Raw genomic sequence first — 57,671 nt, 5'->3', positions numbered from 1 at the left:
GCGGCCGGAGACCGCGAGCAGGTCGGGGCCGTGGCCGGTGCGTTCCAGCCGGCGGGTGAGCTCGAAGGCGAGCAGGGCGCCCATGCTGTGGCCGAACAGGCCGTACGGCCGGTCGCCGACCGCCGCACGGATCGCGGGTGCGGCCTGGTCGGCGAGTTCGGCGATGTCCTCCACGGCCCTTTCGCGGTAGCGGTCCTGACGGCCCGGGTACTGGAGCGCGAGCACCTCCAGTCCGGGGCCGGCCGCGGTCGCCCAGGGCCGGAAGATCGAGGCGGAGCCGCCGGCGTGCGGCAGGCAGACCAGCCGGACGGGCGCGTCGGGGCGGCGGTGGAAGTGCCGGACCCACAGCGAGGTCTCCTCCCGCCCGGCCCCGGCCACGGTCGACGTCCCGGCCGCGGTTCCGCTCGCGATTCCGTCCGATGTCCCGGTCGTGGCGGTGCCGTTCGGCCACGAGTGGTGCGCGGTTCCCGTGGTGCTCATGCCGCCTCCCGGCGTCCGGTGCGGGCGTCGCCGGCCGTGCGGCGGGCGACGGTTCGTTCGATGAGGTCGGCCCGGTCGTCGAGGTCCGCAGGCTGCTCCGCCCGGTCGGCCCGCGGGGGGCCGGCCAGGTCGAGGCGGTGGTCGCCGGCCAGGATCGCGCGCTGCACCTCACGCAGCGCCCGGCCGGGTTCGATGCCCAGCTCGGCGGTGAGGATGCGGTGCGCCGAGCGGTACACCCGCAGCGCGTCCGCCTGCCGCTCCGAGCGGTACAGCGCGATCATCAGCTGACGGTGGAAAGCCTCGTGCAGCGGGTGCTCGGCGACCAGCGAGTAGAGCCGGCCGATCAGTTCACGGTGCCGCCCGGAGGCCAGCCCGGCGTCGATGTGCATGCCGACGCACTCCAGCCGGGCCTCCTCGGCCCAGGTGGTGAAGCCCTCCAGGATCGGGCCGGCCCGCAGGTCGCCGAGCGCGGGTCCGCGCCACAGTTCCAGCGCCGCCTCGAAGGCGACGGCGGCCTCCTCCGGCCGCCCGGCCCGGGCGGCCTTCCGCCCGCTCTGCATCAACTGCTGGAACTCCTCGGAGTCCAGCCGGTCGCTCGGGCCCAGCCGCAGGACGTACCCGGGGGAGCGGGTGGCGATGACACTCTCCGGCCGGTCGGCGTCGGCCAGCAGCTTGCGCAGTTGCGAGATGTAGACGTGGATGGCGGCCAGATGGCGGCGGGGTGGGGCATCACCCCAGATCTCGTGGCCGAGCTGCGGTATCGGGACCACTTCCTCCGCCCTGACCAGCAGGGTCGCCAGGACGACCTCCATGTTCCGGGCGTTGACGGTCGAGGTGCTGCTCCCGGTGTCGACGCGCAGGCTTCCGAGAATTTCGTATCTCAATGCGGACTCCCTGAGTGTGTGTCGGCCACCTCAGGTTGTCGCGCCGGACGGCATGGCGCATCAGCGTATTCACGTATACGTAGCGACCCGGGCCCCGTGCGTACCGGGGGTACGTACGGGGCACGTGACCAGGATCACCCCCGGTCGAGGGTTCGCAACTGTTCGGCGAGTGCGAGGCGTTGCGGGAGCCGGTCCCCGGTCATCCGCAGGACGGTCAGCAAGGTCCACAGCCGGGTCTGCGGGAAGTACCCGGGGGAGCCGTGGACGTCGTCGTGCACCCGCAGCCGCAGGCTGCGCACCGAGCGCCGCAGACGCTCGGTGTCCGACGGCGGGATGATCTCGTCGCGGGCGCTGGCGACCAGCGCGACGGGGATGTCCACCGCGCTCAGCCGCCGGTGGTCCAGGGCCAGCGGGCCCAGTTCCTCGAAAACCCGGTCGGGGTGGGTGCGGGCGAGGTGCGCCAGGGTGTCCACGGTGACCCGGGGGACGGTGGCGCGCCAGGCCCGGTCGGTGAAGAAGTCGTGCACCGGCAGGCCCGCGCCGACGATGCCGCGGATCCGGCGGTCGCCCAGCGCGGCGTGCAGGGCCAGGTTGCCGCTGAAGCTCAGCGCCAGCGCGTACGTCCGCGAGGTGTCGGCCCGTCCGGCGACCGCGTCCAGGACGGCGGGCAGCAGCGCGGGCGCCGACAGGTCGTACGGGAGCGGGTTCTCACCCACCCCCGGCATCTCGGTGACCACCCCGGCCAGGCCGAACTCGGCCAGTTGGAGCAGCACCGGCGCCCACTGCTCCTTGAGGCTGATGATCCCGCCGGACATCAGCAGCAGCGGCTTGGGGTCCTCCGCCGACAACCCGCCCGCCCAGGCGGCCACCGGGCCCGCGGGCGTCGGCACCTCCAGCCGCTCGATGCCGGGGAAGCCCGACGCCCAGCGGGAGAACACGGCGCGGGCCCGCTCCTCGGCCTCCCGGCGCGCGGAGCCGGACGGGTACGGGAAGCGCGCCATGGTGTAGAAGCGACCGGCCTCCAGCAGCCTGCCCTCCTTCTCCAGCCGCTCCCCGGCCTCCGTCCAGCCCCGCACCCAGGAGCCGGGGCCGCCGTCGCCGTCGTCGACCACGCCGTCCAGCACCGCCCCGTACTGCTCGGGGGTGATGCCCTGCGAGGTGGCCTGTGCCACCACGAACTGCTTGAGCTCGGCGAGGTCGTTCGCCGGCGCCTTGCTGGTCACCCTGTGCACTCCGCTCGTCATTCCCGTCCCTGCCTGCGCCGTCCGCCCGTGCCGCCGGCCCCCTGCCCCGCCCCGCTCACCGGGCGGACCGGGCGTCGGCCTGCGGCCGGTCCGGTGCGCCCGCCGGGGCCGGCCACTCCTGAAGCGCCTCGCGGATCTCGGCCAGCACGTCGGCGGCCTCCGCGCCGTCGATCACCCGGTGGTCGAAGGCCAGGCTGAGCCGCAGCACCGGAGCGGCGACGATCGCGCCGTCGCGAACCACCGGCCGCTCGACGATCCGGCCGACGCCGAGGGTGATCGTGGTGCCGCCCACCGAGTGGAAGCCGTCCACCGGCCGGTGGCCCAGCGAGGTCACCGCGAAGGTGCCGGTGATCAGCGGACGCAGGGTCAGGTCACGGGCCGCGCGGGCGAACCGCCACCGGCCGCGCAGCCAGGGCAGCGAGTGCAGGGCCCGGATCCCGGCGAACTCCGGCAGTTCGGCCGGATCGCCGTCCCGGACCCGGTCCAGCCGGCGCTGCACCTCGGCGAGCCCCGCCGTGTGGGGTTCGGGCACCACGGTGGAGAGCACCACCCGGGTGCCGTCCAGGGTGCGGTCCAGGGTGATCTTCCCGGCCACCGTGGAGAACCTGGCCAGCCTGGGGCGCAGCCCGCCCCGGTAGGCCGCGTTGGCCTCCGGGTGACGGGCCAGCACACCGCCGGCGGCCACCAGCACGTAGCCGGCCACCGATCGCCGCAGCCCGTCGGCCCGCGCCCGTTCCCGGTCGGCCAGCAGCCTGGTCGCGTCGATCTCGGTGTCCAGAAACACCGGGGAGAAGTCCCGGATCGCCTCCAGGAAGAACAAGGTGTGCCGCCGCTCCCGCGGTGGCGGCGCGAGCTGGGGTGCGCGCCCGGTCGGACTGCCCATGGGATGATCCCTCCGTCGTACCGGCAGAGGTGCCGAGCCTGACGCAACGGGCTAATCGGTGACTGAATCCCGGTGGCCGGTCCGAGACCGGCGACTGTGAAATCCTTGTGTCATCCGTCCGGGTGGCCGCTGGGCGTGGCTACGATCGAAAGCAGCCTCGGGCGGACCCGCCAGCTCCGCCGGGCACCGGGGGAGGGATGACCCAGCCGTGATCGCAGTCCGAGACATCTGCATCCGAACCGAAACCGTCCGGCAGACCGAGAACCGTCAACTCCTCGCCGTCCTCGACGACGTGGCCGACGGACGGGCGTCCGCCGTCGAACTCGCCGGCGACCCGGGCAGCGGCAAGACCAGGCTGCTCGCCGGGCTCGCCGAGACCGCCGCGGGACGCGGCTTCACCGTCCTGAGAGGCCTCGCCGACCCGGCCGAACAGGACCTGCCGGGAAGCCTCTTCATCCAGGTGCTGCGCGGCTGGCTCGGCCTCGCCGACCGTGCCGGGCTGCGCGAGGAACTGCTCGCGGTGATCCGCCGCATCGCCACCTCCGTGGACGACGGCACCGGGTGCCCCACGCCGGAGCGGTTACGCGCACTCCTCGAACAGCACACCTGTCGCGGACTGTTGATCGTGCTGGACGACGTGCACGCCGCCGACCCGGCGTCACTCGCGCTGCTCGACCGGCTGGTGCGCTGGCCGGTGAGCGCGCCGCTCGCCCTGGTCGTCTCCTACCGGCCCCGGCAGGCCCCGGAACGGCTGCGCGCCACCCTCGCCCGCGGCAGCCAGCTCGGCACCGTCCGGCGGACCGAACTCGCCCCGCTCGGCCTCACCCAGGCCGCCGACCTGCTCGACCTGAACGCCACCGATCCGCGGCTGCGCCTCCTGCACCGGGACGCCCACGGCAACCCGCTCTACCTGCAGGCGCTCGCCCGGATCTGCCCCGGCCGGCAGGTGGGCCGCCCCGACGGCCTGCTCGCCGACCTGCGCGGACTCCCGGCCGACGCGGGCCTTCCCGATGTGCTCGCCCGCCACCTGGTGACCGAGCTCAGCGTCCTCGACCCGCAGCAGCAGACCGTCCTCGCCGCGGCCTCCGTGCTCGGCGACGACATCGACGCCGGCGCGGTCGCCGCTGTCGCCGGACTCCCCGAGCCGGAGGTCTGCCGCCTGCTCGACGGGCTGCGCCGGGTCGACCTGCTGCGCCCGCTGTTCGGCACCACGCGCAGCGTTTTCCGGCATCCGCTGGTGCGCTGGCTGGTGTACGACGGCACCGACGCCTGCTGGCGGGAGGCCGCGCACCGCAGGGCCATCGCCGTGCTCGCCGCGCGCGGCGCCCCGGTCGAACGGCGCGCCCTGCACACCGAACGGGCCACCCCCGGCCGGGACCCGCAGGACGCGGCGGTCCTCACCGCCGCGGCGCGGGCCGCCCTGCGCGGCGGCGACCTCGCGCTGGCCGGCCACTGGCTCTCCACGGCCCTGGCGGCCGTCGACCGGGCCGGCCAGGCGACCGATCCCGGCCACCGGGTCGCCCGCGAACTGCTGGACACGGCGGCCGAGGTGGCCGCCCGGACCGGCTCACGCGCCCTGCTCGCCGAGACGGCGGCCCGGCTCGGCCACGTGGAGCGCCGGGGCCGCCCGGCCCGGGCGGACCGTGAGGTGCGGGCGGACGCCCCGGCGACCGGCGAGGCCGCCGCGCGGCCCCGCCCGGCCGGCGGCACCGGCCGCCGGGCCGTCCGGGCGCTGCCCGCGGCCCGCTCGGAACCCGCCGGCGACGCGGCGCTCTCCGCGCTCACCGGCCGCGAACGCGAGATCGCGGAGCTGGTCGGCACCGGCCTGCGGACCCGCGAGATCGCCGACCGGCTCGGCCTCAGTGCCCGCACCGTCGAGGTCCACCTCGCCCGCACCTACCGGAAGCTGGGCATCGGCTCCCGGGCCGCCCTGGTCCGGATGGTCGTGCAGTCGGCGGCCTGACGGGCGGCCCGGGACGCCGGTCACCACCGCCGGCTCCCCGGGCCGCCCCGGCCCGGCCGGACCTGTGCCCAGGCCCTGCTGAAGTCCCGCTGAAGCGGCTCTGAACGGTGATTGTCCGCGCTCCCGCTCCCCGGCTAGCGTCCCGTGCTGCGCTGCCCCCGCCCGCCGGGGACGGGCGGCAAGGAGCATCCCGTCGCTGCGCGGCCGGGGGAGAGCACGGTGGGTTTCGTGGACGTCGGTACTGCGCTGCACCTGGCGGTCGCTCTGGACGGGGCACCCGGTGGCGAGCCGCCACCCGCCGTGCCCGCGCCGGCGGCGGTCTGGGCGGGCCGGGCGGCCGAGGCCGAGCGGGGACTGCTCGACCTGCTGACCCTGGACGACGCCCACGCGCCCCCGCCCGGTGGCGGTGCCCGCCCGGAAGCCGTCCAACTCGGCGCCGCGCTCGGGGCGCTGACCCGGTGGATCGGGATCGTGCCGACCGTCACCCCGACGCACAGCGAACCGTTCCACCTCTCGACCGCCGTCGCGACTTTGGACTTCGTCACCACCGGCCGGGCCGGCTGCCTGGTCAGGGCCGGCCTGGACCGGGCCGAGGACGGGACGGTGGGCCGCACCGGAGGCACCGCCGAGGAGCGGCTCGACGAGACCGCGGAGGCCGTCGAGGTGATCCGCGCGCTCTGGGACTCCTGGGAGGACGGCGCCGAGATCCGCGACACCGCCCGGGGCCTGTTCCTGGACCGCGCCCGGATCAGGCCCGTCGCCCACCGGGGCCCGCGCTTCGCCGTCCGCGGCCCGTCCGTCACCCCGCGTCCGCCGCAGGGGCAGCCGCCCGTGCTGGTCGCCGTCCGGGACGAGGGCTCCCGCCGGCTCGCCGTCCGCAGCGCGGATCTGGCGCTGCTGACGGCCGCCGACCCGGACGACGCCCGCGAACAGGCCGCCCTGCTGCGCGCCGCCGAGGCCGCCGCCGCCCGGCCCGGCCCGCCCCTGCTGGTCTTCGCCGACCTGCCGGTCGCCCTCGACGGGGACCCGCGCCGGGCCGCCGCCCGCCGCCCGGACGGCCCCGGCGCGTTCGCCGGCACGCCCGAGGCGCTGGCCGCCGCACTGCTCCGCTGGCGGGCCGCCGGGCTGGACGGCGTCCGGTTGCTGCCCGCCTCCGTCGACCAGGACCTGCCCGCCGTCACCCGGGGTGTGGTGCCCGCCCTCCAGGCACGCGGCGCCTTCCGCCGCCGCCGCGACGCCGACACCCTCCGCGCCCGCCTCGGCCTGCCCCGCCCCGCCGCCCGCCCCGGCCGCTGATCCTGCCCACCGACCGCGTCCGCCGCCCGGCCCACAGGAGCCCCCGATGCCCGTACCACCGCCCGGCGCCCGCCGTCAGGTCCTGCTCGCCGCCACCTTCCCGCACAGCGTCTGGGTCATCTGGGACGACCCCCGCTCCGGCAGCCAGATCGACTTCGCCTCGTTCCGGCACGCCGTGCGGACCGCCGAGCGCGGCCGCTTCGACTTCTTCCTGATCGCCGAGACGCTGCGGCTGCGCGAGCACGCCGGACGGCTGGACGACCTGGAGGTGGCCGGCCGGCCGCACAGTCCGACCGTGATGTCCGCCCTGGCCGCCGTCACCCGGCACATCGGCCTGGTGCCGACCATGAGCAGCACCTACAACGAGCCGTACGAACTCGCCCGCCAGATCGCCACCCTCGACCACCTCTCGGCCGGCCGCGCGGGCTGGAACATCGTCACCACCGCCGACCCCGAGGCCGGCGCGAACTTCCGCCGCGGCGCCCACCTCGCCCATGCCGACCGCTACGCCCGGGCCGAGGAGTTCGTCCGCGCGGCCACCGCGCTCTGGGCCGGGGGCACCAGCACCCCGCAGCGGCACCGGGGCACCCACATCGACCTGGAGGGGACGTTCACCCTGCCGCCCGGGCCGCAGGGCCGCCCCGTCCTCGTACAGGCCGGCGACTCGGCCGACGGACAGGCCTTCGCGGTGCGGCACGCCGACATCGTCTTCTCGCTGCACGACCGGCCCGCCGACGGGCGCCGGTTCCGCACCGCGATCCGCGCCCGGGCCCGGGCCCTGGGCCGCGACCCGGACTCGCTCAAGGTGATGCCCGGCGCGGGGTTCGTCCTCGGCGACACCGCCCGGGACGCCGCCGAGCGCTCCCGCGAGGTGGCCCTGCGCCAGGTGACCCCGGCGGTCGCCCTCACCCGGATCGGGCAGCAATGGGGCGCCGACCTGTCCGGCCGCGACCCCGACGACCCGCCGCCACCGCCCGCCGGGCCGCCCGGCTCACCTGCGGCGGCGATGTACGCCCGGGCCGCCGCCGAAGGGCTGTCGATCCGCGAACTCGCCATCCGCAGCCTGCTCCGGCACACCTTCGTCGGCACCCCCACCGAGGTCGCCGCCCGGATCGACGAGAACGTCCAGACCGGCGCCGCCGACGGCTATGTCCTGGCCGGCCACCTCAACCCGGTCGGCTTCGACGAGTTCACCGACCGGGTGGTGCCGCACCTCCAGGAACGCGGGGTGCTGCGCACGGCCTACCCCGAGGGGGCCACCCTGCGGGAGAACCTCGGCCTGAGTGCCCGGCAGCCCGGCGCCGTCCGGTGACCGCGCCGCCCCGCGAGCACCGGCCCCGCCCGGCGGGCCGCGGTCCCGCGGCGCCCCGCCCCGGACCGGCGCTCGCGGCGCTGGCCGCCTGCCAGCTGATGGTGGTGCTGGACGCCAGCGCCGTCAACGTCGCGCTGCCCCGGCTCCGGGAGGACCTCGGGTTCACCGACGCGGGGCTGTCCTGGGTGGTGAACGCCTACGTGCTCACCTACGGCGGCCTGCTCCTGCTCGGCGGCCGCTCAGGGGACGTCCTGGGCCGGCGGCGGATGTTCCTCGCCGGGATGTGGACCTTCACCGCGGCCTCCCTGCTCGCCGGCGCCGCCCCCGACGGCACCGTCCTGATCGCCGCCCGCGCCGTCCAGGGCGTCGGCGGGGCCATCGCCTCCCCGACCGCGCTCGCCCTGATCGGCACCCTGTTCGACGGCCCGGCCCGGGCCCGGGCGGTCGGCGTGTACGGCGCGGTGTCCGGCGTGGGCGGGGCGATCGGCCTGGTGCTGGGCGGGGTGCTCACCGACGCGCTGTCCTGGCGGGCGGTGATGTTCCTGACCGTGCTGCCGGGCGCCACCGCGGCCCTGCTGGCCCGGCGGCACATCCCCGAGTCGCCGCGCACAGCGGGCCGCTTCGACGTGCCGGGCGCGGTGCTGGCCACCCTCGGCTGCTTCGCGCTCACCTACGCCGTCGTGCACGGCTCCGAGCGCGGCTGGACGTCCGCCGGCACCCTGGCGCCGGCCGCCGCCGCGCCGCTGCTGCTGGCGGCCTTCGTGGTGGCCGAGCGCCGGGCCCCGCAGCCGCTGGTGCCGCGCGCCCTGGTGGCGGACCGCCGCCGGGCCGCGGCCAACGCCCTGCTGGCCCTGCTCTCCGCGACCAGTTTCGGCTCCGGCTACCTGCTGACCCAGTATCTGCAGCGCGGCCTCGGCCTCGGCCCGGCGGCGACCGGGCTGGCCTTCCTGCCGTGGAGCGTGCTGGTCTTCGCCGGCGCCCGGCTGGCCGCCCCGCTGGAGGCCCGCGCCGGGCCGCGCTCCGCGTTGCTGGCGGGCAGCGCGGCCACGGTCGCGGGCGCCGCCCTGCTGGCCGGCCGCACCCCCGGCGGTTACGCCGAGGGCCTGCTGCCCGCGCTCTGCCTCTTCGGCCTGGGCATCGGCCTGGCCTTCGCCGCCGTCACCCGGGCCGGTCTGGTCGCGCCGCCGGAGCTCACCGGAGCGGCGGCCGGGCTGCTGAACGTCTCCCAGCGGCTCGGCGGAACGGTCGGGCTGGCCGTGCTGGTGGCCGTCGGCGGGTTCGGCTCCGCCTTCGTCGTCGTCCTGCTCTACACCCTGGCCACGGTCGCGTTGGTCCCGTTCGCCGCCCGGCCGCCGGTGGAGGCGTCCGGCACGGGGCCGCCTGCCGAGGCGTCCGGCACGGCGCCGCCCGCCGCCGGGGACGGGGCCGTGGGGTGAGGAGCGGCCGGCCCGCCCCCGGTACTCGGCGTGCCCCGGTACACAGCGTGTCCCGGTACACGGCGTGCTCCGGTGTTCGGCGCGCCCCCGGCTCCCGGCCGGCCGCGCAACCTGCGGCGCAGCGTCCCGGAGGTCCGGACCCGACCACCCGGGTCCGGGCACGGTTTGGATGCGGTTTAGCCCTAGTCACCACGCTGGAGCCGGCAGGCCCATCGATGTGAGACGGAGCGACCTCGTGAACGATTTTCCCACCCGCCGGCTGGGAGGGCTCGAAGTAGGCGCCCAAGGGCTCGGCGCGCTCGGCCTGAGCGAGTTCTACGGCCCGACCGACCCCGATCAGGCAGTGGCCACCATCCGCCGCGCCCTGGACCTCGGCGTCACGCTGATCGACACGGCCGACGTCTACGGCCACGGGTTGAGCGAGGAGTTGGTCGGCCGCGCCGTCGCCGGCCGCCGTGACGAGGCCGTGGTGGCCACGAAGTTCGGCGTGCTGCGGACCGGCGACGGCATCGGACAGGCCGTCCGGGGCGACGCCGCCTACGTGAAGCAGGCCGCCGAGGCGTCGCTCAAGCGCCTCGGGCTGGACCACATCGACCTCTACTTCCAGGCCAGGGTGGACCCTTCCGTGCCCATCGAGGAGACGGTGGGTGCGCTGGCCGAGTTGGTGCAGGCCGGCAAGGTCCGGTACATCGGGCTCTCCGAGGCCGCTCCGGAGACGATCCGCCGCGCGCACGCCGTCCACCCGCTGGCCGCCGTGCAGACCGAGTGGTCGCTGTTCTCCCGCCAGCTGGAGGACGAAGTGGCGCCGACCGCCCGCGAGTTGGGTATCGGCATCGTCCCCAACGCGCCGCTCGGGCGGGGCCTGCTCACCGGGCGCTACCGCTCCACCGAGGCCTTCGGGCCCACCGACTTCCGTACCGTGGCGCAGCCGCGCTTCACCCCCGAGAACTTCCCCGGCAACCTCGGCCTGGTCGACCGGCTGGAGCCGCTGGCGATCGAGCTGGGGGTGTCGGTCGGCCAGCTCGCCCTGGCATGGGTGCAGCACCAGGGGGAGGACGTCGTCCCCATCCCGGGCACCCGCCGGATCGACCACCTGGAGGAGAACCTGGCGGCCGCCACCCTCTCGCTGGGCCCTGAGGAGCTGGCCGCCGTCGAGGCGGCCGTCCCCGCCGGCGAGGTCGCGGGCGCCCGACTGACCGACTTCAGCCTGCAGTTCGTCGACCTCTGACGCCGGCCCCGGGAGGCCGGCGCCGGCTCCGGCGGGTGGCGGCGACCCCGGGAAGGCGCGGCGGAACGGAGCAGACGGCGCACCGGCAGGGCCTCGGGCCCCGCCGGTGCTGCTGCATGCCCGGAGCGGGGAGGCCCCGGGGCGGAGGTACGGGCGGCGAGGACGGCGGCTTCCCGGGGCCCGGCGGCGTTTAGGGGCTGGGCAGGGGTGCTTTAGACGGGCGGCAGAGGCTGGCCGACGACCGTCCACCGGTCGTCCATCGTCCCGTCCACCTCGCACGCAAAGGATTCGCCATGTCCGAGCGCACTGCTCCATCGGCCGCGTTCTCCCGCCTGCCGTCCCTCACCGGGCTGCGGTTCGTCGCGGCTCTGCTGGTCTTCTTCACCCATCTGTCCGTGGAGGGCTACCTGGCTCCCGGCCCGGCCTCCACGGTGTTCCGCTACGCCTTCGGCCTGGGCTGGGTCGGGGTGGAGTTCTTCTTCATCCTCAGCGGGTTCGTGCTGACCTGGTCGGCCCGGCAGGACGACAGCAGATCCCGGTTCTGGCGGCGCAGGCTGGTGAAGATCTTCCCGACCCACCTGCTGACCTGGCTGGCCGCGCTGCTGCTGGCGCTCTGGGCCGGCGAGACGCTGACGGGCGGCCGCCTGTTGCCGAGTCTCTTCCTGGTGCACGCCTGGGTGCCCGAGCTGGACGTCATGCGGGCCGTCAACCTGCCCAGCTGGTCGCTCAGTTGCGAGCTGGCCTTCTACCTGGCGTTCCCCTGGCTGCGGGCGCTGACCGACCGGATCCGCGCGGACCGGCTCTGGGCCTGGGTGCTGGGTGTGACGGCCGTGATCGTGCTGCTGCCGTTCGCGGACGACGCGTTCGTCCCGGGGAGCCCGCGGCTGCCCGGGCTGGAGATGTCCCTGCTGCAGAACTGGTTCCTGGTGGCCCTGCCCGCCGTGCGGGCGCTGGACTTCGTGCTCGGCGTCCTGCTGGCGAGGATCGTGCTGGCGGGCCGCTGGATCCCGCTCGGGCTGCCCGCGGCGGCGGTCCTGGTGGCGGCCGGCACGGCCCTCCAGCTCGCCCTGGTGCCGACTGTGTACGGGTTCACCGCGACCGTCGCCCTGCCGCTCGCGCTGCTGGTCGCCGCGGCCGCGCAGGCCGATGTCCTCGGCAAGGCGTCACCGTTCCGCAGCCGTACCGCCGTCCGGCTGGGCGAGATCTCCTTCGCCTTCTACATGACGCACCATCTGGTACTGCACTACGTCCGGGTGGCTCTGGGCGAAACCCGGGTGTGGAGCGTCCCGGCGGTGGTCGGGCTGGGTGCGGTGCTGCTGGTGGCGACGATCGGGATGTCCTGGCTGTCGTACCGGTTCGTGGAGCTTCCGGCCGTACGCCGGTGGAGCGACCCGGCGGTGCGTCCGGGAGGGCCGGAGCCGGTGTGCGTCGGCGGCTTGGCCGGGACCTCGACGCCGAGCTGACCACCTGACCGGCCGCCTGACCGGCCGCCTGACCGGCCGCCGGGCGGACCGCTCGGCGCGGGTGCCGTCACCCATGGGCCCGGCCAGGGCCGGACGGTCGTACCCCTCGGGGTGCGGCCGCTTCGGTCCGGGCCGGGTGACGACCGCTCAGGACGGATCGGCTCGAACGGGCGGGCCGTCGGGTCGGTCTTCGGCCGATCTGCTCATTTCCATCCTCGGGGCAGGAGGAAGGGAAACTCGGGCACGCTCAGGGCCGCCGACCCGAGTGTCGGATCGGCGGCCCTCGCAAGGCGCCTGCCGGGCAGTCAGGCGCCCATGATCTGCGATGTCCCCCGAGGGGCCCGGCCCGGAGGGGTTTTCAGGGGCATCAGGTCGACTGTGGTGCCGCGGTGTCCAGTGCCAGGGCACGGGCCGGGCAGAGCTGCTGGGCCAGCCGCACGTCCCCTTCCAGACGGGCGTCGGGCTCCTGCTCCAGCACGTGGACCAGGCCGTCGTCGTCGTGCTCGAAGACGTCCGGCGCGGTCAGGACGCACAGGCCCGCGCCGATGCAGCGGTCGCGGTCGGCGGTGATCAGCATGTCCGCCCCCTCACCAGGCCACCGGCAGGCGTTCCACGCTCTGCATCGTGCCGGTCCGGCGCATCCGCAGCTCCTCGGCCGGCACCGCCAGCCGCAGCCCCGGCAGCCGTCGAACGAGCGTCTCGAAGGCGACCTCCAGCTGGAGCCGGGCGAGGTTCTGGCCGAGGCACTGGTGGATCCCGTAGCCGAAGGTCACATGCTGGCGGCTGCCCCGGGAGATGTCGAAGGCGTACGGGTCCTCGTGCACCCGCTCGTCCCGGTTGACCATGGTCGAGGAGATCACCAGGCCGTCGCCGGCCTTGAGCACATGGCCGTCGATCTCGATGTCGGCCGTGATCCAGCGCACCCCGGCGAAGTCGGTCACCGCGGTGATCCGCAGCAGTTCCTCGATCGCCGTGACCGCCGGCACCTCGCCCGAGCGCAGCGCCGCCAACTGCTCGGGGTGGTCCAGCAGGGCCAGCACGCCGAGCGGGATCATCGAGGAGGTGGTCTCCAGGCCGGCGATCAGCAGCACCATGGTCAGCTGCACGACCTCGTCGTGCGAGAGCTCGCCGGTGTCGACGTGCTCCACCAGCCGGCCCACCAGGCTCTCGCCGCGCTCCTCCTCCTGCGCGGTCACCAGCCGGTCGAGGTAGCGCACCAGTTCGGCCGCGGCGGCCTCGGTGCCGGCCTGGTCCTTGCCCTGCATGATGCCGGCGGTGGCGGACTGGAAGAACGCGTGGTCCTCGTACGGGATCCCCAGCAGCGCCGACATCACCAGGGACGGGATCGGGGCCGCGAAGTGCTCCACCAGGTCGGCGGGCGCACCGATCTCCTCGATGCCGTCGATCAGACCGTTCACGATCCGCTCGATGTCCGGACGCAGGGCCCGGGCGTGCTTCAGGCTGAACTCCGGGTTGAGCAGCCGGCGGTGGTGGTTGTGCAGCGGCGGGTCCTCGCCCACCAGGACCAGCTTGCGGGCCGCCGGGGCACCCAGGTGCGGGGCCATCGTGGGGTACTCGTCGTAACTGCGGTCGGACGACAGGCGTTCGTCCGCCAACAGGCGGCGGCCCTCCTCGTAGCCGGTGATCAGCCACACCTGGCGGCCGTCCCACAGGGTGACCTTGTTGATCGGGCCGCGTTCGCTGATCTCGCGGTACACGTCCGGGGGCTGGTAAGGGCAAGTACGGCGCACCGGGAACGACGGTGCTTCGACGGAACTGACGGACAACGCGGCCTCCGAGCGGACGTTCCCGGAATGACCACCGGGAAGAAGTCGGGTATCTCCGGCGCATGCTAGTTCTGTTGCGGGGAAAGGGTCCACGTCCCTTCCGGTCGGCATTAACCGGCGCATTGTCACCGCTTTAGCGGGTGGTTCAGAACCGGCGCCGGGGCGATTTAGAGGGGATGCCGGACCGGTTTAGAGGCGCTGCCTAGGGTGATCATCGCGCTGCTTTCCGGCGCCTCAGGAATATCCGCGAACGGAGTTGTGGCATGGCATCGATCACCCTTCCCGGCCCGCTGGGCACCGCCGCCGACACCCTGCGGGGCTGGCTGCTCGCCCGGCTGACGGTGCCGCCGTTCGGCCCGAAGGGCCCCAACCCCGCCGTCGGCGAGCCCGAGAACCTGCTCTACCTCACCGACCTGGTCGAGACGCTGGTCAGCTACGACTCCAACAACGAGGACTTCGAGGGCGCCTCGCCCACCCTGGACGACCTCGCCCACGTCCGCTACGAGCTGCGCGACCAGAAGGGCGTCCTGCTCGGGGCCACGAAGGGCATCGGCCAGATGCTGCGCAAGGGCCCGGAGGGCAACTTCCTGGCCTACTTCTCGGAGGAGATCCGGCTGCTGGACGGCACCGTCATCCGCACCGGCGGCGTCGTCGACGACGCCCGGCTCACCGCCGGCGAGCAGCAGACCATCAAGGCCGTCGCGGTGGCGGGGCCGCTGCGGGGCGCCATCGGCTTCCGGCAGTTCCGCCCGGTGGAGACCCACAAGTCGTACGCCTCCGCGATCGTCCTCTACCGCCGCTGAGCCGGCGCCGGCCGCGAGCCGGCCCGCCGGGCCACCCGCACGACCGAGCCACGACACCGGGAGCAGACCGTATGGACCCCGCAGAGATCCGCATCCTGGCGGCCGGCACCGCACTGCCCGGCCCGCCCATCGACAACGCCACCCTGGGGCGCCGGTTCGGGATGGACGCGCTCTGGGAGCAGTGGGTGGACGTCTTCATCGGCACCCGCTCCCGCCACCTCGCCCTCGATCTGGAGACCGGCGAGCAGCGTGACACCCTCGCCGACCTGGGGGAGCGGGCCGGCCGCCGGGCCCTGGCCGCGGCCGGCACCGACCCCGCCGAGATCGACCTCGTCATCCTCGGCACCGCCACCCCCGACTCCCTCATGCCCGCCACGGTGAACCAGATCGCCGACCGGCTCGGCATCGACGGGGTGGCCACCTACCAGCTGCAGTCCGGCTGCTCCGGCGCGGTGCAGGCGCTCGACCTGGCCCGGCAGCTGCTCTCCACCGGCCGGCACCGCACGGCCCTGGTGCTGGGCGGGGACGTCATCGCCAAGCACTACGACCTCTCGGTCGACCTGCGCACCGTCCCGCCGGCCGAACTGGTCAACTACGTGCTCTTCGGCGACGCGGCGGGGGCCGCGGTGCTCAGCGGCGACCCGGCTGCCGGCCGGACCGCCGTGCGGACCTCCTTCGTCCAACTCGTCGGGCTGGGGCGGCCGCCGGGGCAGGTCCTGGAGTGGTTCGGGCCGGTCGACCGGCACAGTGACCGGCCGTCGGCCAAGGAGGACTACAAGGCGATCGAGGAGTCCGTGCCGGTGCTGTCCGAGGAGATCCTGCACCGGTTGCTCGACGACCTCGGCTGGAAGGGCACCGAGCTGACCCACCTGCTGCCGCCGCAGCTCTCCACCCAGATGACGAAACGGATCGTCGAACGGCTGGCGCTGAGCGGCGCCGAGGAGATCAGCTGCGTCGGCGACACCGCCAACACCGGCAACGCCCTGGTCTTCTTCCAGCTGGACCAGCTGCTGCCCCGGCTCGCCCCCGGCGACCGGGTGGCCGCCATCGCGGTCGAGTCCAGCAAGTGGATCAAGTCCGGGTTCGCCCTGGAACACGTCTGACCGTCCGACCGGTCCGACCCGCACCACCCGGGCGACCCTGGCCCCGCCGGCGGCGGCCCGACGTCCCATGCCCGGCCCCCACAACCGGGCCCTGCCACCGGCCCCCGGGCCCGTCGCCGCCGCATCGCCGTCGCCTGCGCACCGCCGTCACCCCCACAGCCCCGCACCTCCGTCACCGCGAACTCCCGAAGGGCAGAGCACGCATGTCGAACGACGAGAAGCTCCGCGACTACCTGAAGCGCGTCACGGCCAACCTGCAGGACACCCGCCTGCGCCTTGAGGAGGCCGAGGCCAGGTACACGGAGCCGATCGCGATCATCGGTATGGCGTGCCGTTATCCGGGGGGTGTCGCCTCGCCGGACGATCTGTGGCGGCTGGTGGCGGAGGGGCGTGAGGCGCTGTCGGAGTTCCCGTCGGACCGGGGCTGGGACCTGGACGGGCTCTACGACCCGGACCCGGACCACACCGGCACCGCGTACACCCGGCACGGCGGATTCCTCACCGGCGCCGCCGACTTCGACGCCGACTTCTTCGGCATCAGCCCCCGCGAGAGCAGCACCATCGACCCGCAGCAGCGCCTCCTGCTGGAGACGGCCTGGGAGGCGATGGAGAGCGCCGGCCTGGACCCGGCGGCGCTGCGCGCCACCCCGGTCGGCGTCTTCACCGGAATCATGTACAACGACTACGGCTCCCGCCTCAACCCGCTGCCCGCGGCGGTCGAGGGGCAGATCGGCATCGGCAGCGCGCCGAGCATCGCCTCCGGCCGGATCGCCTACACCTACGGGTTCGAGGGCCCGGCGGTGACGGTCGACACCGCCTGCTCGTCCTCGCTGGTCGCCCTGCACCTGGCCGCGCAGGCGCTGCGCTCCGGCGAGTGCACGCTCGCCCTGGCGGGCGGTGCCACCGTGATGTCCACCCCCAACACCTTCGTGGAGTTCAGCCGTCAGCGCGGTCTCTCCCCGGACGGTCGCTGCAAGGCGTTCTCCGCCGACGCGGACGGCACCGGCTGGGGCGAGGGCGCGGCGCTGCTGCTGGTGGAGCGGCTGTCGGACGCGCAGGCCAACGGGCACCCCGTCCTCGCGGTGGTGCGCGGTTCGGCCGTCAACCAGGACGGCACCAGCAGCCAGCTCTCGGCCCCGCACGGTCCTTCGCAGGAGCGGGTGATCCGGGCGGCGCTGGCGTCGGCCGGGCTGAGCGCGGCGGACGTGGACGCGGTGGAGGCGCACGGGACGGGCACCCGGCTGGGTGACCCGATCGAGGCGCGGGCGCTGCTGTCGACGTACGGACAGGGGCGGCCGGCCGGGCGGCCGTTGTGGCTGGGCTCGGTCAAGTCGAACATCGGGCACGCGCAGGCGGCGGCCGGTGTGGCCGGGGTGATCAAGGTGGTGCAGGCGCTGCGGCACGAGGTGCTGCCGGCCACCCTGCACGTCGGTGAGCCGACCGGCGAGGTGGACTGGGAGGCGGGCGCGGTGGAGCTGCTGCGTGAGCCGGTGGAGTGGTCGGCCACCGCCGGCAGGCCGCGCCGGGCCGGGGTCTCCGCCTTCGGCATCAGCGGCACCAACGCCCACGTGATCCTCGAACAGGCCCCCGCGACCGTGCGGCCGGCCGCCGCCGAGCCGGCCGCCGCCGAGCCGAACGACGCCGAGCCGACCGAGACGTCGACCGAGACGTCGACCGAGAAGCCGGCGCCGGTGCTGGGTGAGCTTGTCGCCCCGGTGGTGGTGTCGGGTCGGTCGGAGGTGGCGTTGGGTGTGGCGGCTGGGCGGTTGGCGGGTTGGTTGGAGGGTGCGGGTTCGGGTGTGGGGTTGTCGGAGGTTGCTGGGTGGTCGGTGGTGCGTGGGGTGCGGCATGGGTTGGGTGCCGCGGTGGTGTCGGGTGATCGTGGTGAGGTGATTGCGGGGTTGCGGGCGTTGGCGTCGGGGGTGGCGCATCCGGCGGTGGTGTCGGGTGGGTCGTCGGGGTCGCCTGGTCGGGTGGTGTTGGTGTTCCCGGGTCAGGGTTCGCAGTGGGTGGGGATGGGTGTGGCGTTGGCGGGGGTGTCGCCGGTGTTCGCGGGGCGTCTTGCGGAGGCGGGGCGGGCGTTGGCGCCGTTCACGGATTGGTCGTTGGAGGAGGCGTTGGTTGATCCGGTGTTGTTGGAGCGGGTTGATGTGGTGCAGCCGGTGTTGTGGGCGGTGATGGTGTCGTTGGCGGAGTTGTGGCGTTCGTCGGGGTTGCGGGTGGATGGGGTGGTGGGGCATTCGCAGGGGGAGATTGCTGCTGCTGCGGTGTCGGGGGCGTTGAGTCTGGAGGATGCGGCGGCGGTGGTGGCGTTGCGGTCGCGGGCGATCCGGGCGTTGGCGGGTGGGGGTGGGATGGCGTCGGTGCCGTTGTCGGTGGGTGAGGTTGAGGGTCTGTTGTCGGGGTGGGGTGGGGAGTTGGAGGTGGCGGCGGTGAACGGGCCGTCGTCGACAGTGGTGTCGGGTTCGGTTGGTGCGATCTCGGGTTTGGTGGAGTGGGGTGAGGGTGCGGGGGTGCGGGTGCGTCGGGTGCCGGTGGACTACGCGTCGCATTCGGTGCGGGTGGAGTCGTTGCGTGGTGAGTTGTCGGAGGTGTTGAAGGGGGTTCGTCCGCGGGCGTCTTCGGTGCCGTTCTATTCGACGGTGTCGGGTGGGGTGGTGGACGGTGGGTCGTTGGACGCGGAGTACTGGTTCCGGAATCTGCGGTCCCGGGTGTTGTTCGAGGACACGGTGCGGGTGTTGGCGGGGGACGGGTTCACGACGTTTGTGGAGGTGAGTGCGCATCCGGTGTTGACGGTGGGGGTGCAGGAGACGCTGGCCGGGCGTGAGGACGTGTTGGTGACGGGGACGTTGCGGCGTGGGCGGGAGGATCATCGTCCGTTGCTGTCGGCGTTGGCGGCGGTGGAGTTGCGGGGTCACCGGTTGTCGTGGCCGGTGGAGGTGCCGGCGCTCCCGCCGGGCCTGCCCACGTATCCCTTCCAGCACCGCCACTACTGGCTCGACGCCCCCACCCACTCCGGTCGCGGTGACGCCTCCGCACACCCCTTCCTGGACACCGTCGTCGAACGGGCCGACGACGAGGGCCTCGTCCTCACCGGCCGGATCTCCACCCGCAGCCACCCATGGCTGGCCGAGCACGCGGTCGGCGGCACCACGCTCTTCCCGGGCACGGCCTTCGCCGAACTCGCCGCCTCCGCCGCCGGAACGGCCGGCCTCGGCACCGTCGGCGAACTCGTCCTGTCGGCGCCGCTGACCCTGGCCGACGGCGTGCTCGACCTCCAGGTCACCCTGCCGGCCGCGGACAGCGACGGCCGCCGCACCTTCGACGTCTACTCCCGCCCTGAGCAGGGCGGACCGCAGGACTGGACCCACCACGCGACCGGCACCCTCGCCGGCGAACCCCTCGACAGCGCACCGGACTTTCCCGAGCAGTGGCCGCCGCCGGGGGCCGTCGCGCTCGACCTCGCGGTCGCCGCCGACCGCTTCGAAGCCGTCCAGGTCACCTACGGCCCCACCTACCAGGGCCTGCGGGCCGCCTGGCAGCACGGGGAAACCGTCTACGCCGAGGTCGAGCTGCCGGAGGGCGCCCACCCGGACGCCGCCCGCTACGGCATCCACCCCGCCCTGCTCGACGCCGCCCTCCAGGCCGACGTGCTGACCGGCCGGCCGGGCGAGGACGGCGGCGCCCCCGCGCTGCGGCTGCCGTTCGCCTGGACCGGCCTCACCCTGCACGCCGTCGGCGCCACCCTGCTGCGGGTACGCCTCGACCGGCCGGCCCCGGACACGCTCCGCGTCGTGGCCGTCGACCCCGAGGGCGAGCCCGTGCTCACCGTCGAGGCCCTCGCCCTGCGCCCGGTGGACCCCGAGCGGCTGACCTCCCCGGTGGCCGCCCCGCGCGGACCGGCCGTGCCCACCCGCGCCCCGGCCCGCCGCGCCGCCGGCCGCACGGCCGGCGGCTCCACCGCCGACCGCCTGCAGCGGCTGCCCGCCGCCGAGTTGGAGCGGGAGCTGAGCTCCCTCGTCCGCGCCGAGGTCGCCGCGGTGCTCGGCTACGCCACCCCCGAGGAACTCGACCTGGACCGGGCCTTCCGCGACCTCGGCTTCGAATCGCTGACCGCCGTCCAGCTGCGTGACCGGATCGCCGCCGCCACCGGCCTGCGGCTGCCGCCCACGCTGGTGTTCAACCACCCCAGCCCCCGGGCGCTCGCCGCGCACCTGCACGGCCTGCTGCACCAGGGCGACACCCCGGCCGCGGCCGACCGGGCCCCGGTCCGGACGCGGGCCGCCGCCGACGAACCGCTGGCCATCATCGGTATGGCGTGCCGTTACCCGGGGGGTGTGGCCTCGCCGGACGATCTGTGGCGGCTGGTGGCCGAGGGGCGGGAGGCGCTGTCGGAGTTCCCGACGGACCGGGGCTGGGACCTCGACGGGCTCTACGACCCGGACCCGGACCGGCCCGGCACCTCGTACACCCGGCACGGCGGATTCCTGGCCGGCGCCGCCGACTTCGACCCGGGGTTCTTCGGCATCAACCCGCGCGAGGCCCTCGCGATGGACCCGCAGCAGCGGCTGCTGCTGGAGGCTTCCTGGGAGGCGATGGAGAGCGCCGGCCTGGACCCGGCGGCGCTCCGCGCCACCCCGGTCGGCGTCTTCACCGGGCTGATCTACACCGAGTACGGGGGCCGGGTGCGCGGTTCCGCCCCTGAGGCCGAGGGCTACCTCGGCACCGGCAGCGCGGGCAGCGTCGCCTCCGGCCGGATCGCCTACACCTACGGGTTCGAGGGCCCGGCGGTGACGGTCGACACCGCCTGCTCGTCCTCGCTGGTCGCCCTGCACCTCGCGGGCCAAGCGCTGCGCTCCGGCGAGTGCACGCTCGCCCTGGTCGGCGGCGCGACGGTGATGTCGACCCCGGACACGCTGATCGAGTTCAGCCGTCAGCGCGGTCTCTCCCCGGACGGCCGCTGCCGGGCGTTCTCCGCCGACGCGGACGGCACCGGATTCGCCGAAGGCGTGGGCCTGCTGCTGGTGGAGCGGCTGTCGGACGCGCAGGCCAACGGGCACCCCGTGCTCGCGGTGGTGCGCGGTTCGGCCGTCAACCAGGACGGCGCCAGCAACGGACTGACCGCTCCGCACGGTCCTTCGCAGGAGCGGGTGATCCGGGCGGCGCTGGCGTCGGCCGGGTTGAGCGCGGCGGACGTGGACGCGGTGGAGGCGCACGGGACGGGCACCCGGCTGGGCGACCCGATCGAGGCGCAGGCCCTGCTCGCCGCCTACGGACAGGACCGCCCCGAGGACCGCCCGCTGCGACTGGGCTCGATCAAGTCGAACATCGGGCACGCGCAGGCGGCGGCCGGTGTGGCCGGGGTGATCAAGGTGGTGCAGGCGCTGCGGCACGAGGTGCTGCCCGCCACCCTGCACGTCGGCGAGCCCACCGCCCAGGTCGACTGGGAGGCGGGCGCCGTCGAGCTGCTCCGCGAGCCCGTCCCCTGGGCCAGGGGCGACCGGCCGCGCCGGGCCGGGGTCTCCGCCTTCGGCATGAGCGGCACCAACGCGCACGTCCTGATCGAGGAGGCGCCGGCCGTCCCGGTGCCCGCCGTCCCCGTGGCCCCCGCCCCCGCCGAGGAGCCCGCGAATCCGCTGCCCGTTCCGGTGGTGGTGTCGGGTCGGTCGGAGGTGGCGTTGGGTGTGGCGGCTGGTCGGTTGGCGGGTTGGTTGGAGGGTGCGGGTTCGGGTGTGGGGTTGTCGGAGGTTGCTGGGTGGTCGGTGGTGCGTGGGGTGCGGCATGGGTTCGGTGGGGCGGTGGTGTCGGGTGATCGTGGTGAGGTGATTGCGGGGTTGCGGGCGTTGGCGTCGGGGGTGGCGCATCCGGCGGTGGTGTCGGGGCGTGCTTTGGGGTCGCCTGGTCGGGTGGTGTTGGTGTTCCCGGGTCAGGGTTCGCAGTGGGTGGGGATGGGTGTGGCGTTGGCGGGTGTGTCGCCGGTGTTCGCGGGGCGTCTTGCGGAGGCGGGGCGGGCGTTGGCGCCGTTCACGGATTGGTCGTTGGAGGAGGCGTTGGTTGATCCGGTGTTGTTGGAGCGGGTTGATGTGGTGCAGCCGGTGTTGTGGGCGGTGATGGTGTCGTTGGCGGAGTTGTGGCGTTCGTCGGGGTTGCGGGTGGATGGGGTGGTGGGGCATTCGCAGGGGGAGATTGCTGCTGCTGCGGTGTCGGGGGCGTTGAGTCTGGAGGATGCGGCGGCGGTGGTGGCGTTGCGGTCGCGGGCGATCCGGGCGTTGGCGGGTGGGGGTGGGATGGCGTCGGTGCCGTTGTCGGTGGGTGAGGTCGAGGGTCTGTTGTCGGGGTGGGGTGGGGAGTTGGAGGTGGCGGCGGTGAACGGGCCGTCGTCGACAGTGGTGTCGGGTTCGGTTGGTGCGATCTCGGGTTTGGTGGAGTGGGGTGAGGGTGCGGGGGTGCGGGTGCGTCGGGTGCCGGTGGACTACGCGTCGCATTCGGTGCGGGTGGAGTCGTTGCGTGGTGAGTTGTCGGAGGTGTTGAGGGGGGTTCGTCCGCGGGCGTCTTCGGTGCCGTTCTATTCGACGGTGTCGGGTGGGGTGGTGGACGGTGGGTCGTTGGACGCGGAGTACTGGTTCCGGAATCTGCGGTCCCGGGTGTTGTTCGAGGACACGGTGCGGGTGTTGGCGGGGGACGGGTTCACGACGTTCGTGGAGGTGAGTGCGCATCCGGTGTTGACGGTGGGGGTGCAGGAGACGCTGGCCGGGCGTGAGGACGTGTTGGTGACGGGGACGTTGCGGCGTGGGCGGGAGGATCATCGTCCGTTGCTGTCGGCGTTGGCGGCGGTGGAGTTGCAGGGTCACCGGTTGTCGTGGCCGGTGGAGGTGCCGGCGCTCCCGCCGGGCCTGCCCACGTATCCCTTCCAGCACCGCCACTACTGGCTCGACGCCGCCCCCGACATCAGCGACCCCGGGCACCTCGGCCTGCACACCGCCGGCCACCCGCTGCTGGACGCCACCACCGACCTGCCGGACGGCACCACCCTCTGGACCAGCCGGATCTCGGGGAGCACCCACCCGTGGCTGCTCGACCACGCCGTCACCGGCACCCCGCTGCTGCCCGCCACCGCCTTCGTGGAGCTGGCCCTGCACGCCGGCCACCGGGGCGCCGTCCCGCAGCTGGCCGAACTCACCCTGGAGGCGGCCCTGCTGCTCGGCGACGGCGCCGTGCACGTCCAGACCACCGTGCAGCCCGCCGACGACTCCGGCGCCCGGGCGCTGGCCGTCCACTCCCGGCCCGCCACCGCGGGCCCGGATGAGCCGTGGACCCGGCACGCCACGGCCCTCCTCGTGCCGCAGTCCGGCCTGCCCGCCGGGCCGGAGCCGGCCGGTGCCTGGCCGCCGCCCGGCGCCGTCGCCGTCGACACCACGGCGCTGTACGACACGCTGGCCGGGCACGGCTACGACTACGGTCCGGCCTTCCAGGGGGTCCGCGCCGTCTGGCGGCTCGACGGCGTCGTCCACGCGGAGATCGCCCTGCCCGAGGACCACGCGGCGGAGGCCGCCCGCTACGGCATCCACCCCGCCCTGCTCGACGCCGCCCTGCACCCACTGGCCGCGGGCCTGCTCGCCGACGGCACACCGGACGGCGACGCCCCGGCCACCGCCCTGCCCTTCGCCTGGACGGGCGTCACCCTGGCCGCGACCGGCGCCGGCACGATCCGGGTCCGCCTGGAGCGGACGGGCCCCGACTCGGTCGCCCTGACCGCCACCGACCCGGCGGGCGGCCCGGTCGCGGCCGTCGAGCGGATCGCCCTACGACCGCTGGCCCCCGGCGCGCTGGCCGCGGTCCGCCCGCCCCGCCGCCACCAGGACGGGCTGCACCACCTGGCCTGGAAGCCCTCCGGGGCCCTCCCCGCGGACCGCGCCGACTGGGTCCGGCTGCCCGAGCAAGTCCTGGGGGCCGGCGCGGCCCTGCCCGACGCGGCCACGCTCTTCACCGAGGGTGACGCGAAGGCACCCGCCGGCGCCGTCCTGCCGCTCACCGTCCCGCCCGGCACCGACGTCGTCGCGGCCACCGCCGAACTGCTCGGCCTGGTCCGCAGCTGGCCCGCCCAGGAGCACCTGGCCGGCACCCGGCTGACCGTGCTGACCCGGCACGCCGTCACCACCGGCCCCGCCGACGGCCGGGTCGAGCCCGTCGCCGCGGCCCTCTGGGGCCTGCTGCGGAGCGCCGCGACCGAGCACCCCGGCCGCTTCGCCCTGCTCGACACCGACGACCGGCCCGGCTCGTCCGACGTCCTGGGCGCCGCCCTCGCGCTGGACGAGCCGCAGCTCGCCCTACGCGGGGGTGAGGTCCTCAACCCGGCGGTGGTCCCGCTGCCCGCCGGACCGGACCTCACCGCGCCCGCCGAGGGCGGTGCGTGGCGGCTCACCCCGACCGGCGACACCCTCGACGCCCTCGCCCTGCTGCCCGCACCGGACGCCGAGCGCCCGCTCCTCCCCGGGGAGGTGCGCATCGCCGTCCGCGCCGCCGGGCTGAACTTCCGCGACGTGCTCATCACCCTCGGCGTCTACCCGGACCAGGCACAGCTCGGCACCGAGGCGGCCGGGGTGGTCACCGCCGTCGGGGAGGGCGTCAGCACGCTCGCCCCCGGCGACCGGGTCACCGGACTGGTGAACGGCGGGATCGGGCCGGTCGCGGTCACCGACCACCGGCTCCTCGCGAGGATCCCCGCCGGCTGGACCTTCGCCCAGGCCGCCGCCGTGCCCGCGGCCTACCTCACCGCCTACTACGCGCTGGTCGACCTGGCCGCCCTGCGCCCCGGCGAACGGCTGCTGGTGCACTCGGCGGCCGGCGGGGTCGGCATCGCCGCCGTCCAGCTCGCCACCCACCTCGGGGCCGAGGTGTTCGGCACCGCCGGGCCCGGCAAGTGGGAGGTGCTCGCGGCGCTCGGCATCGACCCGGCCCGCACCGCCTCCTCGCGGACGCTGGACTTCGAGCGGCAGTTCCTGGCGACCACGGCGGGGGAGGGCCTGGACGTGGTGCTGAACTCCTTCACCGACGACTTCGTCGACGCCTCCCTGCGACTGCTCCCGCGCGGCGGCCGTTTCGTCGAGATGGGCAAGGCCGACCTGCGGGACCCGGCCACCGTGGCCGGGCTGCACCCCGGCGTGACGTACCGCTCCTTCGACCTGCTGGAGGCCGGGCCGCAGCGCATCGGCGAACTGCTCACCGAACTGCTGGCGCTGTTCGGGAGCGGGGCGCTGAGCCTGCCCCCGGTCACCGTCTGGCCGGTCGGCCGGGCCGGTGAGGCGATCCGCCATCTCGGCCAGGCCCGGCACACCGGCAAGGTGGTCGTCACCGTCCCCGCGCCGCTCGACCCGGCGGGCACCGTCCTGGTCACCGGAGGCACCGGCACCCTCGGCGCGCTGACCGCCCGCCACCTCGTCCGGGAGCACGGCGCCCGGCACCTGCTGCTGGTCGGCCGGCAGGGACCGCAGGCACCCGGCGCGGCCGAGCTGGCGGCCGAGCTGACCGGCCTGGGCGCGCAGGTCACCGTCGCCGCCTGCGACGTCTCCGACCGCGACACTGTCGCGGAACTGCTCGCCGGTGTCCCCGCCGAGCACCCGCTGACCCTGGTGGTGCACGCCGCCGGCGCCCTGGCCGACGGTGTGCTGGAGACCCTCGACGCGGAGCGGCTGGAGGCCGTCCTCGGCCCGAAGGCCCGCGCCGCCGGACACCTGGACGAGCTGACCCGGCAGGCGGACCTCGCCGACCTGGTGTTGTTCTCCTCCGTCTCCGGTGTGCTCGGCGGCGGCGGGCAGGCCAACTACGCGGCCGCCAACGCCTACCTGGACGCCCTCGCCCAGCGCCGCGCCGCCGACGGCCTCCCCGCGACCTCGCTCGCCTGGGGCCTGTGGCAGCGGGCGAGCGGTCTGACCGGTCACCTGGACGGCACCGACCGGGCGCGGCTGGCCCGCGGCGGCCTGGTGCCGCTGGGCGACCACGAGGGCCTGGCGCTGCTGGACGCGGCCCGGCGGACGGGGCGGCCGGCCGTCGTCACGGCCCGGTTCGACCTGCGGGCCGACGCCGGTCCGGACGACGTCCCGGCGCTGCTGCGGTCCCTGGTCCGTACCCCGGCCCGGCGCAGCGCCGCCGCCGGGCCCGCCGCCGGGGCACCCGGCTCGCTGGCGACGCGGCTGGCCGCACTGGACGCGGCCGGCCGGGCCGAGGCCCTGCTGCAGCTGGTGCGCTCGCAGGCCGCGGCCGTCCTCGGACACGGCACCGTCGACGAGGTCGCCGACGACCGGGCGTTCAAGGAGATCGGCTTCGACTCGCTGACCGCCGTCGAGCTGCGCAACCGGCTCGGCGCGGCGACCGGACTGCGGCTGCCTCCCACCACCGTGTTCGACCATCCCACCCCGCAGGCCCTGGCCGGTCATCTGCACCGGACCCTCGCCCCCGAGGACGACGGCCCCGACCCGCTGCTGCGCGAACTCGACCGGCTGGAGGCCCTGCTGCCGGCGCTGGCCGCCGCCGAGGGCACCCGCGGCGCGGTCGGCCGGCGGCTGCGGGAACTGCTCTGGCGCTTCGACGACGGCCCGGCCGAGGCCGCCGCGCAGTCGGCGACCGACCTGGCGACGGCCACCGACGAGGAACTGTTCGCCGCCCTGGACGACGAGTTCGAACGACCCGGAACGGAGTTCTGAGATGGCCGGGACGACCGCAGCGACCACGACCGCACCGACCACGACCGCACCGACCACGACCGCACCGACCACGCCCGCACCGACCACGCCCGGCGCCGCCGTCGCCGAGGACAAGCTGCGCGACTACCTCCGGCGCGCCACGGCCGACCTGCGCCAGGCCCGGCGCCGCATCCAGAGCCTGGAGGACCGCGCGCACGAGCCGATCGCCGTCGTCGGGATGGCCTGCCGGCTGCCCGGCGGGGTACGCACCCCCGAGGAGCTGTGGCGGCTGCTCGCCGACGGCCGTGACGCGGTCGGCGGGTTCCCCGACGACCGGGGCTGGGACCTCGGCACGCTGTTCGACCCGGACCCGGCCCACCCCGGCACCTCCTACGCCCGGGAGGGCGGATTCATCGAGGGCGCGGGGGAGTTCGACGCCTCCTTCTTCGGCCTCGGGCCGCGCGAGGCGCTGGCCATGGACCCGCAGCAGCGACTGCTGCTGGAAACCGCCTGGCGGACCTTCGAGTCCGCCGCCGTCGACCCGGCCGCGCTGCGCGGCAGCCGGACCGGGGCCTACGTCGGCATGATCGCGCAGGACTACGCGCCCCGTCCGCACGAGGTCGACGGCGAGCTGGACGGCCACTTCATGACCGGAAACGCCGGCAGCATCGCCTCCGGCCGGCTCGCCTACCACTTCGGCCTGCTCGGGCCCGCCCTCACCGTCGACACCGCCTGCTCCTCCTCGCTGGTGGCCATGCACCTCGCCGCCCGCTCCCTGCGGTCCGGCGAGAGCGATCTCGCGCTGGCCGGCGGCGCCTGCGTGCTGGCCCACCCCCGGGTCTTCCTGGAGTTCAGCCGCCAGCGCGGCCTGGCCCCGGACGGGCGCTGCAAGCCGTTCGCCGCCGCCGCCGACGGCACCGGACTCGCCGAGGGCGTCGGCCTGCTGCTGCTGGAGCGGCTCTCCGACGCCCGGGCCAACGGCCGCCGGGTGCTGGCCGTGCTCCGCGGCTCCGCCGTCAACCAGGACGGGCCCAGCAACGGGCTCACCGCCCCGAGCGGTCCCGCCCAGGAGGAGGTGATCCGGCAGGCCCTGGCCGACGCCCGGCTCACCCCGGAACAGGTCGACGCCGTCGAGGCGCACGGCACCGGCACCACCCTCGGCGACCCCATCGAGGCCGGCGCCGTCCTCGCCGTCTACGGGCAGGGCGAGCGCGAACGGCCGCTGCGGCTGGGATCGTTGAAGTCCAACATCGGCCACACCCAGGCCGCCGCCGGGGTGGCCGGCGTGATCAAGATGATCCTCGCCCTGCGGCACGACACCCTGCCCGCCACCTTGCACGTCGATGCGCCCACCCCACACGTCGACTGGTCCGCCGGAGCCGTCGAACTGCTCACCGAGGCCGCGCCCTGGCCCCGCACCGGCCGGCCGCGCCGGGCCGCCGTCTCCTCCTTCGGGATCAGCGGCACCAACGCCCACGTCGTGCTGGAGGAGGCACCCGGACCCGAGGCCGACGACGACGCCCTGCCCGCGGAGGAGGCCGCCGACCCGCGTGCCGACGCCGAACTGCCCTGGCTGCTCAGCGCCCGTACCCCCGACGCCCTGCGCACCCACGCGCTGGCCCTCGCCGCGCACGCGGCGGCCGGCGCCCACCGGGCGCCGGGCGACACCGCCCACTGGCTCGCCCACGGCCGGGCGCGCTTCCCGCACCGCGCGGCTGTGCTGACCGACCACCCGGAGGAGATCGCCCCCGCCCTGCACGCCCTCGCGGCCGGCCGCGCCCACCCCGCACTGGTGCGCGGCACCGTGGGACTCCCCGGCCGGACGGCCTGGACCTTCTCCGGCCAGGGCTCCCAGCGGGCCGGCATGGGGCGCGAACTGTACGCGGAGTACCGGGAGTTCGCCAAAGCCCTGGACGAGGCCTGCGACGCGCTCGACCCGCATCTCGAACGCCCGCTGCGGGACGTCCTGTTCGCCGAACCGGGCACCCCGGACGCCGTCCTGCTGGACCGCACCCGCTACACCCAGCCCGCGCTCTTCGCCCACCAGAGTGCGCTGGCCCGGCTGCTCGGCACCCGACTGGCGCCGCCGGCCGCCGTCCTCGGCCACTCGATCGGCGAGATCTCCGCCGCCCACCTGGCCGGCGTGTTCGACCTGGAGCCGGCGGCCGCCCTGGTCGCGGCCCGGGCCCGGCTGATGGACGAACTCCCCTCGGGCGCCGGGGCGATGCTCTCCGTCCTGGCAGCCGAGCAGCAGGTCGTGGAGCTGCTCGAACCCTACGGGGACGCGCTCGGCCTCGCCGCGGTCAACGGCCCGGCGTCCACCGTGGTGTCCGGTGACACCGAGGCGGTGGCCGCCCTGGAACGGACCTGCGCCGGGCTGGGGCTGCGCACCCGCAGGCTGACGGTCTCGCACGCCTTCCACTCCGCGCACCTCGACCCGGTCCTGGAGCGGTTCCGCGCGGAGGCGGCCCGGATCACCTACCGGCCGCCGCAGGTGCCGGTGATCAGCAACCTCACCGGCGAGCCCGCCGACCCGGAGCGGATCGCCGGCCCCGACCACTGGACCGAGCACATCCGCGCCACCGTCCGCTTCGAGCACGGCGTGCGCAGCCTGCGCGACCAGCTCGGCATCACCGCGTACGTGGAGCTCGGCCCGACCGCCACGCTCAGCGCGCTCACCGCCGTCATCCATCCGGAGGCGGTGCACCTGGCGGCGCAGCGGCGCGAGCTGCCGCAGCCGCGGGCGTTCGCGGCGGTGCTCGCCGGGGCCGAGATGCACGGCCTGCTGGTGAACCGCCCGGTCCCGGCGCCCGGCCCCGGGCCCCGCAGCGCGCCCGACACCGTCCCCGGGCATCCGTTCGCCGCGGACCGCCACTGGCTGGCCACGCCCTTCCCGACCGGGGCCGGTCCCTCGGTCCGGGTGGAGGGCGGACATCCCGCCAAGGCACCCGGCGGACTGCCCGCCGACGACCCCGGCGCGCTGAAGCGCCAGTGGGAGGAGGCGGCCGAGGAGCAGCGCACCGAGCTGCTGCTGGCGCTGGTCCGGGAGCAGGCCGCGGCCGCCCTCGGCCACGAGGACCCGGCGGAGATCGGCGACCAGGACCGCTTCCAGGACGTCGGCTTCTCCTCCTTCAGCGTCCTGGACCTGCGCAACCGGCTGGCCACGGCGACCGGCCTGGAGCTGCGCCCGGTGGTGGCCTTCGACCATCCGACCCCGGCCGAACTCGCCGCGCACCTGCACGGGCTGCTCGCCGCCTCCGCCGCGCCCGTCACCTGATCGTCCGTCGGATCCGCAGTTCCGCACGTCACCCGTACCCGTACCCGTCGTCGAGGAGAGAGTCCCGGTCATGCGCCTTGGAATCACCTATCTGAGCATCTCGCCCTCGGTGGACCGCGCGTCCGCACGGCAGAAGTACCTGGAGTTCGGCCGCCAGGTCGAATGGGCCAACGACAAGGGCTTCGCCGGGATCTGGGTCACCGAGCACCACTTCTCCGGCTACAGCCTCAGCTCCTCGCCGCTGCTGCTGCTCGGACACGCCGCCTCGCTCGCCCCCGACCTGCGGATCGGCACCGGCATCCTGGTACTGCCGCTCTGGGACCCGGTCCGGCTCGTCGCCGACGTCAACACGCTCGACCAGCTCTCGGGCGGCCGGCTGGACCTCGGCATCGGGCGCGGCTACCAGCCGCACGAGTTCCTCGGCTTCGGCCGCGACCTGGACGGCAGCCGGGCCGCCTACGAGGAGTCCGTCGATCTGGTGCTCCGGCTGCTCACCGAGACCGAGGTCACCCACAAGGGGGAGTTCCACCGGATCGACGCCCCGGTCTCGGTGCTGCCGCCGTCCTTCCAAGCCCCGCACCCACCGGTCTGGGCGGCCGCCGTGAGCCCGGAGTCGACCCGCCACGCCGTCCGCCGCGGCTTCCACCTGCTGGGCCTGGCCCTTTCGACGCCGGAGGAAGTCGCCGAACAGTGGCGGACGGTGGCCGCACTCGCGGCCGAGGAGGGTGTGGCGGCGCAGGGCCGCCAGTACGCCGTCAACCGCTTCGTGCACGTCGGCACGGACCCGGCCGGGCGGCGGGCGGCCGCCCGCGAGGTCGCCCGGCAGATCCAGACCTCCCGGGCGCTCGCCCAGGGCGCGTACCCGACCGGTGGCGTCCCGCCGATCCCCGCCGCCATCGATCCGGCCGACGAGGAGCTCGCCTACCAGCGGCTGCTCGCCGGCTCGCCCGAGCAGATCGTCGAGCAGCTCCGGGAGCTCGCCGCCGCCGGCGTCACCCAGGTCAACGCCGCCTTCGAGTACGGGACCCTGCCCGCCGAGACCGCGTTCGCGTCGATGCGGCTGTTCGCCTCCGACGTGATCCCGGCCCTGGCGGAGCAGCCCGTCGCCCACTGAACCCCTCCGTTCTTTCGTACCGGCCTTCCTCGGTGACAAGGCCGCCGCCACACCGATCGGCCTCGGCTGCACGATCTGCGAGCGTCCCGCCTGCGCCCAGCGCTCCGCCCCGGCGATCGGCCGGACGCTGGCCGTCGACGAACACAGCAGCACCTTCGTCCCGGACGCCGTCCGTGTCGACCCGGAAGGCTAGGACGTACCCGGCCGGAGGCACGGGAGTCGGCCGGGATTCTCCGGTTCGTGGTCCGGCCGGCCCGCCCCGGGCGCACGGGAAGGACTCCACGCGTCCGGTGCTGCGACGGCGGAAGTGACCTGCACCTTGGAATCATTAACGGGCCCGGTGCCGTCGAGGCCTTCGGCGGCCAGGACCAGAACCGGGCCCCCGGCGGACCCGGTCTCCTCGGGCGGTGCCGGCCTGCCCACCGACCCGGACCGGCGGCGGGGGAGGGGGAGGGCAGGCCGGCACCGCCGCCGCCCACCACCCCCTGACCGCGCGCCGAGCCGCCGGACGTCCGCGTCCGACCGCGTCCGACGCGACGCGACACCCGTCAGGTCACTCCGCCGTCAGGCGCGGCGTGCGCGGCGGCACCGTGCGCCGACTGCCCGTCGCCTCGAAGGCCGCGCCGAGGGCCAGCAGCGCGTTGTCGTCGTAGGCACGGCCGGCGAAGGTCAGCCCGACGGGCATGCCGGTGTCCGCCATGGCGCCCATCGGCACGGTCACCGTGGGGATGCCGAGGTGACGGGGCACCAGGTTGCCGTTCGCGACCCAGACACCGTTGCGCCAGCCGAGCTCGGCGGACGCCTCGGAGACGTCCATGTCCGCGGGCCCCACGTCGGCGACCGCGGGGAACACCACCGCGTCCAGGCGCAGGTCGTCCATCCACAGCTCCAGGTCGACCCGGCGGGTCTCCTCAAGCCCGCGCAGCCCCTCTTCGAGGTGCGGCATGTCGGTGAAGGACGCGTACGGGCGCTCGCGCACCAGGCGCGGGTAGTCGCCGATGGTGTCGTCGAAGCCGGTGTAGCGGTCGGGGAGTTCGCCCTGCTGCCTGGGCCAGATGCGGTCGGGGTCGACCTCGGCCAAGGTGGCGAGCGCCGGGTCGCCGTTGGCCCGCAGGAAGTCGTCCCACGCCCAGGCGGACAGGTCCTCGATCTCGACGGTGAGAAAGTCGCGGCCGACCAGGCCGCGGGTGTGCAGCGAGGGCGCCCCGGGGCGGTCGGACTCGTAGTTGGACACGACGGGGAAGTCGACCTCGACCACCTCGGCGCCGGCGGCCTCCAGGTCGCGGCGCGCGGCTTCCCACAGGGCGATCACCGAGGGGCGCGTGTCGATCCGCTGCCCGGTCTGGCCGCCGATGCCGCCGTCGGGGTTGGTGCCGGCGCCGGGGTCGGCGTTGATGTACATCCTGGGTACGCCGACGCGCTTGCCGGCGAGTGCGGCGTGCGCCGTCCGGGCGTCGGTGGGTGCGAGGGCCGGGTACGAGGCGGGGCGCACCTGCGACGCCGAGGGCAGCGGCACCCACGGCTGTGCGCGCCACAGGTCGCCGCGCGGCTCCGGGTCGTCGGCGACGATGACGTCGAGCAGTTCGAACAGGTCGGCCATGGTGCGGGTGTGCGGGACCACGACGTCCATGGTCGGTACCAGCGGCCAGTTGCCGCGCACCGAGATCACGCCGCGGCTGGGCGTGTAGGCGCACAGCGCGTTGTTCGAGGCGGGCGCCCGGCCCGACGACCAGGTCTCCTCGCCGAGGCCGAACGCGCCGAACGACGCCGCCGTCGCGGTGCCGGAGCCGTTGGAGGAGCCGGAGCCGTAGGCGCTGGTGAGCCAGTCGGTGCTGTACGGGCTCTCCGCGCGGCCGTACACGCCGCGCTGCATGCCGCCGTTCGCCATCGGCGGCATGTTGGTGAGCCCTATGAGGACGGCCCCGCCCGCGCGCAGCCGCTCGACGGCGAAGGCGTCGCGCTGGGCGACGAGGTGCTCGAACGCGGGCGAGCCGGCCGCGGCGGTCAGTCCCTTCGCGAGGTAGCTGTCCTTCGCGGTGTACGGGATGCCGTCCAGCGGGCCGAGCGTCTCGCCGCGCGCGCGGCGTGCGTCGGAGGCCTCCGCCTCGGCGCGGGCGTCCGGGTTCATCACCACCATCGCGTTGAGGGCGGTGCCGGTGCCGGGCCGGTCGTACGCGTCGATCCGCGCGAGGTAGGCGTCGAGCAGGCCGACCGCGGTGGTCTCGCCTTTCTCCAGCGCCGCGCGCAGGTCGGCGATACCGGTCTCCACAACGTCGAATCGGCGCGTCATACGGGTGTCTCCTGAGGGTCGGGTCGGACCGGCCGAGCCGCTGGGCGTCGAACCGATCGCGCGCGGTCGCCGTGCTCCCACTGCACTGACTAGATTTTCAGTCTAGACTACAGATCTAGCTCCCAGAATCGAGATGAGTCCATGCCGACGCCAGAGTCCGAGCCCGCACGGCCGCGGCGCCTCCCCGCACCGCAAGGCGTGACCGGGCCCGCGACGGCCACCGGGCCGGGTACGGCCGCCCAGCCCCTTCGGGCCCCGGCCGACAGGAAGCGTCAGCCCAGCGGCGACGAGGCGCGGGGGCGGGCGATGCGGGCCGCCATCAGTGCCATCGCGGAGAAGGGCACCGCAGCCGTGCGTATGTCGGACATCGCGGCGCGGGCCGGTATGAGCACCGGGCACATCCTCTACCACTTCGGCAAGAAGGACCGCCTCCTGCTCGAAGTCCTCGCCTGGAGCGAGGCGGACCTCGGCGTCCGGTTCCAGCAGGCCGCGGACGAGGCCGCGTCCCCCGCCGAGAAGCTGGCGCTGTTCGTCCGCTTCTACCTGCCCCGCCACCAGGGCGACGAGCGCTACGCCCTGTGGACGCAGGTGCTGGCCCAGCGCCACGACGACGCCGGCCGGCACCTCCTCACCGCGCTGTCCGACGCCTGGGAGGAGCGCCTGGAAGTCATCCTCCGGGAGGGACAGGCCCTGGGGCAGTTCGCCGATGTGGACCCTCCCGAGTTCGTCATCCGGGCCGTGGCCATGCTCAACGGGCTCTCCGGCGACGTGATGTTCGGACGCTCGCGCTGGCAGCACGCCTCCGCGCACTCGTTCGCCCTGTCCGCCCTCGAACGCGAACTGCGGCCGCCCGGCCGGGCCTGACGACACGTCCCGGGCAGAGGTCCCGATCGGAACTGACGTGTCAACATGTCTCTTCTCCGTACGGGGTTTCCCGTGTTTCGGCTCCGGGGCGGTTTCGGGGTTCGCGTCAGGAGCCAGGCCTGGCGGGCCCAGGCTCGGTGTCTCTGACCTCCGCCAGGAGGAACGAGCCGTCGCGGCCCGGGACGCCGCCTCCGGGCCTCGCTCCGGGCGGCCGCCCCGACGGCCGAAGCCGGCCCGCCGTTCACCGTCGCGCCGCGCTGCTCCCGCCCCCGACCCGGCCCCCGGTCCCGGTGGCCGCGGGAGTCGTCGCCGGGGCAGGAAATGAGGCCGCAGCCCCGTCCTCAGCACGGCGGTGCGCCGGGAACCGTATGATCGGTCAATGTCTGACACGACGGAAACCACGCCCGGCTGGCTTGCTCCCGAGGAACTCGAGAGCACACGGGCCAGGATGCCGATCCTGTACGTCGAGGCGGTGCCGGTCCGCGTCGACGAAGCCGGCGAGGTCACCCGGGTCGGGCTCCTGCTGCGGATGGCTCCGGACGGGACGGTCAGCCGGACGCTGGTCTCCGGCCGGGTGCTGCACCACGAGCGGATCCGCGACGCACTGCTGCGGCACCTGGAGAAGGACCTCGGTCCGGTGGCGCTGCCGCGGGTCCCGGCCTCGCTCCAGCCGTTCACGGTTGCCGAGTACTTCCCGACCCCGGGCGTCACCGAATTCCACGACCCCCGGCAGCACGCGGTGTCCCTCGCCTACATCATTCCGGTGGCCGGCGACTGCCGGCCGCGGCAGGACGCCCTCGACCTGGTCTGGTTCAGCCCGGAGGAGGCCGCATCGTCCGTGGTCCAGCTGGAGATGCCCGGCGGACAGGGTGTCCTGCTCAAGCGGGCCCTCGCGCATGTGGGCTGCCTGACCTGATCCGGTCGGGCCCCGGGCACAGGCCGTCGGCGGGACCACCTGCCTGCTCCGCAGTGCCGCGCCGGCGTCCGGCCGCCTCCCGGCCGACCGTCACCGTCGGCTTCGGCCCCACCCTGTAGAGAAGGACGGTCTCTGCCGCTTCGCACTCAGGGCCAAGTCACATCCTGCCTGGACAGGTGGGCCGTTCGGGTGACGTTCGAGCCGGGAGCACGAGTCCTGGGCTCAGCTCCCGGCTCGCGGTGGTTGAGTCGCCTGCATGAGCAAGAGTGACCCCGCCGCCCTGTTCGGCAACCGCTTCCTGACCGTGCCCGCGCCTTCGGAGACCTTTCCCGAGAAGGGCATGACCGCGACGGACGCCATGCGGCTGGTGGGCGAGGACCTCGTCATGGAGGGCGACCCGCAGCGCAACCTCGCCACGTTCGTCACCACGTGGATGGAACCGGAGGCGCAGCGGATCATCGCCGAGAACCTCCACCGGAACTTCATCGATCACGCCGAGTACCCGATCTCCGCGGAGATCGAGCAGCGCTGTGTGCGGATGCTCGCCGATCTCTTCCACGCGCCGGGCAGTACCACCGGATGCCGGACCCAGGGCTCCTCCGAGGCGATCATGCTCGGCGCGCTCTCGCTGAAGTGGAAGTGGCGGGAGCGTCGCAAGGCGGCGAACCTGTCGGTCGAGCGGCCCAACCTGGTGTTCGGCGGTGACGTCCATGTCGTCTGGGAGAAGTTCTGCCGGTACTTCGACGTCGAGCCGCGCATCGTGCCGCTCGCCGAGAACAAGTACACGATCGGCCCGGAGGACGTGGAGCCCCACCTCGACGAGAACACGATCGGCGTGGTCGCCGTCGTCGGCACCACGTTCACCGGCCACATGGACGACGTCGTCGGGATCGACAAGCTCCTGCGGGGAATCCGCAAGGAGCGGGACCTCGACATCCCGATCCACGTCGACGGTGCCAGTGGCGGCTTCGTGTGGCCCTTCCTCTATCCGGACTCGAAGTGGGACTTCCGGCTGGAGCAGGTCCGGTCGATCAACGTCTCGGGACACAAGTACGGTCTGGTGTACCCCGGCATCGGCTGGCTGGTCTTCCGTGAGGAGTCGGACCTGGCCAAGGACCTCGTGTTCTACGAGAACTATCTGGGCAAGACCGATGCGACGTTCACGCTGAACTTCTCGACCGGCGCGTCGATGGTGCTCGCGCAGTACTACAACTTCGTCCGGCTGGGTCGCGAGGGCTACACCTACGTCATGGAGACGATGCAGACGAACGCCCGCGCGCTGGCGGACAATCTGCGTGACAGCGGCCGCTTCGAAGTGATCGGGAGCGGTCTTGAGCAGCTGCCGCTGGTCGCCTTCCGCCTTGCCGGCAGGCATGCCTACGACGAGTCCGACATCGCCTGGCAGCTCTCGGCCGAGCGTGGCTGGATGGTGCCGGCGTACACGCTCCCGCCCAACGCGGAGCGGGTGAAGATCCTGCGGGCCCTGGTCAAGGAGACCCTGAGCCGAGGCCAGATCGACCGCCTGACACAGGACATCGCCGATGCGTGTGCCACCTTGGACCGCAAGGGGGCGGCCCACGACGTCGAGCGGGCCCAGGTCAAGCGCGGCACCGGCTACTGACGGGCCGAGTTGCCGTCCTCCCACCCGGCATGTCGGACGGTGGGCACATCGTAGCCATCTGGATTGGACGCTGATGGACCGCTATCCTCCGATCGCCGATCACGGCCTGGTGGGCGACCTGCAGACCGCCGCCCTGGTGTCCTCGCAGGGCGTGGTGAACTGGTTCTGCTCGCCGAGGTTCGATTCCCCGAGCGTCTTCGCCTCGCTGCTCGATCACGATCGGGGCGGGCACTTCCGGCTGGCGCCGGAGCACTCGGACATGTCGTGCAAGCAGCTCTACTACCCGGACACCGGTGTGCTGGTGACGCGGTTCATGTCGCCGGACGGGGTCGGCGAGGTCGTCGACTGGATGCCGGCGAACACGAGCCGCACCCCGACCGACCGCCACAGCCTGATGCGGGTGATCCGGGCGGTGCGCGGCACCGTGCGCTTCGTCCTGGAGTGCCGGCCCCGCTTCGACTACGGCCGGGCCGGGCACGAGCTGGAGCTGGGTGGGCAGGACGCGGTCTTCCGCGCGCCCGGGATCACCGGACACCTCCAGGCCAGCTTTCCGCTGGAGCGGGACGGGCAGGACGTCCGCGGCGCCGTCACCCTGGACATCGGGGAGTCCGCCGCCGCCGTGTTCACCACCTGCGCACCCGACGGCGGGCCGCCGCCCCCGCTCACCGTGGAGGACATCACGGCGAAGCTGTGGGGCGAGGTGGACTTCTGGCAGAACTGGCTGCACACCTCCCGCTACCGGGGCCGCTGGGCCGAGATGGTCAACCGTTCGGCCATCACGCTGAAGCTCCTCACCTACCACCCCTCCGGTGCCCCGGTCGCCGCCGCCACCATGGGTCTGCCCGAGCAGGTCGGGGGTGAGCGGAACTGGGACTACCGCTACTCGTGGATCCGGGACGGGTCGCTCTCGGTCCGGGCGCTGCTCGACCTCGGGTTCGTCGAGGAGGCGACCTCGTTCACGAAGTGGCTGGGCGACCGGATGCGCGACCGGGCCGACCTGCCCGGCGAGCGGCTGCAGATCATGTACCGGGTGGACGGCGACCCGCACCTCACCGAGGAGACCCTGGACCACTGGGAGGGCTACCGGGGCTCGCGTCCGGTGCGGGCGGGCAACGCCGCCGCCGACCAGCTCCAGCTCGACATCTACGGCGAGGCCCTCTACGCCATGGCCGAGGGCCTGGACGTCGGCACGGAGCTGGGCTACCACGGCTGGAAGGGCCTCGCCCGGACCCTGGACTGGCTCTGCGACAACTGGGACCGGCCGGACGAGGGCATCTGGGAGACCCGCGGCGGGCGCAACGACTTCACCTACAGCCGGGTGATGTGCTGGGTGGCCTTCGACCGGGGCATGCGCCTGGCGACCGAACTCAGCCGGCCGGCCGACATCCCGCGCTGGCGCATCGCCCGCGACAGCATCCTCGAACAGGTGATGGACAAGGGCTGGAGCCAGGCCGAGCAGGCCCTGGTGCAGCACTACGGCGGCGACGTCCTGGACGCCTCGCTGCTGCTGGTCCCGCGGGTGGGGTTCCTCGCCGCGAAAAGCCCCGGGTGGCTCTCCACCCTGGACGCGATGGAGCGCAAGCTCGTCTCGGACAGTCTCGTCTACCGCTACGACCCGGCCGCCTCCCCGGACGGGCTGCGCGGCTCGGAAGGAACCTTCAGCCTCTGCACCTACCTCTACGTCGACGCCCTGGCGCGGGCGGGGCGCGTCCGCCCGGCGCGGTACACCTTCGAGAAGATGCACACCTACGCCAACCACGTCGGCCTGTTCGCCGAGGAGATCGGCCCGAGCGGCGAGCAGCTCGGCAACTTCCCGCAGGCGTTCACGCACCTGTCGCTCATCATGGCGGCGTCGACCCTGGACGAGGCCATCGACAAGCTGCGCGCGCGGTCCTGAGCCGCGCCGTCGAACGGTTGCCGCTGCCGCTTCCCGGGCACGGGCGGCCTGCGGTGACCATCTCGGCGTCCTGCATGCCGCGAGCGGGCGCCCGCGGAGCGACGGCGCCGGGTGTGTGACACCAACGGCTCACGATGCCTTGCACCTCGGTACGCGAGCGGCCTCTGATGGATCCATGCAGTCATCTCCTCCGAATTCCCAGACAAATGTGCCACCGCTGGAGCGTTCGCACTGGGTGGCCTTCGCCGGAATCCTCCTGATGCTGAGCGGACTGTTCGACATCATCAACGGGTTCGTCGCGATCCTCGACCACGGCTACTACGAGACGACGGCCAACCACGGCAATCGTCTGCTGATCTTCAACTACACCGCGTGGGGCTGGATCTGGGTGGTCGTGGGCATCGCGCAGGTGCTGGCCAGCCTGGGTGTGCTGCTGGGTGTCAGGGCGGCCCGGATCACCGGCATCGTGCTGGCCTCCTTCTGCCTGGTGGGTCAGATGATGTTCATCTCGGCCTTCCCCTACTGGTCCCTGTTCACCATGCTCATGTCCGTGCTGGTGATCTACGGGCTGCTCGCCGAGCCGCATCACGTCGAGGGACTACGGGTCTGAGCAGGGGCCCGGGGGGGCGGAGACCCGCCGGAACAGCCGTTCGTGGCGGGCTACGATCTCCACCCGGCCGGGACCGTCGCGCGGATGTCGGCCGGCGAGGCGCTCGACGACGAGGCCGCGGGCCCTGGCTCCAGGCGGGTGCCATGCGGATCCGTACGGCGACGCAGGGGACCCGCGCACGCTCAGGGGGCGGTCTCGTCCGGCGCCGGGGGTTCGCGTGTGGTGCCCCGGGAGCGTCGTCCCCCGATGCCCTGGGGGTCGGCCGTCCGGGCGTCGGCGCGGCGGGGGGCGTCACCGAACCCCCTTTCCACCGCGTCGTCGAGCAGGACGAGTTCGGCGCGCAGAGCGGGCCCGCACTCGTCCGGCAAGGCCACGAGAAGACCCTTGAGGAGGGCCCGCAGGCGCCTGCACACCTGGACGGACGTCGCGCCGTAGTCGCGGATCTCGGTGACGGCGAGTTCCAGGTACTCCTCCCAAGACCGGCCGGGCACCACGAGGCGCGGCCTCCCGTGGCCGTCGGCGAGGACGTAGTGGTCGCGGAGGCCGACGCGGCCGACGACGTGCAGGAACGTCTCGATGTGGTTCAGCACCTGGACGGCGGTGGTGGGGTCGTTGACGGCGGGGGAGAGGGCCCTGATGGCGATGTCGACGAGGATGCGCAGGGCGAAGGCCGGGTCCTGCTCGATCGTCCGCTCCGCGCCCAGGGCGAGCAGGCCGGCCACCCGGTCACGGGCGGGCGCGGTGGGACCGCCGTGGACCTCGACGATCGTGCCGCCGGGCGGCACGAAGTCGCCGACGGATGCCGCCAGGACGAGGACGCAGTCGTGCCGGGTCGCGAGCGAGAGCATGCCGGGCGCGTCGAACGCCTGGATGACACCTCCTCGTTCCGTCCGCACCAAGGCAACCGGATCGCCCGGCAGCGGCGCCCCGCCGGGCGCCGCGGCGCTCCGCACGTGCGCCGCCGCGTGGCCGAGGACCTGTTCGCCCTGGCGGCCGACGATGTCGGCGATGGCCACCGGTCGCAGGTTGTGGGTGAACCGGTTGAGGTAGATCAGCAGCAACAGGAGGCTCACGGAGACGGCGACCCCGGCAAGCGTCACGCCGAGGTTGGGCACGGAGTCGGTCTCGATGCTGCGCAGCAGCGTGTACGCGAAGGCGAAGGTGCCGGTGAAGGTGGCGAGCACGGCCTTCTGCAGCCGGTCGCGGTACCAGAGCCGCATGTAGCGGGGGGAGAGCGTGCCGGTGGCCTGCTGGATGACCAGGACGCCGATGGTGACGACGAACCCGAGCAGCGCGATCATCGAGCCAACGACCGAGCTGAGGACGGTGCTGGCCGTCGTCGCGGAGTAGTCCCAGGTCTTCGGCAGCCAGGACGCGCCGTCCGCTGCGGTGGCCGCCTCGGCGAGGGCGACGCCGAGGACGAGCCCGAACAGGGGGACGATCCACAGGCTCGCCTTGGCGTACTGCCGCAGCCGGAACCGGGCTGCCCAGGACATCATGCGGGACCCAGCAGGACGGCAGTGTCGTCCGGGAGCGGGGTGGCGGGGCGTGACTCGGTGACCGGGTCGAGCCGGCCGTCGGGGCGGATGACGAAAAGGACGTCGTGGTCCGGCGGGAGCGGTGCGGAGCCGGGGTGAAGCAGGAATCGGGCCCCCTGCCGGTAACGGGCCGCGACGATGTGGCGGACCAGCGACCGGCCGAAGAGGATGTCGCCCCCGGTGTACGGGGCGACCACGCCGTGGCTGCCCTGCGGCGGCCCCACCCGGTAGACCGGACCCTGGACGTTGTCCTTGACGACGACCGAGGCGAGGGCGTTGAAGTCGTCGTCGTCGGTGAGCAGGAACACGGCCGTCACGCCTTCCAGACGGGCCCGGGGGTTGGTCGCGGTCGCCAGCATCTCCCCCCGCGCGAGTTCGATGCCGGCCGCCCTGATCCGCGCGCGCTCCTCGTCGAGTCCGGCCCACATCAGGACGTCGAGCCCCGCCGACTCCAGGGCCTTGCCCAGGCCGATCACCCACGGGTCGCCGCCGACGAGGAGCGGCCGGGTCCGGCTCGGCCGGACGACGCCGAGCCGGCGGGCCACGGGTGCGGCGGTGAGCGCGTAGAGCAGTACCGTGCCCACGATCACGAGGAAGGTGATCGGCAGGATCTTGGAGGCGCCGGGCAGTCCCTTCTCCACCAGGGTGGCGGCGAAGGCGGACGCGGTCGAGGCGGCGACGATGCCGCGGGGCGCCATCCACCCGATGAAGCCCCATTCGCCCACCGTCAGGTCCGAACCGCGGGAGGAGGCGTAGGCGATGATCGGCCGGACGAGGAGGACGAGGACCGCGATCAGGATCAGGGAGGGCACGAGCACGGGCGTGACCGACGCGGGCGTGACGGCGGAGGAGATGGAGATGAACAGCAGTCCGATGATCAGCTGTACGAGCGTTTCGAGGAAGGGCCTGCGGGCCGGCATGTCCAGACCGGGCAGGTTGGTGACGGCGAGTCCGGTGACGATCGCGGCGATCAGGCCGGTGTCGTCGCGGGCGATGTCGCAGCCTGCGGAGACCAGGATCACCGTCGCGAGCTGGGCCAGCGTGCCGAGCGTCTCGCCCAGCCGCAGTTTGCGCAGCGCCAGCCAGAGCAGGCCGGTGCCGACCGCGCCCCCCGCCAGGCCGACGCCCATGCTGATCAGAAACTGCCCGATCTGGTAGCCGCGGCCGATGTCGATCTGCCCGCTGGTCGCGACGGCGTGGAACACGATGGCGCCGAGGATGCCGCCGATCGGGTCGGTGAGCGTCCCCTCCCAGATCAGGATGCGTCGTACCTTGTCCGTCGGCCGGACGTATTCGAGCAGCGGACCTACGACGGTGGGGCCCGACACGACCAGGATCACGCCGATCATCGCCGCCACGCGCAGCGGGATGTCGAAGAGCGCCGGGCCGACGGCGCAGACGGCGAAGAAGGTGACCAGGATGCCGATGATCAGCAGCCGTCCGACGATCCCGCGGGTCACACCTTTGAGGTTGCGCAGGTTCAGTCCGAGGCCGGCGTCGTAGAGGATCACCGCGACGGACAGCGAGACCAGCGCCGGGAAGTCCGGGCCGATGAGCCGTCCGGGGTGGATGACGTCCGTCAGGGCGCCCACGGTGAAGCCGACCGGCAGGAGGATGATCAGCGCGGGTACGTGCAGTCTGTTCGCCAGGACCTGCGACCCTGTGGCGAGGGCGACGGTGAGGGCCATACCGAGGAGGATCTCTTCGCCGGTCATAGCGGTCGTCCTCCGTCCGAGTTTTGGGGGCCCGTGGGATTCAACCCCGTCGGGGAGCCCCGCGGTCGCCCATCACGGTCGGACACGGCTCCTACCACCCGATCGGCTCTCCGGGAGTACTGCCGGTACACGACGCCGTTCGGAAGTCCGTCGCGGCGGGGCGGGCACGCTCCGAGCTCGCGACCTGGCTGTGGGAGCGACCGCGACACCCCGGGCTGCGCCGTACCGTGCCGGGTGCGGGGTCGGGGTGCGAAGCTCGACGGATGATCGACCGTATCCGCGCAGGCCTCACCCGATGGACCGTCACCGTGCCGCTGCTGGCACTGGTGACGCTGGCGCTGACGTGGGGGCGGTCGCTGCCGGGTGCGGTGGTGGCCGTGGTGGCGGTGTTCCTGGCCGGCGCCGTGCTCGCGGCGGTGCACCATGCCGAGGTGATCGCGCACCGGGTGGGCGAGCCCTTCGGGTCGCTGGTGCTGGCCGTGGCGGTGACGATCATCGAGGTGGCGTTGATCGTGACCCTCATGGCCGGTGCGCCGGTGAAGAATGCGACGCTCGCCCGCGACACCGTCTTCGCCGCCGTCATGATCACCTGCAACGGCATCCTCGGCCTGTCGATCCTGCTGGCGGCGCTCCGGCACCGTGTCGCCGTCTTCAACGCGGAGGGCACCGGCGCGGCCTTCGCCACCATCGCGACGCTCGCCACCCTGAGCCTGGTGCTGCCGACGTTCACCACCAGCACGCCCGGCCCGCAGTTCAACACCGCCCAGCTCACCTTCGCCGCCGTGGCCTCCCTCGGGCTGTACGGGCTCTTCGTCGCCACCCAGACGCTGCGCCACCGCGACTACTTCCTTCAGGTCACCGCCGAGGGAGAGCTGTTGGACGAGGAGGACCACGGCGAACTGCCCACCTCACGGGAGGCTCTGACGAGCCTCGGCCTGCTCGGGGTCGCCCTGGTCGCCGTGGTGGGCCTGGCGAAGGTCGTCTCGCCGACCATCGAGTCGGCCGTCGCCGACGCGGGCCTGCCGGCCTCGGTGGTGGGTGTGGTGATCGCCCTGCTCGTCCTGCTGCCGGAGACGATCGCGGCGCTGCGGGCGGCCGTCGGCAACCGGGTGCAGACCAGCCTCAACCTGGCGCTCGGCTCCGCGCTGGCGAGCATCGGACTGACCGTACCCGCGGTGGCGGTGGCCTCCGTGTGGCTCAGCGGCCCGCTCGTCCTGGGGCTGGGCCCGACGCACATGGTGCTGCTGGCGCTGACGGTGGCGATCGGCACGCTGACGGTCATCCCGCGCCGGGCGACACCGCTCCAAGGGGCCGTCCACCTGTCGGTCCTCGCGGCGTACCTGGTGCTCGCGGTCAGCCCTTGACGGGCCGGGAAGCGGCCTGACACCGCCCTGATGGGCTCGTCTCCGCAACTCCGACCCTCGCCGCCACCCCGGGTCGGGCGGGGCCCGACCCGGGGTGGCGGGTTGATCAGGTGATGGTCCGGCAGACCGTCCCGTTCAGCCTGAAGACCGTCGGGGACGGGTTGGCGCCGTTGTTGCCGCCGACGAAGCCGAAGTCGGCGGAGGTGCCGCCGTTCGGCGCGAGCCGCGCGTTGTACTCGCCGTTGGTCACCCGGACGTGCTGCCCCGAGCCGGTGACGCTCGCGTTCCACCACGAGCCGACGGACTGCCCGGTCGACGGCCAGTCGAAGTCCAGCGTCCAGCCGTTGATGTCCGCCGGGCCGAGGTTGCTCACCACGACGCCGGCCACGAAGCCGTTGCCCCAGCCGGCGGTCACCTGGTACGAGACGGTGCAGGTGCTGTCGTTCGGCGTGCCGGTGGTGAAGGTCAGCGGTACGGAGGGCCGGGAGAGGCGCCCCGCCTGGTCCCTGGCCAGCACGTTGACCGTGTGCCGGGTGCCCGGCGGCAGGTTGTGGAGCGTGGCGGAGGTACCGGTGGCGGTGCTGAGCAACTGGACGGTGGTGCCGAGCTGCTCGTAGACCTCGTACTTGTCCACCGGGCCGGCGGCGGCCGGCCAGCCCAGGGTGACGGTGCCGGCGCCCACCGAGGTGGTCCGCGGTGCTCCCGGGGTGCCGACGGTGGCGGCGGTCGAGCCGGTGCCGGGCTGCGGGTGGATGGTCAGCACGGTGATGGAGTACGGGGCCAGGGTCGCCGAGGAGGAGGTGGCGGTACCGGTCGCGTCCACCAGGCCGTCGTCGCCGGGCGCCCATCGCTGGACCGAGGGGGCCGCAGAGGAGGGGGTGAAGCCCAGGTACCGCAGGTCCACGGTGTGCGGGGCGGTGGAACTCTTGTTCAGCAGCAGGACGCTGAGGTCGCCGTCGGCCCGGAGCACCGCGTGCGACGAGACCTCGGAACCGGAGGTGCCGGAGGCCACCATGCTGTCGCCCGGGTCGCTGAGGGCGCCCAGCGCCTTGATGCCGTAGTACGGCGCGAACGGGGTGTTCACCGCCGGCTCGCAGACGCCACCGGTGCAACTGCCGTTCGACAGCATGCCCATGTCGCCGTAGTCGGTCTCGCCGCCCACGGTGGTGATGGCGCCCGCGCCGTTGTGGGTGTCCCACCAGTCCACGCTGAAGACGCCGTTCTCCAGCGCCGTGCTCATGGCCTCCGCGGCGAACAGGCCGTTGGGGCGGCTGGTGAAGGGGCCGCTGCCGGAGTTGGAGTTCACCTCGGTCATCGCGATGCCGATGCTCGCGGAGTCGGCCCCCGCGTACTGGTTCACCAGGTTGCGCACCTCGCGCAGCTCACCGGGCAGTTGCTGCACGGCGGCCAGCGACTGGTCGCCGTCGCCGGCGTTGGGGTACCAGTGGACGCTGACGAAGTCGATGTCGTGGGCGACGGCGGCGAGCACCGTGTGGTTCCAGTCGGCGGTGTCGCCGGCGGCCACGATCCCGTCCGGCCAGTTGCCGGGCATGGTGAGCACCGCGCCGATCCTGACGGTGGGGTCGACGGCCTTCATGGCCGTGGCGTACGCCTTGACCTCCCTGGCGTACTGGTCCGGCGTCCTGTCGGCGTGGGTGTCGTTCTCCCAGCCGTTGCCGTAGACGCCGTTGCCGTAGATCTCGTTGCCGATCTCCCAGTACTTCGCCCCGTAGCCCTTGGTGATGTTGGCGTAGCGGACCCAGTCCGCTGCCTCCTGGGCCGTGCCGGAGCCGTAGTTGGCGATCAGGATCGGCTGGGCCCCGGAGGCCTGCACGGTGCCCATGAAGGCGTCGAAGCCGGTGCCCGGGGCGACGTAGCCGCCGGGTGCGGTGTTGTCGACCCAGTGGTAGTTGTCGGAGTAGGAGCCGCCCGGGTAGCGCAGCGCGCCGATCCCGGCGGCCTTGTACAGGGCGGTCACCTCGGGGTCGTTCATGGACGAGTCCCAGATGGCGGTGTTGGCGCCGAGCGCGGTGGAGCTGACGGTGCCCAGGCCCGCGCTCGCGTTGACCGTGACCGAGGTGTCGCCGGTGGCGGCCGGGTCGGCCGCGACGGCGGGGGTGGACAGCGGCAGGGCCGTGGCCACCACGGCCAGGGCGGCCGCGGCCGTCACGGCGAGGGGGCGACGGAGCCGGTCCGGTCTCCTGCGGAACAGCATGGGGGAGTTCCTCCCGGGTGGAACGCCGGTCCGTGGCCACGCCGCGGAGCCGGACGATGGACGGGGAACTGTGCGGTGTGCGGCGCCGCGCCAGCGGTGCAGGACGCGTGCGACGGGTGGAGTGTGGGAGCGCTCCCATGATGGGAGGGTGCGCCGACTGTGTCAATCTTCCTGACACGCCGAAGCGCAGGACCGTGACAGCGCGGGAGCCGGCAGCGTCACGGCCTGCTGCGGCTCTCCCGCTCGGCTTTCCCGTTCGTCCCCGGCAGCAGCGTCCTCAGCGTGCCGACCGGACACAGCGCCGGGAAACTCACCTCGAACGGTCCGTCAGCACTGCGCCTGGCCCTCGGCGAGGACCTGGACCGTGTCCGGCATCTGCTGGCCGGCCCGTTCGACGGTGGCACGGTAGCTGCCCCCCAGCCCCCAGGGATAGGTCACGGAGTAGACGGTACGGATGACACCGCCGATCCTCGTTGTCAGGACCTTGTGGGTGGGGAAGTGCTGCGGCCCGCAGGAGATCTCCTCCAGCGTCTCGTCGCTGGCCAGCAGCACGCCGTTCCAGCTGTTCATACGGTCGTTCAGGCTCGACGAAATGATCATCTGCAACCCGGGAGAGGGCGCCGCGATGATGTCCGACTCCTTCGCGCAGCCGACCGAATAGCCGGCGTCGCCGTAGGACTGGGCCTTGCAGATGCCGCCGTCCCCCTCGGCCAGCCACAGCAGTTGCGGCACCTCCACGTCGTTCCACCTGACGAGCACCACCGAACCTTCGACGGCAGGCCGGCCGTCACGCTCGGCCGACTCCAGGACCAGCCGCTGCGCCTCCTGCGGAAACCCGGGTGGCGTCGGCACGGCGGGAGCCGCCGAGGCGGTGGGACCGGCCGACTGCACCGGACCCGTGAGGCTTGGCACGCCGGACGTACACGCGGCTGTGCCCACCAGCAGGAAGACGCAAGTGGTGCGCATCGCCGCAGTCCGTGCGGGGTTCTCGGCCATAGTGGTTCCCCCCCGTTGATACATCGGTTTCGTGGAGCAGGACACTGCGGTGCACCGCATCGGTTCCGACGCGTTCGCTGCGGTCTGCGTCCGCAGCTGTACCGAGTCCCGGACAGCTCACCCCTGTCGGTCGTGCGTCCGCAGCGGTACCGAGTCCCGGACAGCTCACCCCTGTCGGTCGTCCCGGTCGTAGGCGACGTCGAAGGGGAAGTCGTGGGCGAGGGCGAACGCGCGGTATCGGGTCAGCTGCTGACGGAGCAGGGCTGCGGCCGACGGGCAGAGGAGTGCGGCGTGTTCCGACGAAAGCGGTCCGGTCACTGGACGGATTCGCCACTCTGCGGCCTGTTCCTCACCGTCGGGGCCGGATGCATGGCCTTCACCCCGGGTTCCCTCTTCCGCCATGTCGTCACCGGGACCCTGTTCGCGATCGCCGTCGCGGACCAGCTTCTGGGCATCGGGGAACGGATCCTGCTGCGCCGCGTGCGGCGGGCCGGGCGTCTGAAGGGCCGCCACAGCGTGACGGGCCCCGACCCCGACCTGTGATGGCCGGCCCCGGCCCTCCCGCCGTCGCACGGCGCCCCGTTCCGCCGGCCCCTACAGTCCCGTTCCGTCCGCCCGCAGGCCGGGGCTTTCACCGAAGCACGGTGCCCGCCCGGCCAGCAGCGGCGCGCCGTCGGCCGGTTGACCCGCGCCGGCCGGGAAAGTCGGCCTCCGGCGTGACCCCCGCCGCTGCCGAGTTGCCCGCCACCCGCCGATCCCGGCACGGACGGCGGGGGCCGGACACCCACGGTGTCCCGCCCCCACCGTCCCGCGTGCGGGCGCGTCAGGCGCCGACGAGCCCCACCAGCTCGGCCAGCCGGGTGTAGGACTCCCGGCGGTCGGCCGGGTCGTAGGTGTTCGCCACCACCATCACCTCGTCGGCCCCGGACTCGGCCACGAAGGACTTCAGCTTCGCCGCCACCGTCGCGGGGCCGCCGACGACCTCCGCGCGCAGGTCGTTCAGCGGGGCGGAGGACCGCGCGGCCGCCTCAGCCGGCGTCGGCCGGTACGCCAGCGCCTCCTCCACGGGCAGCAGCGCCGAGGAGTTGCCCGCCGCGTGCTGCGCCAGCGCGAGCCGCCACGGCGTGGCGAGCGCGTCGGCGTGCGCGTCGTCCCGGCCCACCACCACCGTCAGGGTGAGGATCGCCCACGGCCGCGCCCCCTCGTACGCGGGCACGAACTCCTCCCGGTAGCGGCGCAGCGCGAGGAAGGCGTTGGCCGGGTCCTGGTAGGCCGCCAGATAGGCGTAGCCCAGGCCGAGCCGGCCGGCCACGACGGCCGAGGAGGGGCTGCCGCCCAGCAGGAACACGCCGGGCAGCGGCGCGTCGTCCGGCACCGCCCGGACGGAGCCCAGCTCGTGCCCGGCGGGCAGCGAACCCCGTCCGCCGAACGCCAGTAGCTGGAGGAGCTGCCCGGTGAAGACCTCGGGGGCGGGCGAGGAGCGGCGCAGCGCCGCCGCGGTGGGCCCGTGCTCGGTGCCGCTGGAGCGGCCGATGCCGAGGTCGATCCGGCCCGGGTGCAGGGCCTCCAGGGTCCGGAACTGCTCGGCCACGTGCAGCGGCGCGTGGTTGGGCAGCAGCATCCCGCCGGCGCCGATCCGCAGCCGGGTGGTCCGGGCCGCGAGGTGGGCGATGACGATCTCGGGCGCCGAGATGCCCACCGCCGCCTGCGCGTGGTGCTCGGCCACCCAGTACCGGCTGAAGCCGAGCTCCTCGACGTGCCGGGCGAGCCGGACGGCTTCACCCAGCAGCTCGCCGCTGCTCACGCCGGCCCGGCGGGGGCCCTGGTCGAGGACGGAGAACGCGGTCATGCCCACTTCCTGACGGTTCGGCCCCCGGCGTGCCGGGGGCGTGGATCGGTGGTGGCACCCGGGCGCGCGGCTGCGCCGTCCGGGTGCCGGCCGGCCCGCGGGCCGGCGGGCCGGGCCGGGCGGTTCACACGCCCGCCGCGGCCGGGTAGGGGTGCGCGACGCCGAAGTGCTCGCGCAGCGTCGTCCCCCGGTAGTCGGACCGGTAGACGCCGCGCTTCTGCAGGATCGGCACCACCAGCTCCACGAAGGCCTGCAGCCCGTCGGCGAAGACGTCCGGCATCAGGGTGAAGCCGTCGGCCGCCCCCGAGGCGAACCACTCCTCGGCGACGTCCGCGACGTGCTCGGGCGTGCCGACGGCCTCGATGTGCGCCCCCCGCCACGGTGCGTGCCCGGCGACCTCGTCCAGCCGCTCCAGCCGTCGGAGCGCCTCGCCGCGGCTGTCGGCGATGGTGGTCATCAGCCCGGGCAGGATCTTGACCGACCGGGGGTCACGACCGTGCCGCTCCGCCCGGGCCCGCACGTCGTCGGCGTAGGCCAGCGCCACGTCCGGCGTCTTGGCGCCGGAGAACACCACGTCGGCGGTGCGCCCGGCCAGTTCACGGCCCGGTTCGGAGGCCCCGGCCTGCACGACCAGCGGGTGGCCCTGCGCGGACGGCGGCAGCGGCAGCGGCCCGCGGACCTGGAAGTGCTGCCCGCGGTGGTCGATCGGCCGCAGCCGACGAGGGTCGGTGAAGCGCCCGCTCGCCGCGTCCGCCAGCAGCGCGTCCGGCTCCCAGCTGCGCCACAGTCCCTTGACGATGTCGACGAACTCCTCGGCGCGCGCGTAGCGGTCGGTCCGCGGCGGCAGGCCGCTGCCGCCGAAGTTGGCGGCCACCTGCGGGATGTACGTGGTGACGGCGTTCCAGCCGGCGCGGCCGCCGCTGAGGACGTCCAGCGACTTGAACCGGCGGGCGATGTTGTAGGGCTCGTTGGAGGTGGTGGAGGCGGTGGCGATCAGCCCGATCCGCTCGGTGGCCGCGGCGACCGCGGTCAGGATGAGGGTCGGCTCCAGGTAGTAGGCGCCGTGCGGGCTCCGGTCGATGTCGCCGAAGACGCCGGGCGTGTCGGAGAGGAAGACCGCGTCCATCCGGCCGCGTTCGGCGAGGCGCGCGGCTTCCACCCAGGTCTCCACCTTGGCGAAGCCGTGCGGGTCGGAGCCGGGTTCACGCCATGCGGCGGGGTGGACGCCCATGGCGCCGCCGACCATGTGCAGGTTGAGGTGGAGCTCACGTCCGGTGCTCATGGGCCTTCCTGGGGGACGGGCCGTCCAGTTGCGGGACGGCGTCGAGCAGTGCGCGGGTGTACGGGTGCCGCGGTGCGGCGAAGACCTCGCCGACGTCGCCGGCCTCCACCGTCCGGCCGTCCTTCATCACCAGGACCTCGTCGGCGATGTGGTGGACGACCCCGAGGTCGTGGGAGATGAAGACGTACGCGACGCCGAGTTCGGCCTGGAGATCCAGGAGGAGGTCCAGCACCTGCGCCTGGATGGAGACGTCGAGTGCGGCCACCGGCTCGTCCAGGACGATGATCCGTGGGTGCGGGGCCAGCGCCCGGGCGATCGCCACCCGTTGGCGCTGCCCGCCGGACAACTGGCGCGGCCGGCGCCGCAGCAGGTCCCGGCCGAGCCCGACCTGGTCCATCAACTCGTCGACCCGGCAGGCGTGTTCGCCGCGCGGCAGGCCGGTGGCGGCCAGCGGTTCGGCGAGGATCCGGGCCACCGTGTAGCGGGGGTCGAAGCTGCTGAGCGGATCCTGGTGGACGACCTGGACCCGCCGGTGCAGCGCGCGCCGCTCCCGGGCGGACAGGCCGAGCCAGGACGTCCCCTCCACCTCGACGGAGCCGGTGTCCGGCGGGGCGAGCCCGAGCAGGAGGCGCCCGGTGGTGCTCTTGCCCGAGCCGGACTCGCCGACGATGCCCAGCGTGCGGCCGGCCCGCAGGGTGAACGAGACGTCCTCCACCGCGGTCAGCCTGCCGCGCCCGGCCACGGCGAAGGACTTGCCGATGCCCCGGGCGGCGAGCACCACCGGCGCCCCCGCCGGGTCGGCGTGCCGCGGCAGCGGGATCCCGGCGCGCGGCCCGGACAGCCGGGTGCCGCGGGCGTGCGCGTGCGGGACCGCGTCCAGGAGCTGCCGGGTGTACGGATGACCGGGGTTCGCCAGGACCTCGGCGGTGGGGCCCTCCTCGACGACCTCGCCGTCCTTCATCACCAGCACCCGGTCGGCGACCTTCGCCACCACCGCCAGGTCGTGGCTGATCAGCAGCAGCGCCATGCCGGCCCGCCGCCGCTCCGCCAGCAGGTCGAGGATCTGAGCCTGCACCGTGACGTCCAGGGCGGTGGTCGGCTCGTCGGCGATCAGCAGGGCCGGACCGGCCGCGATCGCCGAGGCGATCAGGGCCCGCTGGCGCAGGCCGCCGGAGAGCTCGTGCGGATACTGCCGGGCCCGTAGCTCCGGGTCGGGCACGCCCGCGTCCGCGAGCAGCCGCAGCACCCGCCCGGGCACCTCGGCGCGCGGGACACTGCGGTGGGCGTGCAGGGCCTCGGCGATCTCGTCCCCCACCCGGCGCAGCGGGTCGAGGGAGACCAGGGCGTCCTGCAGGACGAAGCCGATCCGGCGCCCGCGCAGCGGCCGCCACTGACGGCCGGTCAGCGCGCCCACCTCGCGGCCGTCGATCCGGAAGGTGTCGGCGGTCACCCGCGCGCCGGGGCCGGCCAGGCCGACCAGGCTGCGCGCGGTCACACTCTTGCCGGAGCCGGACTCCCCGACCAGGGCGACGCTCTCGCCGGCCCGCACGGTGAGCGACAGCCCGCGCACCGCCCTGACCGAAGCCCGGTGGCCGGGGAAGGAGACGGTGAGCCCGCGCAGTTCCACCAGCGGCTGCGCGCCGTCGTCGGGGGCCTGCGCGCCGGTCGCGGTGCCGTGTCGCGGCCGGGTGCCGGTCCCGGGGTCGCCGATCATCGGGCCACCCGCCCTTCGGCCCGGTCCTGCAGCCACTGCCCGAGGGCGGAGACGGCCAGCACGGCGACGGTGATCGCCGCACCGGGGAAGACCGCGGTCCACCAGGCGACCTCGAAGTAGTCGCCGCTGCCGGCGAGCATCGCGCCCCATTCGGCGGTCGGCGGCTGTGGGCCCAGGCCCAGGAAGCTGAGCGCCGATCCGGTGACGATCATGCCGCCGACGCCCACCGTGGCGAGGGCCAGCAGCGGACCGACCGCGTTGGGGACGATGTGCCGGACGACGACCTGCAGCCTGGACCAGCCGAGGACGGTCGCGGCCTCGACGAACTGGGCGCCGCGGATCCGCAGCACCTCGGCGCGCACCAGCCGGGCGTACCCGGGCAGGGTGACCAGTGCCAGGCCGGCCACCAGGTTGCCGGTGCCGGTGCCGAGCACCGCGACGACCAGCAGCACCAGCAGCACGCCGGGGATGGACATCAGGACGTCCAGCACCCGGCCCACCACCTGGTCGGCCGCCCGGCCGCCCTGGGCGGCGACGACGCCGACCACCGTGCCGGCGGCGAGCGCCAGGACGGAGGCGCAGAGACCGATCAGCAACGACGGCCGGGCGCCGTGCACCACGCGGGACCAGATGTCGCGCCCGTTCTCGTCGGTGCCCAGCCAGTGGCCGGAGCCGGGCGGCAGCAGGGTGTTCGCCGGGTCGGCCGCGTCCGGCCCGGTGCCGGTGAACAGGCCGGGCGCCAGCGCGGCCAGCAGGAGCAGGGCGCAGGCCACGAACGCCAGGACGACGCCGGGGCGCCAACGGGTGATTGCGACAGTCACGGTTTCCTCCTCAGGCCTCTCGGGTGCGCAGCCGTGGGTCGATCAGGCGGTACGACAGGTCGACGGCGGTGTTGACGACGGTGTAGACCAGGCCGGCCACCAGCACGATGCCGATGACCAGCGGCAGGTCCTTGTTGCGGACGGCGGTGACCGCCAGCGTGCCCAGGCCCTGCCGGGAGAAGACCGACTCGACGACCACCGCCCCGCCGATCAGCGAGCCGGTGAGCCAGCCGACCAGCGTCGCCACCGGCAGCAGTCCGTGCCTCAGTCCGTGCCGCAGCCGGACGGCCGCCTCACCGACGCCGCGGGTGCGGGCGGTGGTGACGAAGGGCTCGTCCAGGGTCTGTTCCAGCCCTCGGCGGAGCACCCGGGCGATCACCGCGGCGGGTGCGGCGGCGAGGGCGAGCGCGGGCAGCACGAGGCCGTCGATGCCGGGTGCGCCGAGGGCGGGGAACCAGCGGAGCTTGAACGAGAACACCCCGAGCAGCAGGGTGCCGAGCCAGAAGGCGGGCACCGCCACGCCCAGGCCCTCCAGCAGGGAGACCGGGGTGCGGACCCAGGGCCGGCGGCCCGCGCCGAGCAGGGCCGCCGGCACGGCGATCACTACGGTCACCACCACGGTGGCGGCGAGGAGTTGGAGGGTGGAGCCGAGCTGCTGGCCGATCGCGGTGCGCACCGGCAGGTGCAGCACGTACGAGTCGCCGAGGTCGCCCTGGAGGATGTGGAGCAGGAAGGTGAGGTACTGGAGTGCCAGCGGGCGGTCCAGGCCGTACTCCCGGACGATCTCGGCCCGCAGCCCGTCGCTGCTGGCCCGCAGGCCGGTGAGCAGGTCGACCGGGTCGCCGGAGGTGAGGTGGAGGGCGAGGAACGCGACGGTCACCGCGCCCCACAGCACCAGGACGGAGCCGCCCAGTCGGCGGGCGACGGCGCCGATCACCGCGACAGCCAGGCGTCGGCGAAGTTGGGGAAGCTCTGCTGCTCGAAGACGACGCCGTGGACCTTCGCGGAGGTGCCCAGCACGTAGGCGTTGTTGAACAGGGGCAGGATGGCGACGTCGTCGGTGACCTTCTGCTGGACCTCGGCGTAGAGGCTGTTCTGCTTCTGCGGGTCGCCCGCGGCCAGCGCCTCGGCGAGCTTCGCGTCGACGCCGGCGTCGTGGTAGCGGGCCGCGTTGTTGTCGATCTTGGTGGTGGGGATGTGCGCGCTGCCGAAGATCAGCCGCAGGCCGTCCGGCGAGAAGTTGTTGTTGCTGCTGTTCAGCAGGTCGTAGTCGCCCGCGAGGACGCGCTTGACGTAGCTGCCGGCGTCCAGGTTCTGGTTGCGCAGCTCGATGCCGAGCTGCTTGGCGGCGGCCTGGATCTGGGTGGCCAGGGCGACGTGCGGTCCGAAGTAGTCCCCGACGTAGAGGAAGTCGAGGGTCAGGCGCTTGCCGTCCTTGGTGCGGTAGTTCTCCGCGTCCCGGGCCGTCCAGCCGGCCTCGTCGAGCAGCGCGGCGGAGGCCGCCGGGTCGTACGTGTACTGGTCTGCGACGGCCTTGCTCCAGCCGGGTGTGGTGGGGGAGAGCGGGCCCTGGGCGGCCGGGTACACCCCGAAGTAGAGCTTCTCGACGATCAGCGGCCAGTCGATGCCCGCCCGCAGCGCCTTGCGCAGCCGGACGTCGCTGAGCGCGCCCTTCTCGGTGTTCGGGTTGTAGCTGAACGGGACTCCGGGGGCGACGGCGCTCTGCACGGCGAACCCGGGGTCGGCCTTCAGCTTGGCGACGTTGACCGGCGCGATCGCCGAGGCGGCGTCCGCCTGGCCGCTCGTCAGGGCGCCCAGGCGCGAGGAGTTCTCGGGGACGACGCGGACGGTCAGGCCGTCGAGGTGGGCCGGGCCCTGGTTGGCCGCGCCCTCGGGCGCCCAGGCGTAGCCGTCGCGGCGCTGGTAGGAGATGCCCTGCTGCGGAGTGAACCCGGCGGCGCTGGCGAACGGCCCGGTGCCGACGATCTTCGAGCAGAGTGCCTTGGGGTCACCGGTCAGCGTGGCGGGGGACTCGATGCCCAGACCCGGGGAGGCGAGCCCGGAGAGGAAGGAGGAGGCGGGGGCGGCGAGCGTGACCTCCACCGTGTGGTCGTCGACCACGGTGGTCGAGCGGTAGTTCTCGATCAGCTGCGCGGCACCCGCGGACTTGGTGGTCGGGGCCACCACGTGGTCCAGGTTGGCCTTCACGGCGGCGGCGTCGAAGGGCGTGCCGTCGCTGAAGGTGACGCCGGGGCGCAGGACGAACGTGTAGGTCCGTTGGTCGTCGGATATCTTCCAGGACTTCGCGAGCCAGGGGTGGACGGCACCCTTCTCGTCCTGCCAGACCAGCGAGTCCAGCACCGCGCGGGAGAAGAGCGCGTCCGCCTGCCCCTGGTGCGGGTCGAGGCAGGTCGGGCCGTAGGGGACGGCCAGGGTGAGCGTGCCCCCGGCCTTCGGCGGACCGGCGGCCGCCGGGTCGGCGGCGCCCTTCGCGGTCCTGGAGCAGGCGGCGGCCAGCGGCAGGAGGGCGGTGAGGGCGGCGACGGCGACACCGGGTCTGGACGTGAACCGCCGGGTGCGGGGGGCGGTTCGCAGCCGCTCGGCGGTGGCGGCAGCAGCGGTGGCGGTTCCGGCGGTACCGGTGCTGGTGGTGGCGGTGCCGGCGGTACCGGTGCTGGTGGTGGCGGTGCCGGGCGTGGCAGTGTCGGGCGTGGGCATGGCAGGGCTTCTTTCCGAGGCGCGGGATCGGCGGCCTGGGCCGCCGGGTTGACGTGTCGGGATCGCCGCGAGGGCCGCCGCACCCGCCCCTCGGTCAGCGCGGGGCGGTGCGGTGGCTCAACGCGGCGAAGGACACAGCGCGCTGTCGGTACGGGAGAGGTCGATCGCCCGGCGGGTGGCTGTAAGCAGCAGGCGCATGCCTGGCAGGCCACGGCTGGCGGACACTCCGTACTCCTCGGACTGCGGCTCCGGAACCGGAGCGTCGATGAACCGTCAGCGGTTGCGGTGAGCCATCTGCATCCCCGGCCTGCTGACCTTGACAGTTAATCAGACTGAACTCGCTTGTTCAATCTTTGTCCGGGCACCGGGATGCAGGGCGCGGCGCAGCGCGTCGACCTGGGTGGCCAGCGAGTGCCGGCTCGCCGCCGCCTGCGGGTCCTTGATGTCGAAGCCGTGGTAGGCCCCGGGGAACACGTGCAGTTCCAACGGCACCCCGGCGCGGGCCAGCCGGAGGCCGAATTCGATCACCTCGTCCCGGGACAGTTCCAGGTCCCCGACCGACAGGTAGACCGGGGGCAGCCCGCTCAGGTCCTCCGCCCTGGCCGGCGCGGCGTGGGCGGGCACGTCGGGGTGGCCGGGCGGCAGCGGGTGCAGATAGGCGCCCCAACCGGCCAGCGAGGCAGTCCGGTTCCAGGTGCGCGGGTCCAGCGCGAGCCGGCTGGACGCAGTGGTGTGCCGGTCGTCCAGCACGGGGGCGTGCAACAGCAGCAGGCTCGGCAGCGGGCCGCCGCGGTCGCGCAGCGCCAGCGTCAGTCCGGCGGCGATCGCCGCCCCGGAGCTGCTGCCCGCCACCGCCACCCGCAAGCCGTCCACGGCCAGCCGCTCTCCGTTCAGGCGCAGCCAGTTCAGGGCCGTCAGGCAGTCCTGCCGCGCGGCCGGGTAGGGGTGCCGGGGTGCCAGCCGGTAGCCGACCGAGACCACCACCGCCCCGGAACCCTCGGCGTACAGGTCGCACAGCGGGTCGAACCACTCCAACCGCTCGCCGGCGGTGAATCCGCCGCCGTGCACGAACAGCACCGCGGGCCGCTCCGGGGCGGGGGTGGTCGGCCGGTAGATCCGGACGGGCACCGGCGGCGCGCCCGGGTCGAGCGGGTCGCGCACCACCAGGTCCTCCCGCTCGGGCGCGGCCGCGCCGGGCCGCAGCGCTGCCATGCCGGAAACGGGGGAGACGAAGCCTCCCAGCAGCTCCGGGTCCAGTCGGCGAGTGATGTCCTGCATGGGTTCTGGCCTTCTTCCTGCGGCGGCGGTCGGATGATCGACGGCATACAAAATTGAACTCATGAGTTCAAGTGAGTTGTAGCAGTTATCTGTGCGCTACCGTAGGTATGTGACCGAAAGTGGACGCTCGACTGCTGGGCGCGGCCGGATCGACAAGCGCAGCGCCATCCTCGAAGCCGCCGTCAAGGTGTTCACCCGGGAGGGCTACGCCCAGGCCGGCATCGACACCATCGCGGCGGTGGCCGGCGTGGCCAAGCCCACGGTCTACAACCACTTCGGGGACAAGGAGAACCTGTTCCGGATCGTGATGCGGGACGGCGCCGAGCGCACCTCCAACCGCATCATCGCCGCCCTCGCGAGCCTCCCTGACGACGGTCAGGACCTGGAGGGCGAGCTGGAACGCGTCGCCCACCGGGTGATCGAGTGTCAGCTCGGCGACGAGGGATGGGGGCTCCAGCGGCTGCTCTACGCGGAGGCCGCCCGGCTCCCCGATCTCTACGACCAGGTGGTGGCCCGGGGCTCCCAACCGGTGCTGGACGTCCTCTGCGGCCGGCTCGCCGGCCTGGCCAACCGCGGTCACCTCGATCTCGACGACCCCGCCGTGGCGGCCACCCAGTTCATCGCCCTGGTCTCGGGCAACCTCCCCGGCCTGTCCGCGCTCGGCACCCGCCCCGTCGACCGCGCCGACCTCGACGCCGCCGTCCGCACCGGGGTGGACGCCTTCCTCCGCGCGTACGGCACCCAGCGCCGCCGCCGCCCCCGCCGGGGCTGACCGGCGGGCGCAGCCGCCAGGTGTTCCGGCGGCAGGCTGGGCCCGGGGTGCGTGGCCGGGGCCGACCCCAGCACCGCCGGCATCGGGTGGGACCGGGCGCTCAGGCCCGCGCGTGCGCGGACGGTCGGACGGTGCTGCGGGTGCTGCGGGTGTGCGGGCCGGTGAAGTGCAGGAACTCGTCGGTGACCGCTCCGGCCCGCAGCAGTTTGCGGTCGTCCTGGTAGCTCATGGACATCAGCCACGGCGACGCCGTCCCCTG

Annotated in this window: 39 protein-coding genes and 1 pseudogene (2 of these 40 only partly in view); 20 read left to right on the top strand and 20 right to left on the bottom strand. The window is 74.0% G+C overall.

Annotated elements, in window-relative coordinates:
- The 4 genes from OG689_RS04825 to OG689_RS04810 form a co-directional block, all read right to left on the bottom strand.
- Nucleotides 1-480, bottom strand: partial view of an alpha/beta fold hydrolase gene (locus OG689_RS04825; RefSeq protein ID WP_266318013.1) — the 5' portion only. It extends 393 nt beyond the left edge of the window; the window shows 480 of its 873 coding nt (coding positions 1-480); its start codon is at nucleotides 478-480; its stop codon lies off the left edge, out of view.
- Entirely contained in the window at nucleotides 477-1,364 is an 888-nt protein-coding gene (locus tag OG689_RS04820) for an AfsR/SARP family transcriptional regulator (protein ID WP_266318011.1), read from the bottom strand. The genes OG689_RS04825 and OG689_RS04820 overlap by 4 nt, the downstream gene beginning before the upstream one ends.
- Nucleotides 1,365-1,498: 134 nt before the next feature.
- On the bottom strand, nucleotides 1,499-2,587 hold the full coding sequence (locus tag OG689_RS04815) for an alpha/beta hydrolase (RefSeq protein ID WP_266318009.1): 1,089 nt from the start codon (nucleotides 2,585-2,587) through the stop codon (nucleotides 1,499-1,501).
- 76 nt (nucleotides 2,588-2,663) lie between these two features.
- On the bottom strand, nucleotides 2,664-3,491 hold the full coding sequence (locus OG689_RS04810) for a 2-oxo acid dehydrogenase subunit E2 (RefSeq protein WP_266318007.1): 828 nt from the start codon (nucleotides 3,489-3,491) through the stop codon (nucleotides 2,664-2,666).
- Nucleotides 3,492-3,699: 208 nt separating this feature from the next.
- Here OG689_RS04810 and OG689_RS04805 point away from each other — a divergent pair, with 208 nt between their 5' ends.
- From OG689_RS04805 to OG689_RS04780, 6 genes are all read left to right on the top strand, one after another.
- Nucleotides 3,700-5,454, top strand: coding sequence for a LuxR family transcriptional regulator (locus OG689_RS04805; protein WP_266318005.1), 1,755 nt, complete (start codon nucleotides 3,700-3,702; stop codon nucleotides 5,452-5,454).
- A 228-nt stretch (nucleotides 5,455-5,682) separates the two neighbouring features.
- Nucleotides 5,683-6,750, top strand: coding sequence for an LLM class flavin-dependent oxidoreductase (locus tag OG689_RS04800; protein ID WP_266318003.1), 1,068 nt, complete (start codon nucleotides 5,683-5,685; stop codon nucleotides 6,748-6,750).
- 46 nt (nucleotides 6,751-6,796) lie between these two features.
- Nucleotides 6,797-8,062 carry an LLM class flavin-dependent oxidoreductase gene (locus OG689_RS04795; RefSeq protein WP_266318002.1) on the top strand — a complete coding sequence of 422 codons (1,266 nt, stop codon included), beginning with the start codon at nucleotides 6,797-6,799 and terminating at the stop codon, nucleotides 8,060-8,062.
- On the top strand, nucleotides 8,059-9,498 hold the full coding sequence (locus OG689_RS04790) for an MFS transporter (RefSeq protein ID WP_266318001.1): 1,440 nt from the start codon (nucleotides 8,059-8,061) through the stop codon (nucleotides 9,496-9,498). The genes OG689_RS04795 and OG689_RS04790 overlap by 4 nt, the downstream gene beginning before the upstream one ends.
- Before the next feature lie 235 nt (nucleotides 9,499-9,733).
- Nucleotides 9,734-10,726, top strand: a complete 993-nt coding sequence (locus tag OG689_RS04785; protein WP_266317999.1) for an aldo/keto reductase — start codon at nucleotides 9,734-9,736, stop codon at nucleotides 10,724-10,726.
- 293 nt (nucleotides 10,727-11,019) lie between these two features.
- Nucleotides 11,020-12,189 carry an acyltransferase gene (locus tag OG689_RS04780; RefSeq protein WP_266317997.1) on the top strand — a complete coding sequence of 390 codons (1,170 nt, stop codon included), beginning with the start codon at nucleotides 11,020-11,022 and terminating at the stop codon, nucleotides 12,187-12,189.
- A gap of 367 nt (nucleotides 12,190-12,556) precedes the next feature.
- Here OG689_RS04780 and OG689_RS04775 read toward each other — a convergent pair whose 3' ends face one another.
- Together OG689_RS04775 and OG689_RS04770 are read right to left on the bottom strand one after the other, a co-directional pair.
- On the bottom strand, nucleotides 12,557-12,766 hold the full coding sequence (locus tag OG689_RS04775) for a ferredoxin (RefSeq protein ID WP_266317994.1): 210 nt from the start codon (nucleotides 12,764-12,766) through the stop codon (nucleotides 12,557-12,559).
- 10 nt (nucleotides 12,767-12,776) lie between these two features.
- Nucleotides 12,777-13,976 carry a cytochrome P450 gene (locus tag OG689_RS04770; RefSeq protein ID WP_266317993.1) on the bottom strand — a complete coding sequence of 400 codons (1,200 nt, stop codon included), beginning with the start codon at nucleotides 13,974-13,976 and terminating at the stop codon, nucleotides 12,777-12,779.
- Nucleotides 13,977-14,239: 263 nt separating this feature from the next.
- Here OG689_RS04770 and OG689_RS04765 point away from each other — a divergent pair, with 263 nt between their 5' ends.
- The 6 genes and pseudogenes from OG689_RS04765 to OG689_RS04740 form a co-directional block, all read left to right on the top strand.
- On the top strand, nucleotides 14,240-14,779 hold the full coding sequence (locus OG689_RS04765) for a hypothetical protein (protein ID WP_229913418.1): 540 nt from the start codon (nucleotides 14,240-14,242) through the stop codon (nucleotides 14,777-14,779).
- Nucleotides 14,780-14,850: 71 nt separating this feature from the next.
- Complete coding sequence (locus OG689_RS04760; protein WP_266317983.1) at nucleotides 14,851-15,882, top strand: 3-oxoacyl-ACP synthase III family protein; 1,032 nt, start codon at nucleotides 14,851-14,853, stop codon at nucleotides 15,880-15,882.
- Between the two features lie 203 nt (nucleotides 15,883-16,085).
- A complete protein-coding gene (locus tag OG689_RS04755; protein ID WP_266317982.1) occupies nucleotides 16,086-26,582 on the top strand; it encodes a type I polyketide synthase in 10,497 nt (3,498 codons plus the stop codon).
- A gap of 1 nt (nucleotide 26,583) precedes the next feature.
- Nucleotides 26,584-29,838, top strand: coding sequence for a type I polyketide synthase (locus OG689_RS04750; protein ID WP_266317980.1), 3,255 nt, complete (start codon nucleotides 26,584-26,586; stop codon nucleotides 29,836-29,838).
- Nucleotides 29,839-29,908: 70 nt separating this feature from the next.
- Complete coding sequence (locus OG689_RS04745) at nucleotides 29,909-30,952, top strand: LLM class flavin-dependent oxidoreductase (protein ID WP_266317978.1); 1,044 nt, start codon at nucleotides 29,909-29,911, stop codon at nucleotides 30,950-30,952.
- Between the two features lie 43 nt (nucleotides 30,953-30,995).
- Nucleotides 30,996-31,145 (top strand): annotated as a pseudogene (locus OG689_RS04740) (short-chain fatty acyl-CoA regulator family protein); the annotation flags it as partial.
- 360 nt (nucleotides 31,146-31,505) lie between these two features.
- On the opposite strand, the gene OG689_RS04735 reads toward OG689_RS04740, so the two are convergent.
- Nucleotides 31,506-33,242: an amidase gene (locus OG689_RS04735; RefSeq protein ID WP_266317976.1), complete on the bottom strand. Its 1,737-nt coding sequence runs from the start codon at nucleotides 33,240-33,242 to the stop codon at nucleotides 31,506-31,508.
- Between the two features lie 357 nt (nucleotides 33,243-33,599).
- Between OG689_RS04735 and OG689_RS04730 the strand changes: the two genes are divergently transcribed.
- The 5 genes from OG689_RS04730 to OG689_RS04710 all read left to right on the top strand — a co-directional run bounded on the left by OG689_RS04730 (nucleotide 33,600) and on the right by OG689_RS04710 (nucleotide 39,150).
- The gene (locus OG689_RS04730) at nucleotides 33,600-34,106 is read left to right on the top strand and encodes a TetR/AcrR family transcriptional regulator (protein WP_266326866.1); all 507 of its coding nucleotides are present in this window, start codon (nucleotides 33,600-33,602) and stop codon (nucleotides 34,104-34,106) included.
- 379 nt (nucleotides 34,107-34,485) lie between these two features.
- Nucleotides 34,486-35,022, top strand: coding sequence for an NUDIX hydrolase family protein (locus OG689_RS04725; protein WP_266317974.1), 537 nt, complete (start codon nucleotides 34,486-34,488; stop codon nucleotides 35,020-35,022).
- A 256-nt stretch (nucleotides 35,023-35,278) separates the two neighbouring features.
- Nucleotides 35,279-36,643: a glutamate decarboxylase gene (locus OG689_RS04720; RefSeq protein ID WP_266317972.1), complete on the top strand. Its 1,365-nt coding sequence runs from the start codon at nucleotides 35,279-35,281 to the stop codon at nucleotides 36,641-36,643.
- Nucleotides 36,644-36,716: 73 nt separating this feature from the next.
- Entirely contained in the window at nucleotides 36,717-38,540 is a 1,824-nt protein-coding gene (locus tag OG689_RS04715; protein WP_266317971.1) for a glycoside hydrolase family 15 protein, read from the top strand.
- Nucleotides 38,541-38,715: 175 nt separating this feature from the next.
- Nucleotides 38,716-39,150, top strand: a complete 435-nt coding sequence (locus OG689_RS04710) for a hypothetical protein (RefSeq protein WP_266317970.1) — start codon at nucleotides 38,716-38,718, stop codon at nucleotides 39,148-39,150.
- 182 nt (nucleotides 39,151-39,332) lie between these two features.
- On the opposite strand, the gene OG689_RS04705 is transcribed toward OG689_RS04710, so the two are convergent.
- On the bottom strand, nucleotides 39,333-40,649 hold the full coding sequence (locus OG689_RS04705) for a DUF2254 domain-containing protein (RefSeq protein ID WP_266317968.1): 1,317 nt from the start codon (nucleotides 40,647-40,649) through the stop codon (nucleotides 39,333-39,335).
- Complete coding sequence (locus tag OG689_RS04700; protein WP_266317967.1) at nucleotides 40,646-42,403, bottom strand: cation:proton antiporter; 1,758 nt, start codon at nucleotides 42,401-42,403, stop codon at nucleotides 40,646-40,648. The genes OG689_RS04705 and OG689_RS04700 overlap by 4 nt, the downstream gene beginning before the upstream one ends.
- A 263-nt stretch (nucleotides 42,404-42,666) precedes the next feature.
- Here OG689_RS04700 and OG689_RS04695 point away from each other — a divergent pair, with 263 nt between their 5' ends.
- Nucleotides 42,667-43,767 carry an ionic transporter y4hA gene (locus tag OG689_RS04695; RefSeq protein ID WP_266317965.1) on the top strand — a complete coding sequence of 367 codons (1,101 nt, stop codon included), beginning with the start codon at nucleotides 42,667-42,669 and terminating at the stop codon, nucleotides 43,765-43,767.
- 106 nt (nucleotides 43,768-43,873) lie between these two features.
- Here OG689_RS04695 and OG689_RS04690 read toward each other — a convergent pair whose 3' ends face one another.
- From OG689_RS04690 to OG689_RS04680, 3 genes are all read right to left on the bottom strand, one after another.
- Nucleotides 43,874-45,982, bottom strand: coding sequence for a cellulose binding domain-containing protein (locus OG689_RS04690; protein WP_266317964.1), 2,109 nt, complete (start codon nucleotides 45,980-45,982; stop codon nucleotides 43,874-43,876).
- A gap of 327 nt (nucleotides 45,983-46,309) precedes the next feature.
- Complete coding sequence (locus tag OG689_RS04685; RefSeq protein ID WP_266317962.1) at nucleotides 46,310-46,834, bottom strand: hypothetical protein; 525 nt, start codon at nucleotides 46,832-46,834, stop codon at nucleotides 46,310-46,312.
- A gap of 309 nt (nucleotides 46,835-47,143) precedes the next feature.
- Nucleotides 47,144-47,296 carry a hypothetical protein gene (locus tag OG689_RS04680; RefSeq protein WP_266317961.1) on the bottom strand — a complete coding sequence of 51 codons (153 nt, stop codon included), beginning with the start codon at nucleotides 47,294-47,296 and terminating at the stop codon, nucleotides 47,144-47,146.
- A 51-nt stretch (nucleotides 47,297-47,347) separates the two neighbouring features.
- Between OG689_RS04680 and OG689_RS04675 the strand changes: the two genes are divergently transcribed.
- Complete coding sequence (locus tag OG689_RS04675; protein ID WP_266317959.1) at nucleotides 47,348-47,521, top strand: hypothetical protein; 174 nt, start codon at nucleotides 47,348-47,350, stop codon at nucleotides 47,519-47,521.
- A 280-nt stretch (nucleotides 47,522-47,801) separates the two neighbouring features.
- On the opposite strand, the gene OG689_RS04670 is transcribed toward OG689_RS04675, so the two are convergent.
- The 7 genes from OG689_RS04670 to OG689_RS04640 all read right to left on the bottom strand — a co-directional run bounded on the left by OG689_RS04670 (nucleotide 47,802) and on the right by OG689_RS04640 (nucleotide 56,640).
- Nucleotides 47,802-48,827, bottom strand: a complete 1,026-nt coding sequence (locus OG689_RS04670) for an LLM class flavin-dependent oxidoreductase (RefSeq protein ID WP_266317958.1) — start codon at nucleotides 48,825-48,827, stop codon at nucleotides 47,802-47,804.
- A gap of 124 nt (nucleotides 48,828-48,951) precedes the next feature.
- Nucleotides 48,952-50,109 (bottom strand): NtaA/DmoA family FMN-dependent monooxygenase, encoded by a 1,158-nt coding sequence (locus OG689_RS04665; protein WP_266317957.1) that lies wholly within the window; start codon nucleotides 50,107-50,109, stop codon nucleotides 48,952-48,954.
- A complete protein-coding gene (locus OG689_RS04660; protein WP_266317956.1) occupies nucleotides 50,093-51,823 on the bottom strand; it encodes an ABC transporter ATP-binding protein in 1,731 nt (576 codons plus the stop codon). Before OG689_RS04660 ends, OG689_RS04665 begins: the two co-directional genes overlap by 17 nt.
- Entirely contained in the window at nucleotides 51,820-52,644 is an 825-nt protein-coding gene (locus OG689_RS04655) for an ABC transporter permease (protein WP_266317955.1), read from the bottom strand. The genes OG689_RS04660 and OG689_RS04655 overlap by 4 nt, the downstream gene beginning before the upstream one ends.
- Nucleotides 52,645-52,654: 10 nt before the next feature.
- A complete protein-coding gene (locus OG689_RS04650) occupies nucleotides 52,655-53,581 on the bottom strand; it encodes an ABC transporter permease (RefSeq protein ID WP_266317954.1) in 927 nt (308 codons plus the stop codon).
- Nucleotides 53,578-55,362, bottom strand: a complete 1,785-nt coding sequence (locus OG689_RS04645) for an ABC transporter substrate-binding protein (protein ID WP_266317952.1) — start codon at nucleotides 55,360-55,362, stop codon at nucleotides 53,578-53,580. The genes OG689_RS04650 and OG689_RS04645 overlap by 4 nt, the downstream gene beginning before the upstream one ends.
- A gap of 327 nt (nucleotides 55,363-55,689) precedes the next feature.
- A complete protein-coding gene (locus OG689_RS04640; RefSeq protein WP_266317950.1) occupies nucleotides 55,690-56,640 on the bottom strand; it encodes an alpha/beta hydrolase in 951 nt (316 codons plus the stop codon).
- A 109-nt stretch (nucleotides 56,641-56,749) separates the two neighbouring features.
- On the opposite strand from OG689_RS04640, the gene OG689_RS04635 reads away from it, so the two are divergent.
- Entirely contained in the window at nucleotides 56,750-57,412 is a 663-nt protein-coding gene (locus OG689_RS04635) for a TetR/AcrR family transcriptional regulator (protein WP_266317948.1), read from the top strand.
- Nucleotides 57,413-57,512: 100 nt separating this feature from the next.
- On the opposite strand, the gene OG689_RS04630 is transcribed toward OG689_RS04635, so the two are convergent.
- Nucleotides 57,513-57,671, bottom strand: the end of a protein-coding gene (locus tag OG689_RS04630; protein ID WP_266317946.1) for an NAD(P)/FAD-dependent oxidoreductase. 1,356 nt of this gene lie beyond the right edge of the window; only the last 159 of its 1,515 coding nucleotides appear in the window; the start codon falls outside the window, past its right edge; the stop codon is at nucleotides 57,513-57,515.

Source organism: Kitasatospora sp. NBC_00240 (assembly GCF_026342405.1).
Taxonomy (GTDB): domain Bacteria; phylum Actinomycetota; class Actinomycetes; order Streptomycetales; family Streptomycetaceae; genus Kitasatospora.
Note: the sequence above shows the minus strand (reverse complement) of the source record. Positions and strands in the feature narration are given on the sequence as shown.

Excerpts from the sequence above, each read along its gene's own strand:
- OG689_RS04810 (WP_266318007.1), bottom strand. The coding sequence starts at position 3,491 with ATGGGCAGTCCGACCGGGCGCGCACCCCAGCTCGCGCCGCCACCGCGG.
- OG689_RS04795 (WP_266318002.1), top strand. The coding sequence starts at position 6,797 with ATGCCCGTACCACCGCCCGGCGCCCGCCGTCAGGTCCTGCTCGCCGCC.
- OG689_RS04780 (WP_266317997.1), top strand. The coding sequence starts at position 11,020 with ATGTCCGAGCGCACTGCTCCATCGGCCGCGTTCTCCCGCCTGCCGTCC.
- OG689_RS04775 (WP_266317994.1), bottom strand. The coding sequence starts at position 12,766 with ATGCTGATCACCGCCGACCGCGACCGCTGCATCGGCGCGGGCCTGTGC.
- OG689_RS04765 (WP_229913418.1), top strand. The coding sequence starts at position 14,240 with ATGGCATCGATCACCCTTCCCGGCCCGCTGGGCACCGCCGCCGACACC.
- OG689_RS04760 (WP_266317983.1), top strand. The coding sequence starts at position 14,851 with ATGGACCCCGCAGAGATCCGCATCCTGGCGGCCGGCACCGCACTGCCC.
- OG689_RS04755 (WP_266317982.1), top strand. The coding sequence starts at position 16,086 with ATGTCGAACGACGAGAAGCTCCGCGACTACCTGAAGCGCGTCACGGCC.
- OG689_RS04750 (WP_266317980.1), top strand. The coding sequence starts at position 26,584 with ATGGCCGGGACGACCGCAGCGACCACGACCGCACCGACCACGACCGCA.
- OG689_RS04745 (WP_266317978.1), top strand. The coding sequence starts at position 29,909 with ATGCGCCTTGGAATCACCTATCTGAGCATCTCGCCCTCGGTGGACCGC.
- OG689_RS04735 (WP_266317976.1), bottom strand. The coding sequence starts at position 33,242 with ATGACGCGCCGATTCGACGTTGTGGAGACCGGTATCGCCGACCTGCGC.
- OG689_RS04730 (WP_266326866.1), top strand. The coding sequence starts at position 33,600 with ATGTCGGACATCGCGGCGCGGGCCGGTATGAGCACCGGGCACATCCTC.
- OG689_RS04725 (WP_266317974.1), top strand. The coding sequence starts at position 34,486 with ATGTCTGACACGACGGAAACCACGCCCGGCTGGCTTGCTCCCGAGGAA.
- OG689_RS04720 (WP_266317972.1), top strand. The coding sequence starts at position 35,279 with ATGAGCAAGAGTGACCCCGCCGCCCTGTTCGGCAACCGCTTCCTGACC.
- OG689_RS04715 (WP_266317971.1), top strand. The coding sequence starts at position 36,717 with ATGGACCGCTATCCTCCGATCGCCGATCACGGCCTGGTGGGCGACCTG.
- OG689_RS04710 (WP_266317970.1), top strand. The coding sequence starts at position 38,716 with ATGCAGTCATCTCCTCCGAATTCCCAGACAAATGTGCCACCGCTGGAG.
- OG689_RS04705 (WP_266317968.1), bottom strand. The coding sequence starts at position 40,649 with ATGATGTCCTGGGCAGCCCGGTTCCGGCTGCGGCAGTACGCCAAGGCG.
- OG689_RS04700 (WP_266317967.1), bottom strand. The coding sequence starts at position 42,403 with ATGACCGGCGAAGAGATCCTCCTCGGTATGGCCCTCACCGTCGCCCTC.
- OG689_RS04695 (WP_266317965.1), top strand. The coding sequence starts at position 42,667 with ATGATCGACCGTATCCGCGCAGGCCTCACCCGATGGACCGTCACCGTG.
- OG689_RS04690 (WP_266317964.1), bottom strand. The coding sequence starts at position 45,982 with ATGCTGTTCCGCAGGAGACCGGACCGGCTCCGTCGCCCCCTCGCCGTG.
- OG689_RS04675 (WP_266317959.1), top strand. The coding sequence starts at position 47,348 with ATGGCCTTCACCCCGGGTTCCCTCTTCCGCCATGTCGTCACCGGGACC.
- OG689_RS04670 (WP_266317958.1), bottom strand. The coding sequence starts at position 48,827 with ATGACCGCGTTCTCCGTCCTCGACCAGGGCCCCCGCCGGGCCGGCGTG.
- OG689_RS04665 (WP_266317957.1), bottom strand. The coding sequence starts at position 50,109 with ATGAGCACCGGACGTGAGCTCCACCTCAACCTGCACATGGTCGGCGGC.
- OG689_RS04660 (WP_266317956.1), bottom strand. The coding sequence starts at position 51,823 with ATGATCGGCGACCCCGGGACCGGCACCCGGCCGCGACACGGCACCGCG.
- OG689_RS04645 (WP_266317952.1), bottom strand. The coding sequence starts at position 55,362 with ATGCCCACGCCCGACACTGCCACGCCCGGCACCGCCACCACCAGCACC.
- OG689_RS04640 (WP_266317950.1), bottom strand. The coding sequence starts at position 56,640 with ATGCAGGACATCACTCGCCGACTGGACCCGGAGCTGCTGGGAGGCTTC.